This is a genomic window from Bacillus sp. ChL18, assembly GCF_026241425.1.
Taxonomy (GTDB): Bacteria; Bacillota; Bacilli; order Bacillales; family Bacillaceae; genus Bacillus; species Bacillus velezensis.
The window spans coordinates 1-55152 of sequence record NZ_JAPHWE010000006.1; the positions used below are offsets into that span (position 1 = coordinate 1).

59 protein-coding genes, 2 tRNA genes and 1 rRNA gene are annotated in these 55152 nt (G+C 45.5%); 61 read left to right on the top strand and 1 reads right to left on the bottom strand.

The annotated features are described in order from the left end of the window. The 14 genes from rrf to rsmI form a co-directional block, all read left to right on the top strand. Positions 1-83: ribosomal RNA gene (gene rrf / locus OQ477_RS20100) — 5S ribosomal RNA — on the top strand; the annotation flags it as partial. A gap of 174 nt (positions 84-257) precedes the next feature. Then, the gene (locus OQ477_RS20105; RefSeq protein ID WP_265973560.1) at positions 258-452 is read left to right on the top strand and encodes a sigma factor G inhibitor Gin; all 195 of its coding nucleotides are present in this window, start codon (positions 258-260) and stop codon (positions 450-452) included. Between the two features lie 148 nt (positions 453-600). Beyond that, on the top strand, positions 601-1215 hold the full coding sequence (locus OQ477_RS20110; protein WP_265973561.1) for a 5-bromo-4-chloroindolyl phosphate hydrolysis family protein: 615 nt from the start codon (positions 601-603) through the stop codon (positions 1213-1215). Positions 1216-1230: 15 nt separating this feature from the next. Beyond that, entirely contained in the window at positions 1231-2349 is a 1119-nt protein-coding gene (locus OQ477_RS20115; protein WP_265973562.1) for a toxic anion resistance protein, read from the top strand. Between the two features lie 76 nt (positions 2350-2425). Further along, on the top strand, positions 2426-3859 hold the full coding sequence (locus tag OQ477_RS20120) for an aminotransferase class I/II-fold pyridoxal phosphate-dependent enzyme (protein WP_265973563.1): 1434 nt from the start codon (positions 2426-2428) through the stop codon (positions 3857-3859). Next, positions 3856-4494: a dTMP kinase gene (tmk, locus tag OQ477_RS20125; protein ID WP_007615155.1), complete on the top strand. Its 639-nt coding sequence runs from the start codon at positions 3856-3858 to the stop codon at positions 4492-4494. Before OQ477_RS20120 ends, tmk begins: the two co-directional genes overlap by 4 nt. Before the next feature lie 70 nt (positions 4495-4564). Then, positions 4565-4894: a cyclic di-AMP receptor DarA gene (gene darA, locus OQ477_RS20130; RefSeq protein ID WP_004264734.1), complete on the top strand. Its 330-nt coding sequence runs from the start codon at positions 4565-4567 to the stop codon at positions 4892-4894. Between the two features lie 12 nt (positions 4895-4906). Continuing rightward, positions 4907-5347 carry a YaaR family protein gene (locus tag OQ477_RS20135; RefSeq protein ID WP_004264730.1) on the top strand — a complete coding sequence of 147 codons (441 nt, stop codon included), beginning with the start codon at positions 4907-4909 and terminating at the stop codon, positions 5345-5347. An 11-nt stretch (positions 5348-5358) separates the two neighbouring features. Continuing rightward, positions 5359-6348 (top strand): DNA polymerase III subunit delta', encoded by a 990-nt coding sequence (gene holB / locus OQ477_RS20140; protein WP_105938190.1) that lies wholly within the window; start codon positions 5359-5361, stop codon positions 6346-6348. Positions 6349-6350: 2 nt separating this feature from the next. Then, complete coding sequence (ricT, locus tag OQ477_RS20145) at positions 6351-7178, top strand: competence/sporulation regulator complex protein RicT (RefSeq protein WP_004264723.1); 828 nt, start codon at positions 6351-6353, stop codon at positions 7176-7178. A 14-nt stretch (positions 7179-7192) separates the two neighbouring features. Next, positions 7193-7552, top strand: a complete 360-nt coding sequence (gene yabA / locus OQ477_RS20150) for a replication initiation-control protein YabA (protein ID WP_004264720.1) — start codon at positions 7193-7195, stop codon at positions 7550-7552. 60 nt (positions 7553-7612) lie between these two features. Then, positions 7613-8356 (top strand): tRNA1(Val) (adenine(37)-N6)-methyltransferase, encoded by a 744-nt coding sequence (locus OQ477_RS20155; protein ID WP_004264717.1) that lies wholly within the window; start codon positions 7613-7615, stop codon positions 8354-8356. Beyond that, the gene (locus tag OQ477_RS20160; RefSeq protein WP_038456669.1) at positions 8343-8642 is read left to right on the top strand and encodes a GIY-YIG nuclease family protein; all 300 of its coding nucleotides are present in this window, start codon (positions 8343-8345) and stop codon (positions 8640-8642) included. The genes OQ477_RS20155 and OQ477_RS20160 overlap by 14 nt, the downstream gene beginning before the upstream one ends. Continuing rightward, complete coding sequence (gene rsmI, locus OQ477_RS20165) at positions 8617-9498, top strand: 16S rRNA (cytidine(1402)-2'-O)-methyltransferase (RefSeq protein WP_265973564.1); 882 nt, start codon at positions 8617-8619, stop codon at positions 9496-9498. Before OQ477_RS20160 ends, rsmI begins: the two co-directional genes overlap by 26 nt. A 50-nt stretch (positions 9499-9548) precedes the next feature. Here rsmI and abrB read toward each other — a convergent pair whose 3' ends face one another. Next, positions 9549-9839, bottom strand: a complete 291-nt coding sequence (gene abrB, locus OQ477_RS20170) for a transition state genes transcriptional regulator AbrB (RefSeq protein WP_169510469.1) — start codon at positions 9837-9839, stop codon at positions 9549-9551. 483 nt (positions 9840-10322) lie between these two features. Between abrB and metG the strand changes: the two genes are divergently transcribed. The 47 genes from metG (at position 10323) to lysS (ending at position 54791) form a co-directional block, all read left to right on the top strand. Next, positions 10323-12314: a methionine--tRNA ligase gene (metG, locus tag OQ477_RS20175; RefSeq protein WP_022552471.1), complete on the top strand. Its 1992-nt coding sequence runs from the start codon at positions 10323-10325 to the stop codon at positions 12312-12314. A 76-nt stretch (positions 12315-12390) separates the two neighbouring features. Next, complete coding sequence (locus OQ477_RS20180; RefSeq protein ID WP_265973565.1) at positions 12391-13158, top strand: TatD family hydrolase; 768 nt, start codon at positions 12391-12393, stop codon at positions 13156-13158. 134 nt (positions 13159-13292) lie between these two features. After that, complete coding sequence (locus OQ477_RS20185; protein WP_105938265.1) at positions 13293-14618, top strand: G5 and 3D domain-containing protein; 1326 nt, start codon at positions 13293-13295, stop codon at positions 14616-14618. A 134-nt stretch (positions 14619-14752) separates the two neighbouring features. Continuing rightward, positions 14753-15316, top strand: a complete 564-nt coding sequence (gene rnmV, locus OQ477_RS20190) for a ribonuclease M5 (RefSeq protein ID WP_265973566.1) — start codon at positions 14753-14755, stop codon at positions 15314-15316. After that, a complete protein-coding gene (rsmA, locus tag OQ477_RS20195; protein WP_004264694.1) occupies positions 15306-16187 on the top strand; it encodes a 16S rRNA (adenine(1518)-N(6)/adenine(1519)-N(6))-dimethyltransferase RsmA in 882 nt (293 codons plus the stop codon). Before rnmV ends, rsmA begins: the two co-directional genes overlap by 11 nt. 172 nt (positions 16188-16359) lie before the next feature. Next, positions 16360-17235, top strand: a complete 876-nt coding sequence (yabG, locus tag OQ477_RS20200; protein WP_088461220.1) for a sporulation peptidase YabG — start codon at positions 16360-16362, stop codon at positions 17233-17235. Between the two features lie 211 nt (positions 17236-17446). Further along, complete coding sequence (veg, locus tag OQ477_RS20205; protein ID WP_007615173.1) at positions 17447-17707, top strand: biofilm formation stimulator Veg; 261 nt, start codon at positions 17447-17449, stop codon at positions 17705-17707. Positions 17708-17869: 162 nt separating this feature from the next. Next, a complete protein-coding gene (locus OQ477_RS20210) occupies positions 17870-18058 on the top strand; it encodes a small, acid-soluble spore protein, alpha/beta type (protein ID WP_011996172.1) in 189 nt (62 codons plus the stop codon). A gap of 143 nt (positions 18059-18201) precedes the next feature. Next, on the top strand, positions 18202-19071 hold the full coding sequence (gene ispE, locus OQ477_RS20215) for a 4-(cytidine 5'-diphospho)-2-C-methyl-D-erythritol kinase (protein WP_007409927.1): 870 nt from the start codon (positions 18202-18204) through the stop codon (positions 19069-19071). A gap of 55 nt (positions 19072-19126) precedes the next feature. Continuing rightward, on the top strand, positions 19127-19984 hold the full coding sequence (gene purR, locus OQ477_RS20220; RefSeq protein WP_004264666.1) for a pur operon repressor: 858 nt from the start codon (positions 19127-19129) through the stop codon (positions 19982-19984). Next, entirely contained in the window at positions 19981-20361 is a 381-nt protein-coding gene (gene ridA / locus OQ477_RS20225; RefSeq protein WP_004264663.1) for a 2-iminobutanoate/2-iminopropanoate deaminase, read from the top strand. Before purR ends, ridA begins: the two co-directional genes overlap by 4 nt. Before the next feature lie 195 nt (positions 20362-20556). Continuing rightward, positions 20557-20850 carry a septation regulator SpoVG gene (gene spoVG / locus OQ477_RS20230; RefSeq protein ID WP_004264660.1) on the top strand — a complete coding sequence of 98 codons (294 nt, stop codon included), beginning with the start codon at positions 20557-20559 and terminating at the stop codon, positions 20848-20850. A gap of 191 nt (positions 20851-21041) precedes the next feature. After that, positions 21042-22412, top strand: a complete 1371-nt coding sequence (glmU, locus tag OQ477_RS20235) for a bifunctional UDP-N-acetylglucosamine diphosphorylase/glucosamine-1-phosphate N-acetyltransferase GlmU (RefSeq protein WP_004264658.1) — start codon at positions 21042-21044, stop codon at positions 22410-22412. A 21-nt stretch (positions 22413-22433) separates the two neighbouring features. Beyond that, positions 22434-23387: a ribose-phosphate diphosphokinase gene (locus OQ477_RS20240; protein WP_004264656.1), complete on the top strand. Its 954-nt coding sequence runs from the start codon at positions 22434-22436 to the stop codon at positions 23385-23387. A gap of 84 nt (positions 23388-23471) precedes the next feature. After that, positions 23472-24080 carry a 50S ribosomal protein L25/general stress protein Ctc gene (locus tag OQ477_RS20245; RefSeq protein ID WP_265973567.1) on the top strand — a complete coding sequence of 203 codons (609 nt, stop codon included), beginning with the start codon at positions 23472-23474 and terminating at the stop codon, positions 24078-24080. A gap of 84 nt (positions 24081-24164) precedes the next feature. Then, positions 24165-24731 carry an aminoacyl-tRNA hydrolase gene (pth, locus tag OQ477_RS20250; protein ID WP_004264652.1) on the top strand — a complete coding sequence of 189 codons (567 nt, stop codon included), beginning with the start codon at positions 24165-24167 and terminating at the stop codon, positions 24729-24731. Positions 24732-24792: 61 nt separating this feature from the next. Further along, positions 24793-25023, top strand: a complete 231-nt coding sequence (locus tag OQ477_RS20255) for an anti-sigma-F factor Fin family protein (RefSeq protein WP_004264650.1) — start codon at positions 24793-24795, stop codon at positions 25021-25023. A 69-nt stretch (positions 25024-25092) separates the two neighbouring features. Continuing rightward, positions 25093-28626 (top strand): transcription-repair coupling factor, encoded by a 3534-nt coding sequence (mfd, locus tag OQ477_RS20260; protein WP_033575247.1) that lies wholly within the window; start codon positions 25093-25095, stop codon positions 28624-28626. Positions 28627-28762: 136 nt separating this feature from the next. Next, positions 28763-29299, top strand: coding sequence for a stage V sporulation protein T (spoVT, locus tag OQ477_RS20265; protein ID WP_151295848.1), 537 nt, complete (start codon positions 28763-28765; stop codon positions 29297-29299). Positions 29300-29467: 168 nt separating this feature from the next. Beyond that, positions 29468-31048, top strand: coding sequence for a putative polysaccharide biosynthesis protein (locus OQ477_RS20270; protein WP_265973568.1), 1581 nt, complete (start codon positions 29468-29470; stop codon positions 31046-31048). Further along, positions 31038-32513: a nucleoside triphosphate pyrophosphohydrolase gene (mazG, locus tag OQ477_RS20275; RefSeq protein ID WP_265973569.1), complete on the top strand. Its 1476-nt coding sequence runs from the start codon at positions 31038-31040 to the stop codon at positions 32511-32513. The genes OQ477_RS20270 and mazG overlap by 11 nt, the downstream gene beginning before the upstream one ends. Position 32514: 1 nt before the next feature. Further along, the gene (locus OQ477_RS20280) at positions 32515-32775 is read left to right on the top strand and encodes an RNA-binding S4 domain-containing protein (RefSeq protein ID WP_007409934.1); all 261 of its coding nucleotides are present in this window, start codon (positions 32515-32517) and stop codon (positions 32773-32775) included. Positions 32776-32853: 78 nt separating this feature from the next. Continuing rightward, on the top strand, positions 32854-33156 hold the full coding sequence (yabP, locus tag OQ477_RS20285) for a sporulation protein YabP (protein ID WP_004264638.1): 303 nt from the start codon (positions 32854-32856) through the stop codon (positions 33154-33156). Beyond that, positions 33153-33788 (top strand): spore cortex biosynthesis protein YabQ, encoded by a 636-nt coding sequence (gene yabQ, locus OQ477_RS20290; RefSeq protein ID WP_265973570.1) that lies wholly within the window; start codon positions 33153-33155, stop codon positions 33786-33788. The genes yabP and yabQ overlap by 4 nt, the downstream gene beginning before the upstream one ends. Positions 33789-33805: 17 nt before the next feature. Continuing rightward, positions 33806-34183: a cell division protein DivIC gene (gene divIC, locus OQ477_RS20295; RefSeq protein ID WP_032858294.1), complete on the top strand. Its 378-nt coding sequence runs from the start codon at positions 33806-33808 to the stop codon at positions 34181-34183. Between the two features lie 80 nt (positions 34184-34263). Then, a complete protein-coding gene (locus OQ477_RS20300) occupies positions 34264-34650 on the top strand; it encodes a S1 domain-containing RNA-binding protein (protein WP_004264630.1) in 387 nt (128 codons plus the stop codon). Between the two features lie 157 nt (positions 34651-34807). Next, positions 34808-34884 (top strand) — tRNA-Met (locus OQ477_RS20305). Between the two features lie 9 nt (positions 34885-34893). Then, a tRNA-Glu gene (locus OQ477_RS20310) sits at positions 34894-34965 on the top strand. Between the two features lie 209 nt (positions 34966-35174). Next, entirely contained in the window at positions 35175-37664 is a 2490-nt protein-coding gene (gene spoIIE, locus OQ477_RS20315) for a stage II sporulation protein E (RefSeq protein ID WP_007409936.1), read from the top strand. 67 nt (positions 37665-37731) lie between these two features. Then, complete coding sequence (locus tag OQ477_RS20320; protein ID WP_004264624.1) at positions 37732-38469, top strand: VWA domain-containing protein; 738 nt, start codon at positions 37732-37734, stop codon at positions 38467-38469. Beyond that, positions 38435-39436: a protein kinase domain-containing protein gene (locus OQ477_RS20325; RefSeq protein ID WP_014304202.1), complete on the top strand. Its 1002-nt coding sequence runs from the start codon at positions 38435-38437 to the stop codon at positions 39434-39436. The genes OQ477_RS20320 and OQ477_RS20325 overlap by 35 nt, the downstream gene beginning before the upstream one ends. A gap of 104 nt (positions 39437-39540) precedes the next feature. After that, the gene (gene tilS, locus OQ477_RS20330; RefSeq protein WP_265973571.1) at positions 39541-40959 is read left to right on the top strand and encodes a tRNA lysidine(34) synthetase TilS; all 1419 of its coding nucleotides are present in this window, start codon (positions 39541-39543) and stop codon (positions 40957-40959) included. Further along, entirely contained in the window at positions 40956-41495 is a 540-nt protein-coding gene (gene hpt, locus OQ477_RS20335; protein WP_004264611.1) for a hypoxanthine phosphoribosyltransferase, read from the top strand. The genes tilS and hpt overlap by 4 nt, the downstream gene beginning before the upstream one ends. A gap of 97 nt (positions 41496-41592) precedes the next feature. Next, entirely contained in the window at positions 41593-43512 is a 1920-nt protein-coding gene (gene ftsH / locus OQ477_RS20340; RefSeq protein WP_007615201.1) for an ATP-dependent zinc metalloprotease FtsH, read from the top strand. Between the two features lie 148 nt (positions 43513-43660). Further along, the gene (locus OQ477_RS20345) at positions 43661-44437 is read left to right on the top strand and encodes a type III pantothenate kinase (protein WP_007409940.1); all 777 of its coding nucleotides are present in this window, start codon (positions 43661-43663) and stop codon (positions 44435-44437) included. Between the two features lie 10 nt (positions 44438-44447). Continuing rightward, the gene (gene hslO, locus OQ477_RS20350) at positions 44448-45323 is read left to right on the top strand and encodes an Hsp33 family molecular chaperone HslO (RefSeq protein ID WP_004264606.1); all 876 of its coding nucleotides are present in this window, start codon (positions 44448-44450) and stop codon (positions 45321-45323) included. Between the two features lie 45 nt (positions 45324-45368). Continuing rightward, positions 45369-46259 (top strand): peptidyl-prolyl cis-trans isomerase, encoded by an 891-nt coding sequence (locus OQ477_RS20355; protein WP_105938184.1) that lies wholly within the window; start codon positions 45369-45371, stop codon positions 46257-46259. A 75-nt stretch (positions 46260-46334) separates the two neighbouring features. Further along, on the top strand, positions 46335-47261 hold the full coding sequence (gene cysK, locus OQ477_RS20360) for a cysteine synthase A (RefSeq protein ID WP_007615206.1): 927 nt from the start codon (positions 46335-46337) through the stop codon (positions 47259-47261). A gap of 167 nt (positions 47262-47428) precedes the next feature. Continuing rightward, positions 47429-48850 (top strand): aminodeoxychorismate synthase, component I, encoded by a 1422-nt coding sequence (pabB, locus tag OQ477_RS20365; protein WP_024084798.1) that lies wholly within the window; start codon positions 47429-47431, stop codon positions 48848-48850. 6 nt (positions 48851-48856) lie between these two features. Beyond that, on the top strand, positions 48857-49444 hold the full coding sequence (pabA, locus tag OQ477_RS20370) for an aminodeoxychorismate/anthranilate synthase component II (protein ID WP_038456701.1): 588 nt from the start codon (positions 48857-48859) through the stop codon (positions 49442-49444). Then, entirely contained in the window at positions 49441-50325 is an 885-nt protein-coding gene (gene pabC / locus OQ477_RS20375) for an aminodeoxychorismate lyase (protein ID WP_038456703.1), read from the top strand. Before pabA ends, pabC begins: the two co-directional genes overlap by 4 nt. Further along, positions 50306-51163: a dihydropteroate synthase gene (folP, locus tag OQ477_RS20380; RefSeq protein WP_082999161.1), complete on the top strand. Its 858-nt coding sequence runs from the start codon at positions 50306-50308 to the stop codon at positions 51161-51163. The genes pabC and folP overlap by 20 nt, the downstream gene beginning before the upstream one ends. Further along, a complete protein-coding gene (gene folB, locus OQ477_RS20385) occupies positions 51156-51518 on the top strand; it encodes a dihydroneopterin aldolase (RefSeq protein ID WP_003150671.1) in 363 nt (120 codons plus the stop codon). The genes folP and folB overlap by 8 nt, the downstream gene beginning before the upstream one ends. Next, positions 51515-52018: a 2-amino-4-hydroxy-6-hydroxymethyldihydropteridine diphosphokinase gene (folK, locus tag OQ477_RS20390; protein ID WP_032872206.1), complete on the top strand. Its 504-nt coding sequence runs from the start codon at positions 51515-51517 to the stop codon at positions 52016-52018. The genes folB and folK overlap by 4 nt, the downstream gene beginning before the upstream one ends. Then, a complete protein-coding gene (locus OQ477_RS20395; protein WP_032872207.1) occupies positions 51970-52179 on the top strand; it encodes a helix-turn-helix domain-containing protein in 210 nt (69 codons plus the stop codon). Before folK ends, OQ477_RS20395 begins: the two co-directional genes overlap by 49 nt. Before the next feature lie 21 nt (positions 52180-52200). Next, entirely contained in the window at positions 52201-53202 is a 1002-nt protein-coding gene (dusB, locus tag OQ477_RS20400) for a tRNA dihydrouridine synthase DusB (RefSeq protein ID WP_007409948.1), read from the top strand. An 89-nt stretch (positions 53203-53291) separates the two neighbouring features. Further along, a complete protein-coding gene (lysS, locus tag OQ477_RS20405) occupies positions 53292-54791 on the top strand; it encodes a lysine--tRNA ligase (RefSeq protein WP_265973572.1) in 1500 nt (499 codons plus the stop codon). The last annotated feature ends 361 nt before the right edge of the window (positions 54792-55152 follow it).

The window sequence follows — 55152 nt, forward strand, 5'->3', positions numbered from 1 at the left end:
CCCATGCCGAACACGGAAGTTAAGCTCTTCAGCGCCGATGGTAGTCGGGGGTTTCCCCCTGTGAGAGTAGGACGCCGCCAAGCTATCGTTATGGTAAAGGCAGCTCATCATGAGCTGCCTTTTTTGTTTTTGAATAAAAACAAAACAAACACCGAAATACGGAAACACCCATATACTAATTGCAAACTTCAAAAAGGTCCAAATTGTGTATACAATCAACAGCTTAAGGGAAGGCTATTCATACGGAGGTGGGCAAAATGAATGAAACGTCCAGCCATGAAGAAACATGTATTGTGTGTGAAACCAAAAAACGCAGGGGAATCCATATTTATACGAAATTTATATGTTTAGAGTGTGAGAAGAAAGTAGTTTCCACTCCGACCTCTGATCCAAATTATGAATTTTTCGTTCGTAAACTGAAAAGCCTTCATACACCGACGTTATATTCTTAACCCTGAAAAGGGTCTTTTTTTTGCCTGAAATCAGAGGAGTTTTTACACTTTTTATTAAAGAACTGATACGATAAGAAGAGGAACTTGTTTAGACATGGAATGTAATAGATAATACTAATAAAAGTGAATAAATAGGAGTCGATCAAGTATGAAACCGTTTATTCAATATATGAAATGGACGCTTTTCGGCAGCACAGTTTTTGTATTAGTGGGGATAACCTTCTTTACGATAGGGCATCAGCCTTTTCTGTATTCGCTTTTATACGGGGCAGCCGGCGGAGCCGCAGCCAGTGCGGCCGGCCTGTGGAATGCGAAGCGTCTCTTTTTAAAAAAACACCGGCTGACAAGAAAAGAATATGTTTATATCAAGGAAAATCTTGAGGAAGCAAAGGGTAAAATCATCCGATTACGCAGGGCGCTTTTTCGCTCTAAAAGTATACAAATGCTGAAGCAGAATGCAGAGATACTGCGGATAACCCGACGAATATATCTGCTCACAAAGCAAGAGCCGAAGCGTTTTTATCAGGCAGAGCGTTTCTATTATCAAACGCTTGATTCTGTTGTGGAACTGACGGAAAAGTATGCTCTGCTCTCCTCACAGCCGCGAAAAAATAAAGATTTATCAATGTCCTTGAGTGAGACGAGGATGACTCTAGCAGAGCTTTCCAGAAGGCTGGAAGAGGACCTTCATGAACTGATGAAGGAGGACATCGACGACCTGCACTTTGAATTAGATATGGCAAAGCATTCACTGAGAAAATAGGAAAGGAAGAAGGAAATGGCCAAAGACCGTTCCGACGACAGCATGGGCGCCCAAAATGACCAGACCCCTCTAAAGCTTGCAGATACGCTGCCGGAAGAAAAAAGAGAAGCGGCACTTCGGCTCGCTGAAAAACTGGACCCTGAGAACATGCAAAGCATTGTTCTGTTTGGTTCACAGGCGCAGGCGAATCTTCTGGAATTTTCCCACACGATGATAGAGCACGTGCAAAGAAAAGATGCAGGAGAGATGGGACAGATACTGGCTGATTTGATGCTGAAGCTTGACCAGGTCAACCCTGATGATCTGCAGATGAAGAACAAAGGGTTTTTCGCCCGGCTGTTTAAAAGGGTGTCCGGTTCTGTACAGGAAGTGCTTTCGAAATATCAAAAGACAAGTGTGCAGATTGACCGTATCAGCAGAAGGCTGGAACATTCTAAAAATGTGCTGTTGAGTGACAATAAATTGTTAGATCAGCTGTACGCCCAAAATAAACAATACTTTTCTGATTTAACTATGTATATAGCAGCGGGGGAATTAAAATTAGATGAGCTGAAAACAAAGCTGATACCCGAAGCGGGAAGAAAAGCCGAATTACAAGAACACAATCAAATGGCCGCGCAGGAAGTGAATGATCTTCGCCAGTTTGCCGACCGTCTGGATAAGAGGGTGCATGATCTGCTGCTGAGCAGGCAGATTACGCTTCAGAGTGCGCCGCAAATCCGCCTGATTCAAAACACGAATCAGGCACTGGCAGAGAAAATTCAGTCCTCCATTGTTACGGCTATTCCTTTATGGAAGAATCAAGTCGCCATCGCGCTGACGCTTATGAGGCAGCGGAGTGCGGCAGATGTGCAGCAGAAGGCGGCGGATACGACAAATCAATTGCTGCTGAAAAACGCCGAACTTCTGAAAACAAGTACAGTCGAGACCGCCAAAGCCAATGAGCGCGGACTTGTTGAGGCAGAAACCCTCAAAAAAGTGCAGGAAAGCTTAGTCAGCACACTTGAAGAAATCATGTCTATTCAAGAAGAAGGCAGGATGAAACGCAGGCGTGCCGAGGAGGAGCTTGTTATCATGGAAGGCGATTTAAAAAAGAAGCTGCTTGATATGAGGTCCGGCCGGGATAACGGCTAGATGGCAAAAGTCTTAGCTTTAAGTTGGCTCGCAGTCACGATATAATAAGAAAGACAGGCAAAGGATTTGTTTAAAAATGGACACACCTTTATATACAGCGCTGATGAAGCATGCGCACCGAAATACGTATTCTTTTCATGTTCCGGGACATCACAATGGAGATGTCTTTTTTGATGAAGCCAAATCTGTATATCAATCTCTTTTATCTATTGATATGACTGAGATCACGGGTCTTGATGACTTGCATCACCCGACGGGGGTCATTAAGGAAGCGCAGGATTTGGTGAGCAGATTGTACGGCTCTCAGGAAAGCTTCTTTCTCGTCAACGGAACGACCGCCGGCAATCTGGCGATGATTTTAGCTGTTTGTGAACCGGGTGAACCCATTCTGATCCAGCGTAATTGTCACAAGTCTGTTTTCCATGCAGTGGCATTGGCCGGAGCCAAGCCGGTTTATTTGGCGCCGGAAATCGATGAAAACATGCATGTGCCGGCACATGTATCCCTTTCAGTCATCGAAAAAGCGCTGGCGTCATATCCGAACGCGAAAGGACTTGTTCTGACCAATCCGACTTACTACGGACACGCCGCCGATTTGACTGCGGCAGTTAACAAATCCCATTCATACGGCGTTCCTGTACTGGTAGATGAGGCTCATGGGGCTCACTTTGTGTTAGGCCAGCCTTTCCCGCCTTCATCATTGGCTATGGGGGCGGACGCCGTTGTTCAATCGGCTCATAAAACGCTTCCGGCTATGACGATGGGGTCTTACTTTCATTTGAACAGCACCAGAATTGACAGAGATCGATTAACTTATTATATAAGCAGTTTGCAAAGCAGCAGCCCGTCATACCCGATTATGGCATCTTTAGATACGGCGCGCGCTTATGTGCAGGATATTGCTGAAAAAGGGACACTTCCCGTTCATATGGAGCACATTGAGAAAATCAAACGAAGGTTCGCATCAATTTCTTCTATTGAAATAATCGAGCCTTCCGGATATGGGCTGCGGGCGGACCCGTTAAAATTAATTCTTCGGTCAAAGCTCGGACATTCCGGCTATTCATTACAACGCATTTTGGAGAGTGAAGACATTGTTGCCGAGCTGGCTGACGAGTACCAAGTATTGCTCGTACTGCCGATAGGCGGCCGGCGGATGATAGAACAGGCAACCGTAAGAAACATAAAGCAGAAACTGGAGAATACACCGCCCGATAAATTGCCGGATGCCGTGAAATGGACATTTCCGTCCATATCGACACTTGAATACCCGCAAAATGAGATGCGGAAGTTGAAGAAAGAGCTTACAGATATAAATAAGGCTGCCGGGCGCTTGCATGCGGGCAACATTATTCCTTATCCGCCGGGAATTCCGCTGGTCATGGACGGAGAACGGATAACAGAAGAGATCGTACAAAAGCTTTCCCGTTTAATCGGCATGGACGCGCATATTCAAGGCTTGTTAAACGGGGAACAATTACTTGTCTATATAGAAGAGGAGAAATCATGAGCGGTTTATTTATAACATTTGAAGGTCCTGAAGGTGCAGGGAAAACGACTGTGCTTCAGGAAATGAAAGAGATTCTGTCGGCAGAGGGGCTCCCGGTGACAGCGACAAGAGAACCGGGCGGCATCGACATTGCGGAACAGATCAGAGAAGTGATCTTAAATAAAAACAATACACTGATGGATGCAAAAACGGAGGCGCTGCTTTACGCTGCGGCGAGAAGACAGCATTTAGCCGAAAAGGTGCAGCCTGCATTGAAAGAAGGCCGCATTGTGCTGTGCGATCGTTTCATCGACAGTTCGCTGGCTTATCAAGGCTATGCGAGAGGGCTCGGCATTGATGAAGTCCTTTCTATCAACCAGTTTGCAATCGGCGATACGATGCCTGATGTCACCATCTATTTTTCTATTGAGCCGGAAGAAGGGTTGAAACGGATTACGTCGAATGATTCAAGAGAGAAGAATCGTCTCGATCTTGAGGCCCTGCACTTTCACACAAAAGTACGGGAAGGATACCAAAAGGTCATGCAGCGTTTTCCGGAAAGATTTCATACAATCGACGCTTCGAAAAAGAAGGAACTCGTCATTCAGGACGCACTTCAAGTGATAAATGAAGCATTGAAAAAAATTCAGTTGTGACCTGTTTCTCATAAGTTGCTATAATGAATGTAACGACAATGTTCTTTCCAACCTAAAGGGGGCCTAGAGAATGAAACTAATAGTGGCAGTGGTGCAGGATCAGGACAGCAACAGGCTTTTGAAAGTATTAACCGACCACAACTTCAGGGTGACGAAGCTTGCGACAACAGGCGGATTCCTTAAATCAGGCAATACGACGTTTATGATCGGGGTGGAAGATATCCGTGTCGATAAAGCGCTCAGCCTCATTAAAGAGAATGGCTGTAAACGTGATCAGATGATTGCCCCGGTATCCCCGATGGGCGGGAATGCGGATTCCTACGTTCCATATCCCGTCGAAGTGGAAGTCGGCGGAGCGACGGTCTTTGTCCTCCCGGTCGATGAATTTCATCAATTTTAAGGATTTGACGACGTGAAAATAAATTCTGACTTACGTACATTTATTGAGAAAAAGCAGCAGCCTGCTTATAAAGCGGCAGAGCTTTCCGGAACATTTAAAAGTTCAATGGACAGCCAAAGCAGCAAGCTGAAATTTGATCAGCTGAGCAGGTTCTTAACGGATATAGAAACGTTCGGGAAAAGGCTGACGAAGTCGAGAAACTTCAAAGACTTAGCGAAATTCAAAGGATTGGTAAAACGTTTTGTAAAAGAGGCCGTAGACAGCGGATTATCGCATGAGACGGAGAAAAGCTTTGACCTGTACGGCAGCAGCCGGACTCTGGGGCTTGTGAAAGAAATAGATGAAAAACTGCTTCAGCTGACGGAAGAAATGTTAGATCAGGAAAAACCGGCAATTGATTTGCTGGATCGAATCGGAGAAATAAAAGGTTTATTGATTAACCTTTACACATAGAGAGTGATACAATGGTAATATCATGGAAGGAAATGACCGGGCAGCAGCCCAGAGTGATGCGGCTTTTGCATAACAGTATTGAAAAGAAAAGGCTTTCTCACGCCTATCTGTTTGAAGGCAAAAAAGGTACGGGCAAATTGGATGCCGCACTGCTTCTCGCAAAAAGCTTTTTTTGCCTTGAAGGCGGGACTGAGCCTTGCGGGGAGTGCCGGAACTGTAAGCGCATTGAATCCGGAAACCATCCCGACCTGCATGTGGTTCAGCCCGACGGATTATCCATTAAAAAGGCTCAGATCCAGTCGCTTCAGGAAGAGTTTTCTAAAACAGGACTGGAATCGCATAAAAAGCTATACATTATATCCCATGCGGATCAAATGACGACAAATGCGGCAAACAGTCTGCTGAAATTTTTAGAGGAGCCGAGTCAAGACACCATCGCAATTCTTATTACTGAGCAGCTCCACCGAATACTGGATACCATCGTTTCGAGATGTCAGGTTCTCCCGTTCCAACCGCTTCAGCCGAAAGCCATAGAAGAAAGGCTGATTGAACAGGAAGTGAGCCCTCACATGGCCCGGCTCTTAGCAAATATGACAAATAATATTGCGGAAGCAGTCGAATTAAGTCGAAATGATGAGTTTGCAGAGTCCAGAGCGAAAGTGATAAAATTGTATGAAGTCTTACATCAGCGGAAAGGACATGCCTTTTTCTTCATTCAGGATCAGTGGGTGCCCTTTTTCAAAGAAAAAACCCATCAAGAAATGGGTCTTGATATGCTCTTATTGATATACCGTGATGTATTATCCATCCAAATTGGAAATGAAGATAAACTGATTTATCAAGACTTATTCCAATCAATAAAACAGCATGCGCTGCAATTTACACAACAAAGCGTTACGAACCAAATTCTCGCTGTTTTAGAAGCAAAAAAACGGCTTCATTCCAATGTGAATGTGCAGGGATTAATGGAGCACTTGGTGTTAACGTTGCAGGAGGGATAAGCTTGTACAACGTAATAGGCGTCCGCTTTAAAAAAGCGGGAAAAATTTATTATTTTGATCCGAACGGATTTGATATAGAACAAGACAGCTGCGTCATAGTTGAAACCGTAAGAGGTGTCGAATACGGGCAGGTTGTCATCGCAAATAAACAAGTGGACGAGCATGATGTTGTGCTTCCGCTTCGAAAGGTCATACGCGTTGCTGATGAACGCGATCTTCTCATTGTAGAAGAAAACAAACAGGAGGCCCTGTCCGCTTTTGAAGTCTGTCAGAAAAAAGTGGCTGACCACGGCTTAGATATGAAGCTGGTTGATGTTGAGTTTACATTTGACCGCAATAAAGTCATTTTTTACTTTACAGCAGACGGACGGGTTGATTTCAGGGAATTGGTCAAAGACTTGGCTTCTATCTTTAAAACGAGAATCGAATTGCGCCAAATCGGGGTGAGGGACGAGGCGAAAATGCTCGGCGGTATCGGACCATGCGGGAGAATGCTTTGCTGCTCCACGTTCCTCGGCGATTTTGAACCGGTGTCCATCAAAATGGCGAAGGATCAAAATTTATCGTTGAACCCAACGAAGATTTCCGGTCTGTGCGGCCGTTTGATGTGCTGTTTGAAGTACGAAAATGATGAGTATGAGACGGCAAAAGAACAGCTGCCGGATTTAGGCGAAATGATTACGACGGCAAACGGCCCCGCAAAGGTTGTCGGTCTTAATATTCTGGAACGGGTGCTTCAGGTGGAACTGAAGAATCGTGAAAAAGTGATAGAATATACTTGGGAAGAGCTCTTGGAAGAGGGCGTCGTATCCGCACAAACCACAGATTAACGAGGTGTGGAACCTTGGATAAAAAAGAGTTATTTGATACTGTCATAAACCTGGAGGAACAAATCGGTTCGCTGTACCGTCAGCTGGGTGACTTAAAGCAGCATATCGGCGAAATGATTGAAGAGAATCATCATCTTCAGCTTGAAAATAAGCATTTGCGTAAGCGGCTTGATGACACGACAGAGCAAATTGAGAAATTCAAAGCCGATCAGAAAGAAACAAAAACACAGAAGGCGGAGCAGAGTGATATAGGAGAAGGGTACGACAATCTGGCCCGGCTGTATCAAGAAGGCTTTCATATTTGCAACGTCCATTATGGGAGCGTCCGCAAGGGAGATTGCCTTTTTTGTCTGTCCTTCTTAAATAAAAAATAAGGAAAAGGCTTCCGCTGATGTCGGAAGCCTTTTTCAAAGAGTGCCGAAAGGAATAAGATGATGGTTTCATTACGTGATGATGAAAGATTGGATTACTTATTAGCAGAGGATATGAAAATAGTACAGAGTCCGACGGTTTTCGCTTTTTCATTAGATGCCGTGCTGCTGTCTAAGTTTGCATACGTTCCGATTCAAAAGGGGAACATCGTTGATTTATGCACGGGGAACGGCATTGTGCCGCTTTTGCTCAGCACAAGGTCAAAAGCCGATATCACCGGCGTTGAAATTCAGGAACGCTTGTATGATATGGCGCTCCGAAGCGTGGAATACAACGGGCTGGGCGGTCAGATCAGTCTCATTCATGATGATCTGAAAAATATGCCGGAAAGACTCGGACATAATAAATATGATGTTGTCACCTGCAATCCGCCTTATTTTAAAACACCGAAAGAGGCGGAGCAGAACCTGAACGAGCATCTCAGAATCGCAAGGCACGAAATTCTTTGCACGCTTGAAGATGTGATTTCCGTCAGCAGCAAACTGCTGAAGCAGGGCGGAAAAGCGGCTCTCGTTCATCGGCCGGGGAGGCTTTTGGAAATCTTTGAATTAATGAAAGCGTACCGAATAGAACCGAAACGGGTTCAGTTTATTTATCCGAAACAAGGTAAAGAAGCGAATACCATTTTGGTTGAAGGAATTAAAGGCGGCCGCCCTGATCTCAAAATTCTTCCCCCGCTGTTCGTATACAATGAACAAAATGAATATACGAAAGAGATCCGCACGATTTTATATGGAGACAAATAGTCATTTCTTTTATGTGCTGCTGTGCAATGACAACAGTCTGTACGCCGGTTATACAAATGATCTGCAAAAACGGCTGAAAACCCACAATGAGGGAAAGGGCGCGAAGTACACAAGAGCGCGGAGGCCGGTTTTGTTATGCCATGCGGAATCATTTGAAACAAAACGGGAAGCGATGCAGGCGGAATACCGTTTTAAACAGCTGACCCGAAAGAAAAAAGAGCAATATATAGAAGAAAAACGACGCAGCAAGGAGGCTGTATATGTTAAGACGCCAGATGAGTTTTAACGGAAAATCTGAAATGGGAACTCTGTACCTTGTTCCTACACCGATCGGCAATTTGGAGGACATGACCTTTCGTGCAGTAGAGACGCTGAAATCGGCCGATGTCATAGCTGCCGAAGATACGAGACAGACGAAAAAGCTGTGCCATGTTTATGACATAGAAACATCTCTCATCAGCTATCATGAACATAATAAAGAAAGCAGCGGCCATAAAATCATTGAATGGCTGAAAAGCGGAAAGAATGTGGCATTGGTCAGTGATGCCGGCATGCCGACAATTTCCGACCCGGGGGCTGAGATTGTGAGAGATTTCACCCAAATCGGCGGATATGTCGTTCCGCTTCCGGGTGCAAATGCGGCATTAACCGCGCTGACCGCATCAGGCATCACCCCGCAGCCGTTTTTCTTCTACGGATTTTTAAACAGACAGAAAAAAGAAAAGAAGAAAGAACTCGAAATCCTGAAAAAACGGCAGGAAACGATGATATTTTACGAAGCGCCGCACAGATTGAAAGAAACATTAACAGCAATGCATGACGTTTTGGGTAATCGAACCATCGCCGTCACGAGAGAATTAACGAAAAAGTATGAGGAATTCATCAGAGGAACCATCGCCGAGGTGATTGAATGGGCAAATGAAGATCAAATCCGCGGTGAGTTCTGTCTCGTTGTCGAAGGAAATCAAACCGCTGAACCGGATGAAGAGGAAAAGCCTTGGTGGACGGAGCTTTCTGAGAAAGAGCATGTGGAGCATTACATAAACGAAGGAGCATCTTCCAAACAGGCCATAAAACAAACAGCGGTAGATCGGGGCGTTCCGAAACGCGAGATTTATGACGCTTATCACATTCAATCATAAAAAAAAACCGTTCTTGTATCGTAACGAGAACGGTTTTTGTATGAAATAGCTTATTTTTGGTTTTGAAGCTGGTTTTGAATTTCAGAGATGATTTGCTCAGCGCCTTCTTTGCTGAGTACCAATTTGCCGCCGGCAAGTTTAAGGTTATCATCAGAAACTTCACCAGTTACTTGGCAAGTCATGTTTGGTTTATATTTTTTAAGGATGATTTTTTCATCATCAACATAAATTTCAAGAGCGTCTTTTTCTGCGATGCCCAGTGTACGGCGAAGTTCGATAGGGATAACTACGCGTCCAAGTTCATCAACTTTACGTACGATACCAGTAGATTTCATTAACAGTCTCCTCCCGAGAGATAATTATTTTGTAGTTTATATTTTTCTTCGTCATTATTCGACAAAATTCCTTACATTCCTAGCATAACAAGGTTTCCAATAATCGTCAATCTTTTTGTTTACTATTGATTGTAAGAATTAGTTCTTATAGTAAGTAAAGCCTTGGAAATCCTGAAATAACAGGCTTTTTGACTGCTTTTTCGAACCTATTATCCTACTGAAAATCCTTTTAAATCAAGACTTTCGAACCAAGATGTTTTATATTAGTAGATTATATACGACAAATTTCGACATGTTAAGACTTTTTTTAATTTCAATAAAAATTTTTAATTTTATTTACTCTTTTACGCGCAGTACGTATATATCCTTGATCTTAAAGGCTAAGATGGTATCATAGATAGAGGACAAATATCAATATTGTATATCAAATAAAACCGCTCTCGTCCTTTGGGCGTGAGCTTTTCGACATTCTGAATGGGAGGTTGCAACATGCCGCAAGACAATAATACTTTTTATATTACAACCCCGATATATTATCCGAGCGGAAAATTACATATCGGCCATGCTTATACTACCGTGGCCGGCGATGCGATGGCGCGTTACAAAAGATTAAAAGGATTTGACGTACGCTACTTAACCGGAACGGATGAGCACGGACAGAAAATCCAGCAGAAAGCGGAGGAAGAGAATATCACGCCTCAAGCTTATGTGGATCGTGCAGTTGCTGAAATCCAAAAACTATGGAAGCAGCTCGACATTTCTCACGATGATTTCATCCGGACGACGGAAAGCCGGCACAAAGAAATTATCGAGAAAGTGTTTCAAAAACTTCTTGATAATGGTGACATTTACCTGGATGAGTATGAGGGCTGGTACAGCATCCCTGATGAAACATTCTATACGGAAACACAGCTGGTGGATGTGGAAAGAAATGAGAAGGGTGAGGTTGTCGGCGGAAAAAGCCCGGACAGCGGCCACCCGGTCGAATTAATCAAAGAGGAGTCATACTTCTTCCGCATGAGCAAATACGCAGACCGCCTGCTGAAGTTTTATGAGGAAAATCCTTCTTTCATCCAGCCTGAATCACGCAAAAATGAAATGATTAACAACTTCATTAAACCGGGGCTTGAAGATTTGGCCGTTTCCAGAACGACGTTCGACTGGGGCGTAAAAGTGCCGGGAAATCCGAAGCATGTCGTGTATGTATGGATTGACGCACTGTTCAACTATATTACAGCGCTCGGTTACGATACGGAAAATGATGAGCTTTACAAAAAGTACTGGCCGGCTGACGTCCATCTTGTCGGTAAAGAAATTGTCCGTTTTCATACCATTTACTGGCCGATTATGCTGATGGCGCTTGATCTCCCGCTGCCTAAGCAAGTATTCGCGCATGGCTGGTTATTGATGAAAGACGGAAAAATGTCGAAATCAAAAGGAAATGTCGTTGATCCGGTAACGTTAATTGAACGCTACGGCTTGGATGAACTTCGCTATTACCTGCTTCGCGAAGTACCGTTCGGTTCAGACGGTGTCTTTACGCCGGAAGGTTTCGTAGAACGGATTAATTATGACTTGGCGAACGACTTAGGAAACCTTCTGAATCGTACAGTCGCAATGATCCAAAAATATTTTGACGGCGAGATTGGTTCATATGAAGGAAATGTGACAGATTTTGATTCAGAGCTTTCTTCTGTAGCCGGTGAAACGGTTAAAGCTTATGAAAAGGCAATGGAAAACATGGAGTTTTCAGTCGCTTTATCAACGCTATGGCAATTAATCAGCCGTACGAACAAATATATTGATGAAACTGCTCCGTGGGTGCTTGCTAAAGACCAGGAAAAAGAAAAAGAATTACGTTCTGTCATGTATCATTTAGCTGAATCTTTACGTATCTCAGCCGTATTGCTCCAGCCTTTCTTGACACAAACGCCTGAAAAAATGTTTGCCCAGCTAGGAGTTGAGGATCAGTCTCTTAAAGCATGGGACAGCATTCAGACATTCGGCCAATTGAAGAACACGAAAGTGAAAAAAGGGGAACCGCTTTTCCCTCGTCTTGAAGCTGAAGAAGAAGTAGCTTACATCAAGCAAAAAATGCAAGGAACTGCTCCTGCTAAAGAAGAAAAGGCGGAAGAGCCGCAAGAAGCAGAGCGTCTTCCTGAAATTACCTTTGATCAATTTATGGATACAGAACTTCGCGTCGCAGAAGTCTTGTCCGCAGAGCCGGTGAAAAAAGCAGATCGGCTGCTGAAATTGCAAATTGATCTGGGCTTTGAACAGCGCCAAGTTGTATCAGGTATCGCGAAGCATTACACACCGGATCAGCTTGTGGGAATGAAGATCATTTGTGTAACAAATCTAAAACCGGTAAAACTGAGAGGCGAGCTTTCTCAAGGAATGATACTGGCGGGAGAATCAGACGGCGTTCTCAAAGTTGTAGCTGTCGACCAGTCATTACCGAAAGGCACTCGAATTAAATAAATAGATGCAAAAGGTGTTTCACGTGTAACATTCCGTCGAACACCTTTTGTTTTTCAACAAGAAAGGAGTTTTTATGATGCTTTTTGATACACATGCGCACTTAAATACCGAGCAATTTGACACAGACTTAGAGGAAGTCATTGCGCGTGCAAAGGCTGAAAAAGTTGAACGGATCGTCGTTGTCGGATTCGACAAACCCACTATCACGCGTGCGATGGAGCTGATTGAGGAATATGACTTTATATACGCTGCGATCGGCTGGCATCCGGTAGACGCAATTGACATGACAGAGGAAGATTTATCATGGATTAAGGAACTGTCCTCTCACGAAAAAGTCGTGGCAATCGGAGAGATGGGCCTTGATTATCACTGGGATAAATCACCAAAAGACGTTCAGAAAGAAGTATTCCGGAAACAAATCGCTCTCGCCAAAGAAGTGAATCTTCCAATTATCATTCATAATCGTGATGCAACGGAAGATGTTGTCACAATTTTGAAAGAAGAGGGAGCGGAAGAAGTCGGCGGTATTATGCACTGCTTTACGGGGAGCGCGGAGGTTGCGTGGCAGTGTATGGATATGAATTTCTATATTTCATTCGGCGGACCGGTTACCTTCAAAAATGCGAAGAAACCAAAAGAAGTTGCAAAGGAAATTCCGAATGACCGTTTGCTGATTGAAACGGATTGCCCTTTCCTGACACCGCATCCTTTCCGCGGCAAACGAAATGAGCCAAGCTACGTAAAATATGTTGCTGAACAGCTCGCCGAATTAAAAGGGCTGACGTATGAGGAAATTGCCTCAATTACAACCGAAAACGCAAAAAGACTTTTCCGCATGAACTGACAGAATGCGCTGTCATAACGTGTAAAAGCTTGTCCGATTCAGTGGATATGTAAAACGGTTCTACAAGCTTCCTTCTCCTCATAAGATAGGTTGTCGATATGTCTCTCTTCCTTTTTTTGCTTTGTTTTTGCATAATGAGGGATACGCTGAAGGTTTTTCATCTTCGAGATGGGAGGGTTGACAGCATTTTAGATACTCTATATAATCTCTCCGAGGAGAAGGAGGCGTTTTTCATCACACAAAAAATGAAAAAACTGTTTTCCGTAAAGCTTGGTAAAAGCAAGGTTATTCTTATTGCAGCTATTATTCTGCTGGGCGGAACCGGGACTGCATACGGGGCACATGAGCTCTCAAAACAATCAGTTTCTGTTTCCATCAACGGCAAGAAAAAGCAAATACGCACTCATGCAAAAACGGTTGGGGAACTTCTGGAAGATTTACATATAGAGACGAGAAATGAAGACCGGATTACCCCGTCTAAGCAGACAGCATTGGCAGACAACATGAATGTCGTGTATGAAGCTGCAAAGCAGATCCGTGTGACAAGAGGCGGAGAAGAAAAGACTTTATGGTCAACGGCAAAAACAGTCGGCGCATTTCTGAACGAACAGCATACACCTGTGAATCAGCACGATAAAATAGATCCAGCAGCAGATACGAAAGTGACAAACGGCATGAAAGTCACGGTCGACCCGGCTTTTCAGGTCACTGTAAATGATGCGGGAAAGAAAAAGAAAATATGGACGACTTCGACTACGGTCGCTGACTTTTTAACGCAGCATAAGATGGACATGAAAGACGAAGATAAAGTAAAACCGGCATTACACGAAAAGCTCACAAAAAATCAGGCCGGTATACAAATCACTCGTATCGAAAAAGTCACCGATGTAGTTGAGGAAAAAATAGCGTATCAAGTGAAAGAAAAAGAAGATGCGTCTCTCGACAGCGGGAAAGAAAAGATCGTTCAAAAAGGAAAAGAAGGCAAACTTAAAAAGCATTTTCATGTTGTCAAAGAAAATGGAAAAGAAGTTTCAAGAAAGCTTGTTAAAGAAGAAACATCTGAAAAAAGCAAAGATCAGATCATTGCGGTCGGCACAAAGCGGCACAGTCCCAAGATTGAGCAGCTCAGTGCACCTGTGAAGGCATCTTCAGGCGAAACCGGATCTTCCGGTAAAGTGATTACCGTGTCTTCCACGGCTTATACTGCAAGCTGCAGCGGCTGTTCCGGCCATACGGCTACAGGCGTTAACCTGACAAGCAATCCGAATGCCAAAGTCATTGCGGTAGACCCAAGCGTCATCCCGCTCGGCACAAGAGTCCACGTAGACGGATACGGGGAAGCCGTGGCCGCTGATACAGGTTCAGCCATTAAAGGAAGACGGATTGATGTCTTTTTCCCTGAAAAATCTTCAGCTTACCGCTGGGGAAAGAAACAGGTCAAAATAAAAATCTTAAATTAATTCCGTTTCACTCAGAGGGTTTTGCGCCCTCTGTTTTTTTCGTTATAATAGGTAAAGTGTATTTTCAGTATATTAGACGTGACATGCAAGCAAAGGTTTCGTTTTGGATATAAAAAGTTTTTTTGGAGGAAGTAATGAAAATTAAAGAAATTATTGTAGTCGAGGGACGCGATGACACTGCGCGCATAAAACTTGCCGTTGATGCGGATACGATCGAGACAAACGGTTCCGCAATCGGAGACGAAGTCATCAAACAGATTCGGCTGGCGCAGGAAACGAGAGGGGTCATCGTGCTGACGGACCCGGATTTTCCGGGGGAAAAGATCCGGAAAACCATTTCTGAAGCAGTACCCGGCTGTAAACACGCATTTCTGCCCAAACACCTTGCCAAACCGAAAAACAAGCGCGGCATTGGCGTTGAGCACGCATCCATTGAAAGCATCAGAGCATGTCTGGAAAATGTGCATGAAGAGATGGAGGCAAAGCCGAGTGAGATTTCAGCTGAAGATGTCATACAGGCCGGTCTGATCGGCGGACCGGCTGCCAAAAGACGCCGCGAACGATTGGGCGACCTGCTGAAGATCGGCTATACAAACGGCAAGCAGCTTCAAAAACGGCTGCAAATGTTTCAAATCAAAAGAAGTGATTTTATTGATGCGCTCGATGCTATGAGGCAGGAGGAACAGGATGAACAATAAAGATATCGCGACACCTATCAGAACGAAGGAAATTCTGAAAAAGTACGGTTTCTCTTTTAAAAAGAGTCTGGGACAGAATTTCTTAATTGATACAAATATATTGGACAGAATTGTGGACCATGCGGAAATTACGGATCGGACCGGAGTCATTGAAATCGGGCCCGGAATCGGCGCGCTGACAGAGCAGCTTGCCAAACGGGCGAAAAAGGTCGTCGCGTTTGAAATTGATCAGCGCCTCTTGCCCATTCTCAATGATACGCTGTCTCCATATGACAATGTAACGATCATTCATCAAGATGTGCTGAAAGCAGACGTAAAATCTGTCATTGAAGAGCAGTTTCAGGATTGTGATGAAATTATGGTGACGGCGAATCTCCCATATTATGTGACGACGCCTATCATCATGAAGCTATTGGAAGAACATCTTCCGTTAAAAGGAATTGTCGTGATGCTGCAAAAAGAGGTCGCTGAGCGGATGGCCGCTGATCCTTCCTCTAAGGAGTACGGATCGCTTTCCATTGCGGTTCAGTTCTATACGGAGGCCAAAACCGTCATGACCGTCCCGAAAACGGTGTTTGTGCCTCAGCCTAATGTCGATTCAGCCGTCATCCGTCTCTTGCTTCGTGACGGCCCGGCGGTTGACGTCGATAATGAACCGTTTTTCTTCCAGCTGATTAAAGCAAGCTTCGCACAGCGCCGGAAAACCTTGCTGAACAACCTTGTGAACAATCTTCCGGGCGGAAAAGAGAAAAAAGCTCAAATTGAAGAAGTTCTTCAAGAAACGAATATTGACGGAAAGCGGCGCGGTGAATCCCTGTCCATAGAAGAATTCGCGCTCCTGTCCAACGGATTGCATAAAGCCCTTTTCTAAGAGGGCTTTTTGTTTTGCGTCACCACTTGGACTGCCGCTACATAGGCTAGAGGAGAACCTTATTCATTCAACTGCAAGAAAAGCTTGAAACATCAAGCGCCGCAGCGGAAAGAGGTGTATTTGCCAAGACTTCTTTCATGATGAGGCTTAGTCTATTTGTGGAGTGGGTAACGTGCAATTTCAAATAGGAGATATGGTAGCCAGGAAATCCCATCAAATGGATGTTTTATTTCGCATTATCGGTATAGAACAAACAAGCAACGGAAATTCAATTGCCATCCTGCATGGTGACGAAGTCAGATTGATTGCGGATGCTGATTTTTCTGATTTGGAGCCTGTCAGAAAAGACGAACAGGCCATGAGAAAGAAAAGAGATGAAAGCAGGATGAATGAATCTCTCGAGCTGCTCCGCCAGGATTATAAGCTGCTTCGGGAAAAACAGGAATATTATGCGACAAATCAATATCAGCATCAGGAGCACTACTTTCATATGCCCGGAAAGGTATTGCATCTGGACGGCGATGAGGCCTATTTGAAAAAGTGCCTGAACTTTTATGAAAAAATCGGTGTGCCGGTATACGGAATTCACTGTCATGAGAAAAAAATGCCGGCATCAATTGACGAGCTGCTTGATAAATACAGGCCGGATATTTTAGTCATCACCGGCCATGATGCATATTCCAAGCATAAGGGAGGCGTGAACGATTTAAGCGCCTACAGGCATTCCAAACACTTTGTCGAAACCGTTCAAAAAGCGAGGCGTAAAGTCCCTCATTTGGATCAGCTGGTTATATTCGCGGGGGCCTGTCAATCTCATTTCGAGTCTTTAATCAGAGCAGGCGCGAATTTTGCAAGTTCGCCGTCACGCGTCAATATCCATGCGCTTGACCCGGTATATATTGTCGCGAAAATCAGCTTCACCCCGTTTATGGAGCGGATCAATGTGTGGGATGTCCTGAGAAATACGCTGACGAGAGAGAAAGGGCTGGGAGGAATTGAAACGAAGGGTGTGCTGCGTGTCGGTATGCCGTATAAATCAAATGGATGAGTGATAAAACCCGCATATATTTCGCTATGCGGGTTAATTATTTTACATATTGATACATAAATTTCCGGAACTTGTGAAAAATAACGCAGAAATCAATAGAATTTTGTCAAAATAATTTTGTTGACAATGACTTATTAACGTTGATATAATTTAAATTTTATTTGACAAAATTGGGCTCTTGTTGTACAATAAATGTAGTGAGGTGGATGCAATGGCGAAGACGTTGTCCGATATAAAAAGATCGCTTGATGGGAATTTAGGTAAACGGCTTACGTTAAAAGCAAACGGCGGCCGCCGAAAAACGATTGAGCGTTCGGGCATTTTAGCTGAGACGTACCCTTCTGTTTTTGTGATACAACTAGATCAAGACGAGAATTCGTTTGAAAGAGTTTCATACAGTTATGCTGATATTCTGACTGAGACTGTTGAATTGACATTCAATGACGATACGGCAAGCTCAGTAGCATTTTAATGGGCAGTGAACCTTTTGTTTACTGCTTTTTGTTTTGCCTTCCAAAGCTCTTCTAATTATTCCCTCGAAAGTTTCAGCCGATTAAACGGAAGCTATAGGTGTCACATGTTTTATCGTGGCGTGCACGAATGGTGATCAATTCTATAAAAGGGGTTGTTTCGTTTGGGCAGACGTCGTGGAGTTATGTCAGATGAGTTCAAATATGAGCTGGCGAAGGACCTTGGTTTTTACGATACGGTGAAAAACGAGGGCTGGGGAGGCATTCGGGCGCGTGACGCCGGGAATATGGTAAAGCGCGCGATTGAGATTGCCGAACAGCAGATGGCGGCTCAGAACCAAAATAACCGATAATGCAGTGGCCCGGGGGACAATCCGTTCCCCGGTTTTTTCTATCGGCTGTCAAAACCGGCGTCAATTTCGGATAAGTACCTCCGGGTCTCCAAATGTGATACAATGTTCATACTTATGTTTAGATGGAGAAGTAGGTGAAAGCTATGCGTATTTTAGAAAAAGCGCCGGCCAAAATCAATCTGTCCCTCGATGTGACGAGTAAACGCCCGGATGGTTATCACGAAGTGGAGATGATCATGACGACAATTGATTTGGCAGATCGGATTGAACTGACAGAACTGCCCGAAAACGTTATCAGAGTGGCGTCGCATAACCGCTTTGTTCCGGATGATCAAAGGAATCTGGCTTATCAGGCAGCCAAACTGCTTAAAGAACGGTTTCAAGTCAAAAAAGGCGTTTCCATTATGATTACAAAAGTGATCCCTGTAGCGGCAGGGCTTGCCGGCGGAAGCAGCGATGCGGCAGCCACGCTCAGAGGGCTGAACAGGCTTTGGGATTTAAAGCTTTCTGTCGAAGAGCTCGCGGAGCTTGGAGCTGAAATCGGTTCAGACGTGTCCTTCTGTGTATACGGAGGCACTGCTCTGGCAACCGGACGGGGTGAGAAGATCAGGCACATCAGTGCTCCGCCTCATTGCTGGGTCGTGCTCGCCAAGCCGACGATCGGGGTATCGACTGCCGAAGTGTACCGCCGGCTGAACTTACAGCAGGTTCGGCATCCTGATGTGCAGGCGATGATTGACGCGATTGAAGAAAAAAGCTTCCAAAAGGTATGCGGACAATTAGGAAACGTATTGGAGTCGGTTACGCTCAGCCTCCATCCCGAGGTGGCGATGATTAAAAATCAAATGAAACGCTTCGGCGCTGATGCGGTGTTAATGAGCGGAAGCGGACCGACTGTATTCGGTTTGGTTCAATACGAATCGAAGGTGCAGCGGATTTATAACGGGTTAAGAGGTTTCTGTGATCAAGTGTACGCGGTGCGGATGATCGGCGAACAGAATGCTCTTGATTAAATCCGTATGTTAAGTTATATTATTTTTAAATTATTCGGATTTTGGGGGTAAGTTCATGAAGTTTCGTCGCAGCGGCAGATTGGTGGACTTAACAAATTATTTGTTAACCCATCCGCATGAATTAATACCGTTAACGTTTTTCTCAGAACGGTATCAATCAGCAAAGTCATCAATCAGTGAAGATTTAACGATTATTAAACAGACCTTTGAACAGCAAGGCATTGGGACGCTGCTTACAGTGCCGGGAGCTGCCGGAGGCGTCAAATACATTCCGAAAGTGAAACAGGCTGAAGCAGAAGCGTTTATACAGGAGCTGGGACAGTCTTTAGTAAATCCTGAGCGTATCCTTCCGGGCGGTTATGTATATTTAACGGATATCTTAGGAAAACCCTCTGTCCTCTCTCATGTAGGCAGGCTTTTTGCTTCCGTTTTTGCGGAGCGGGAGATTGATGTGGTGATGACCGTTGCGACAAAAGGAATCCCTCTTGCTTACGCAGCGGCCAGTTATCTGAACGTTCCGGTTGTCATCGTGCGAAAGGACAATAAAGTGACGGAAGGCTCCACGGTGAGCATCAATTATGTATCAGGGTCATCTAACCGCATTCAAACGATGTCGCTTGCGAAAAGAAGTTTGGCTACGGGTTCGAACGTTTTGATTATTGACGACTTTATGAAAGCCGGCGGCACCATTAACGGCATGATCAGTTTGCTTGATGAGTTTAATGCAAACGTTGCGGGAATAGGTGTCTTGGTTGAAGCCGAGGGAGTGAATGAACGGCTTGTCGATGAGTACATGTCACTGCTCACGCTTTCAACCATCAATATGAAAGACAAAACGATTGAGATTCAAAACGGCAATTTTCTGCGATTTTTTAAAGAACAGCATTTAAAGAATGGGGAGACAGAAAAATGACAAAAGCAATCCATACAAAACACGCGCCGGCAGCGATCGGGCCATATTCACAGGGAATCATTGTAAACAACATGTTTTACAGCTCAGGCCAGATTCCTCTTACTGCTGAAGGAGAAATGGTAAACGGTGATATCACAGAACAAACGCATCAGGTGTTCAGCAATTTAAAAGCTGTGCTGAAAGAAGCGGGCGCTTCTCTCGAGACGGTTGTAAAAGCAACGGTATTTATTGCTGATATGGAGCAGTTTGCGGAAGTGAATGAAGTGTACGGACAATACTTTGATGTACATAAGCCGGCAAGGTCTTGTGTGGAAGTGGCGAGACTGCCGAAAGATGCTCTCGTGGAAATTGAAGTCATTGCGCTGGTGAAATCTTAAATCTCAGAAAAGTGGTTCCGGTCTCCGGGATCACTTTTTTTATGCAGTATATGATCCCCAAATATGGTTTATCACCTAATTGTGTATGTATATCCTATATTTTCAAAAAAACTTTTTGAAACGTGCAGGAATTTAAAAAGAATCGTGGAATTGTTAGACTAATGCTTTTATATAGGGAAAAGGTGGTGAACTACTGTGGAAGTTACTGACGTAAGATTACGCCGCGTGAATACCGATGGTCGCATGAGAGCGATTGCATCCATCACGCTGGATCACGAATTTGTCGTACATGATATTCGTGTGATTGATGGAAACAATGGTCTTTTCGTTGCGATGCCGAGTAAACGCACCCCTGATGGAGAATTCCGCGATATTGCTCATCCTATTAATTCCAGCACGCGGGGCAAGATCCAGGATGCTGTTTTAAATGAGTATCATCGTTTGGGTGATTCTGAAGCATTAGAATATGAAGAAGCCGGGGCTTCTTAAACATAACAAAATGTAAGGACTGCTGATAAAGGCTGACACAAGGCCTTTTCCGGCAGTCCTTTTTTAAATCTGATTTTTCAGTAATAAAGCGATTACATAGAAAATTCTTGCACTTTTTGATGTCTTCTTGAAATCAACAGCTATTTAGGATATATTTTTCTATGGATAAAAGGGATATTGGAGGCCATTAAATGGATAAGCGGTTTGCAGTGATTTTAGCTGCCGGAAAAGGAACGAGAATGAAATCGAAGCTTTACAAGGTCCTTCATCCGGTATGCGGAAAGCCTATGGTAGAGCACGTCGCAGACGAAGCTCTGAAATTATCTTTAGCGAAGCTTGTCACCATCGTAGGACACGGCGCCGAAGATGTGAAGAAGCAGCTCGGACAGAAAAGCGATTACGCTCTCCAAGCAGAACAGCTCGGTACGGCTCATGCGGTCAAACAGGCAAAACCATTTCTTCACGGAGAAAAGGGTGTCACGATCGTTATTTGCGGCGATACACCGCTTCTGACGGCGGAGACGATGGAAGCCATGCTGAATGAACATACAGACAAAGGTGCAAAAGCCACGGTGTTAACGGCCGTTGCCGACGATCCCGCCGGATACGGAAGAATCATCCGCAGTGAAGACGGCGCCGTTCAAAAAATCGTGGAGCACAAGGATGCTTCGGAGCAAGAACGTCTTGTGAAAGAAATTAACACGGGAACGTACTGTTTTGATAACGAGGCTCTTTTTCGTGTCATCGAACAGGTTTCGAATGAAAATGCCCAAGGCGAGTATTATCTGCCGGATGTGATCGAAATCCTCAAAGACGAAGGCGAAACTGTTGCCGCTTACCAGACTGGTAACTTCCAAGAGACGCTCGGAGTGAATGATAGAGTCGCTCTTTCTCAGGCTGAAATGTATATGAAAGAGCGTATTAACAAACGGCATATGCAGAACGGAGTCACTTTAATCGATCCGATGAATACGTACATCTCACCTGACGCACGTATCGGACAAGATACAGTTATTTATCCCGGAACTGTGTTAAAGGGACAAGCTGAAATCGGCGATGAATGTGTCATCGGTCCTCACACTGAGATAGAGGACAGCTCAATCGGCAGCCGCACTGTGATTAAACAATCCGTTGTCAATCGCAGCAAAGTTGGGAATGATGTAAATATCGGTCCTTTTGCTCACATCAGACCCGATTCCGCAATTGGCAATGAAGTGAAGATCGGAAACTTTGTTGAAATCAAGAAAACACAATTCGGCGACCGAAGCAAAGCATCTCATTTAAGCTATATCGGTGATGCCGAAGTGGGCACGGATGTGAATCTGGGCTGCGGCTCCATCACGGTCAATTATGATGGGAAGAAAAAGTATTTAACCAAAATTGAAGACGGCGCCTTTATTGGCTGCAACTCCAATCTGGTCGCTCCTGTTACAGTAGGAGAAGGCGCGTACGTCGCTGCGGGTTCAACCGTAACTGAAGATGTGCCGGGCGAAGCGCTTGCCATTGCCAGAGCAAGACAAGTAAATAAAGAAGATTATGTGAAAAATATTCATAAAAAATAATCCTAAAATCGGAGGTTTACCATGTCTAACGAATACGGAGATAAGAATTTAAAGATTTTTTCTTTGAATTCAAATCCAGAACTTGCAAAAGAAATCGCGGATAATGTAGGGGTTCAATTAGGAAAGTGCTCTGTTACAAGATTCAGTGACGGAGAGGTCCAGATCAACATAGAAGAAAGTATTCGCGGCTGTGATTGCTATATCATTCAGTCTACAAGTGCGCCGGTTAATGAGCACATTATGGAATTGCTGATTATGGTTGACGCTTTAAAGCGCGCTTCCGCGAAAACAATCAACATTGTCATTCCGTACTACGGTTATGCGCGCCAGGACAGAAAAGCAAGATCACGTGAACCGATTACGGCAAAACTTTTTGCAAACCTGCTTGAAACAGCGGGTGCGACACGCGTGATCGCGCTTGATTTACACGCGCCGCAAATTCAAGGTTTCTTTGATATTCCGATTGACCACTTAATGGGTGTTCCGATTTTAGGCCATTACTTTGAAGGTAAAGACTTGAAAGATATCGTCATTGTTTCTCCTGACCACGGCGGTGTGACGCGCGCCCGCAAACTTGCGGACCGTCTGAAAGCGCCGATCGCGATTATCGACAAACGCCGTCCTAGACCGAATGAGGTAGAAGTGATGAACATCGTCGGTAACGTGGAAGGTAAAACAGCGATTCTGATCGATGATATTATTGATACGGCCGGCACAATCACACTTGCCGCTAACGCGCTGGTTGAAAACGGAGCTGCAGAAGTGTATGCATGCTGTACGCACCCTGTACTGTCAGGCCCTGCCGTTGAGCGGATCAATAACTCTAAAATCAAGGAGCTTGTCGTAACGAACAGCATTAAGCTTCCTGATGAGAAAAAAATCGACCGCTTTAAGCAGCTTTCTGTCGGACCGCTTCTGGCTGAAGCGATTATCCGCGTTCACGAGAAACAATCTGTCAGCTATTTATTCAGCTAAACCGAAACTTTAAGGTTTAAATCCCAGTTATTGTGGGTATTGTTCTAATAGGACGATAAAACGATAATTAGGATGGTGCTGAATATGGCAACTTTAAAAGCAAATGAAAGAACAGATTTTAAACGTTCGACGCTTCGGAAAATCCGTCATTCAGGACATGTTCCAGGGATTATATACGGTAAAGAAACAACGAATACGCCTGTCTCTTTAGACAGTGTCGAATTGCTTAAAACATTGCGGGACGAAGGAAAAAACACGATTATCACAATTGATGTCAACGGAAATCAGCAATCGGTTATGGTGACTGATCTTCAGACAGACCCGCTCAAAAACGAATTGACGCACGCCGATTTTCAAGTCGTGAATATGAGTGAGGAGCTGGAGGCCGAGGTGCCGATTCAGCTGACGGGAGAGGCGAAGGGAGTCAAAGACGGAGGCGTCATCCAGCAGCCGCTGCATGAGCTTTCGATTAAGGCCAGACCGAAGGACATCCCTCAGACAATCAATGTTGATATTTCAGGACTTGAGATGAATGATGTGCTGACCATCGCAGATCTGACTGCTGACGGCAATTATACATTTACAAACGATCCGGAAGAAGTCGTGGCTTCCATCCTTCCTCCTAAGCAGGAAGCATTCGAAGAAGATGCAGAACCGTCTTCTGGGGAAGAGCCCGAAGGAGAAAATCAATAAGCGCTTTAAGACGTAACCCGCCCGAGGTTACGTCTTTTGTGCTAGAATGAGAAGAATTACAGCGATGTTGAGGGAGGATTTACGATGCTTGTGATTGCCGGTCTCGGTAACCCCGGGAAAACCTACGAGAACACGAGACATAATGTCGGCTTTATGGCCATTGACGAGCTTTCTAAAGAATGGAATATTGAATTGAATAAAACGAAATTCAACGGACTTTACGGAATGGGGTTTGTTTCCGGAAAAAAAGTTCTACTTGTTAAACCGCTTACATATATGAATTTATCAGGGGAATGTTTGCGGCCGCTACTGGATTATTATGATGCCGATCATGAAGATCTGAAAGTCATATACGATGACCTTGATCTTCCGACGGGGAAAATCAGGCTCCGGACGAAGGGGAGCGCAGGCGGACATAACGGAATTAAATCGCTTATACAGCACCTCGGAACCCCTGAATTTGACCGGGTCAGAATCGGAATCGGCCGCCCCGTCAACGGAATGAAAGTCGTTGACTATGTACTGGGAGCTTTTACGAAGGAAGAAGCGCCGCATATCAATGATGCCGTCTCAAAAACCGTAAAAGCCTGCGAAGCTTCCTTAACGAAACCATTTTTAGAAGTCATGAACGAATTTAATGCAAATGTATAAGATAAATAATGGGAGACCATACTAGGGAAAAATGATTTTTTCACATCAGGAGGTCCAACGTATGGCTTTGCATTATTTCTGCCGCCACTGCGGCTTTAAGGTAGGGAGCCTGGAATATTCGACGGTGCCGACACAGTCACTTGGATTTCAGCACTTAACAAATGAGGAAAGAAACGATATGATTTCATATAAAGACAATGGAGATGTCCATGTTCTTACAATTTGTGAAGACTGCCAAGAGGCGCTGGAACGCAATCCGCACTACCATGAACACAACACATTTATTCAATAAGAAGCTTTGGTGTAGATTCTAGACCAAAGCGTTTTTCTGTTCTTGCAGAAAATAGAGAGGAGGGCCCATATGGACAACATTCAAACCTTTATTAAAGAAAGCGATGATTTTAAATCCATTGTCAACGGTTTACATGAGGGGCTGAAGGAACAGCTGCTTGCGGGTCTGTCAGGTTCCGCGCGTTCTGTTTTTACCTCCGCCCTTGCACAGGAAACGAAAAGGCCGATTTTCTTTATCACCCATAATTTATATCAGGCCCAAAAAGTGACGGAAGATCTGACGGCGCTTCTCGGGGATCAATCTGTTTTTTTATACCCCGTGAATGAATTGATTTCTTCAGAAATTGCGGTAGCGAGCCCTGAACTGCGTGCTCAGCGGCTTGATGTCATTAATAGATTAACAAACGGAGAAGCGCCGGTCGTTGTGGCGCCCGTTGCGGCAGTGAGAAGAATGCTTCCGCCGAAGGAGCTGTGGAAAAGCAGCCAGATCGTCATTTCACTCGGAGACGAAATAGAACCGGATCAGCTGTCCGCGCGCCTTGTAGAGGTGGGGTATGAGCGTTCCGATATGGTTTCTGCACCCGGTGAATTCAGTATTCGCGGCGGAATTATCGACATTTATCCGCTGACGTCGGAGCATCCGGTGCGAATTGAACTGTTTGATACGGAGGTCGATTCCATCAGAAGCTTCAATTCTGATGACCAGAGATCAATTGAGACGCTCAAACATGTGGCGATCGGACCGGCGAAGGAATTGATCATCAGGGCGGAAGAAAAAGCCCGTGCGATGGAAAGGCTCGATAAAGGGCTTGCCGACAGTCTGAAAAAGCTGAAGCAGGACAAACAAAAGGAAATGCTTCATATCAATATCTCACATGATAAAGAACGGTTATCAACGGGACAGACTGATCAGGAACTTGTGAAGTATCTCTCGTACTTTTACGAAAAGCCTGCTAGTTTGCTAGATTATACACCGGCAGACACGTTGTTACTGTTAGATGAGGTCAGCCGCATTCATGAAATGGAGGATCAGCTGCAAAAAGAAGAGGCCGAATTTATGACAAGTCTGCTCGAGGAAGGGAAAATTCTGCATGACATTCATTTATCCTTCAGCTTTCAGGAGCTTATGAGCGAAAAGCGGCGCCCGGCTATTTATTATTCATTATTTTTGCGTCATGTCCAGCATACAAGCCCTCAGAATATTGTGAATGTGACAAGCCGGCAGATGCAGAGTTTTCACGGGCAGATGAATGTGCTCGCAGGTGAAATGGAGCGCTTTAAGAAATCAAACTTCACCGTCGTCTTTTTAGGCGCAAATAAGGACAGAACCGACAGATTGGCATCCGTGCTGGCTGATTACGAAATTGAAGCCGCAAAAACGGACAGCTCCAAAGCGCTTGTGCAAGGACAGGTCTATGTCATGGAAGGCGAGCTGCAATCCGGTTTTGAACTGCCGCTGATGAAGCTGGCCGTCATTACGGAGGAAGAGCTGTTCAAAAACCGAATTAAGAAAAAGCCGAGAAAGCAGAAGCTGACAAATGCCGAACGGATCAAAAGCTATTCCGAGCTTCAGGTCGGTGACTATGTCGTCCACGTCAACCACGGGATCGGTAAGTATTTGGGGATCGAAACACTAGAAATCAAAGGCATTCATAAAGATTACCTCAACATTCATTATCAGGGCAGCGATAAGCTGTACGTCCCTGTAGAACAAATCGACCAGGTGCAGAAGTACGTCGGCTCTGAAGGAAAAGAACCGAAGCTTTATAAACTGGGCGGCAGTGAATGGAAACGGGTGAAGAAAAAAGTTGAAAACTCCGTTCAGGATATTGCCGATGATCTGATTAAGCTTTATGCGGAACGGGAAGCAAGCAAAGGCTATGCGTTCTCGCCGGATCATGAAATGCAGCGGCAGTTCGAATCTGCTTTCCCTTATCAGGAAACAGAGGACCAGCTCCGTTCCATTCAGGAGATTAAAAAGGACATGGAAAGAGAGCGCCCGATGGACCGTTTGCTTTGCGGTGATGTCGGTTACGGGAAGACGGAGGTAGCCATCCGAGCGGCCTTTAAAGCGATCGCCGACGGAAAGCAGGTCGCGCTTCTTGTGCCGACGACAATACTCGCGCAGCAGCATTATGAAACCATTATGGAGCGTTTCCAGGACTATCCGATTAACATCGGTCTTCTCAGCCGATTCAGAACGAGAAAAGAATCCAATGAAACGATTAAAGGCCTGAAAAACGGAACGGTAGACATCGTAATCGGAACCCACAGGCTTTTATCTAAAGACGTCGTCTATAAAGATCTCGGCTTGCTCATCATTGATGAAGAGCAGCGCTTTGGCGTAACGCATAAGGAAAAAATCAAACAGATCAAAGCTAATGTCGATGTGCTGACTCTTACAGCGACGCCGATACCGCGTACGCTTCATATGTCCATGCTCGGTGTGCGGGACTTATCAGTTATTGAAACGCCGCCGGAAAACCGTTTCCCTGTTCAGACATATGTCGTGGAATACAACGGCGCGCTTGTGCGGGAAGCCATCGAAAGAGAATTGGCGCGCGGAGGACAGGTATATTTCTTGTACAACCGCGTGGATGACATCGAGCGGAAGGCTGATGAAATTTCCATGCTTGTTCCCGATGCGAAAGTGGCATATGCCCACGGAAAAATGACCGAAAATGAATTGGAAAGCGTCATGCTCAATTTTCTGGAAGGGGAATCAGACGTCCTTGTCAGCACGACTATTATTGAGACAGGCGTAGATATACCAAATGTCAATACCTTGATTGTGTTCGACGGAGACAAAATGGGGCTGTCTCAGCTGTATCAGCTGAGAGGACGGGTCGGCCGTTCCAACCGCGTCGCTTACGCGTATTTTACGTACCGCAGAGACAAAGTGCTCACTGAGGTGGCGGAAAAACGGCTGCAGGCGATTAAAGAATTTACCGAGCTGGGATCAGGCTTTAAAATCGCCATGCGTGACTTGACGATCAGGGGAGCGGGGAACCTTCTCGGCGCCCAGCAGCACGGCTTTATCGACTCAGTCGGTTTTGACCTGTACTCGCAAATGCTCAAGGAAGCGATTGAAGAGCGGAAAGGCGATATTCCGAAAAGCGAACAGTTTGAGACAGAAATTGATATCGAGCTTGACGCGTATATTCCTGAAAACTATATACAAGACGGCAAGCAAAAAATCGACATGTACAAACGCTTCAGGTCAATCGCCACAATTGAGGAGAAAAATGAGCTTCAAGATGAAATCATCGACAGGTTCGGCAGCTATCCTAAAGAGGTTGAATGGCTGTTTACGGTTGCTGAGATGAAGGTATACGGAAAATATGAACGCGTCGAACTCATCAAGCAGGATAAAGACGCGATCAGATTTACCATTTCTGAAGAGGCCAGCGCACAGATTGACGGTCAGAAATTGTTCGAACTCGGCAATAAATACGGCCGGCAGATCGGACTGGGAATGGAAGGGAAAAAGCTGAAAATCTCAGTACAGACGAAAGGCCGCAAAACGGAAGAGTGGCTGGAGACCGTGCTCGGCATGCTGAAAGGCCTTCAGGATGTGAAGAAAGAAACAATCGCGTCTTCATAAAAATTGTTACTCTCTGGTGTATATTACATTTGATGTGACGGATACTAATTTCAAGCGAGTGGCGGAAGCTACATAAAGTAAAGAGCTTTAGTACTTTCCCTTAAATATCATCACATGAAAGAGAGGCACCAGAGAGATGAAAGCTACAGGTATCGTACGTCGTATTGATGATCTAGGACGGGTCGTCATCCCTAAAGAAATTCGGAGAACACTGCGGATCAGGGAAGGAGACCCGCTTGAAATATTCGTTGACCGCGACGGAGAAGTTATATTGAAAAAATATTCTCCTATCAGTGAGCTTGGCGATTTTGCGAAGGAATATGCAGATGCTTTGTATGACAGTCTCGGCCATTCCGTCTTGATTTGCGACCGTGACGCGTATATTGCCGTTTCAGGCAGTTCGAAAAAAGAATTTCTGAACAAAGCTATCAGCGATTTGCTCGAAAAAACGATGGATCAGCGCAGCTCAGTGGTAGAAAACGACGTGAAGACCGCGCAGCTTGTTAATGACATCGATGAAGATATGAGCTCCTATACAATAGCTCCGATCGTGGCAAATGGCGACCCTATCGGTGCCGTGGTCATCTTTTCCAAGGAACAGGCGCTTGGAGAAGTAGAACATAAAGCAGTAGAAACGGCAGCCAGTTTTTTGGCGAGACAAATGGAGCAGTAGGTCTTATTACCATTATTGAAATAAGAAAACGGAGAAAGAGCAGCTCTTATACAAGTGCTGTTCTTTTTCATATTCATATGTGCTCTCTATCGGTTCGACCGTTAGGATTGTGATATAATAAGCTCGTTTTATAGACGTAATTTTCTAGCGGCTGGAAGGAGCTTTTGGATGAACGATTCAGTTGGCGCCAAGCGGCAATCGGCATGGAAAGGTGCTTTTGTGCTCGTCGTTGCGGGTATCGTGACGAAGATATTAAGCGCCGTGTACAGGGTTCCTTTTCAGAATATTGTCGGTGACGTCGGATTTTACATTTATCAGCAGGTGTATCCGTTTTTAGGGATCGCGGTCATGCTGTCAACATCCGGTTTTCCGGTAATCATCTCAAAATTAATGAACGATTATAGCAATCATAAACAAAAAATAATGAAAATTTCCGCCCTTTATGTCACGGCGGCCGGACTTGTTCTGTTTGCGCTCATGTATGCCGGCGCGGCGCCGTTGGCCGGTTTTATGGGTGACGCCCGCCTTGTGATGCTGATAAGGGTCGCGGCGTTCGCTTTTATACTGTTTCCGTTTACGGCGGTTTTCAGGGGGTATTTCCAAGGTGTGCATGATATGATGCCGTCAGCCTTATCCCAGATTACGGAACAGCTTCTTCGCGTGGCGGTGCTTCTCGGTTTATCCTTCTGGCTTTTGAAAAGCGGCCGTTCATTATACGCGGCGGGTGCGGGTGCGGCCTCGGGATCAATTGCCGGAAGCTTGGCGGCCCTTTGTGTATTGGCTGTTTTTTGGTATAAGCGGGAAGAAACAAAGAAAGACGGCGGACATATCGAAACGGCCGTCATTGTAAAAAAGCTGCTGCTTTATTCAGTCACCATCTGTATCAGCAGTGTACTCATGCTTTTGATTCAGCTTGTAGACGCCTTAAACTTATATTCACTGCTTTCAGACGGGACGGAGAGCCATGCCGCGAAACAGCTGAAAGGCATATATGACCGCGGACAGCCGCTCCTTCAGCTGGGAACCGTGTTTGCCGTCAGTATCGCCGCGTCATTGGTTCCTTCAATTTCAAAAGCGGTGCATGAGAATAAGCCGTTTATCATAAAAGAGAAAGCAACATCAGCCGTCAAGCTCTGCCTTGCGATAGGGATCGGTGCATCAGCCGGGCTTTTTTGCATTTTAGAGCCGGTGAATATCATGCTTTTCCAAAACAGTGAGGGGACGCAGACCTTACACATATTCAGCTTATCTATCTTTTTTGCCTCAATTGCGCTTACGGCAGCCGCGATTCTGCAAGGAGCGGGACATACCGTTTTCCCCGCCGTATCCGTTTTAGCGGGAGGGGCGCTGAAATGGGTGCTGAATGTTTGGCTGGTCCCCGGCTGGGGTATTACAGGAGCGGCACTGGCGACCGTCTTGGCATTTGCCGCAGTTGCGTGCCTGAATCTCCGGAGAATTTGGTCGAAGGGCTGGCTGACGAATATCGGAGGCGTGATTGCCCGTCTGTGCTGGTGCAGTCTGCTGATGGTCTTCTTTCTGCTCGTATATATGAAGCTATGGCAGTTATTTGTTCCTGTCAGCAGGGCCGGAGCTGTATGTGAGAGTCTGTCTGCGTCAGTCATCGGAGGGCTATTGTTTATTTATTGTATGATAAGAATGAAGATTTTCACGGACGAAGAGCTGAGCGGCCTTCCTTTCGGCAGTGCTTTAAGCAAATTGAAAAAGAGGAGAGAAAAACATGGCAGGTAACATTACGGTCGTCGGCCTCGGCGCCGGAGACATGGATCAGTTGACAGTGGGCGTACATAAGCTGCTGACTCAGGCGAAGCATATATATATAAGAACGAAAGACCACCCTTTGATTCCGGAATTAGAGCAAGAGACGGAAGCGGACATCCGGTATTTTGATGATATTTATGAAAAACATGATCAGTTTGAAGCGGTCTATGAAGAGATCGCGGACATTCTGTTTGAAAAAGCGAAGCAAGAGGATGTCGTCTACGCTGTGCCCGGGCATCCGTTTGTCGCTGAGAAAACCATTCAGCTGTTATTTGAACGCCGGGAAGAACAACAGATAGCTGTTCATACTGCCGGAGGGCAAAGCTTTCTGGATGCCACTTTTAATGCTTTGCGAATTGATCCGATTGAAGGGTTTCAATTTACGGATGCGCAAACAATGACGCCGGATGAGCTCGAACTCCGCCATCACCTGATCATTTGCCAGGTTTATGACCAGATGACGGCCTCTGAGGTAAAGCTGACGCTTATGGAGAAATTGCCTGACGACTATGAAGTGGTCATCGTCACGGCAGCCGGAAGCAAGGGAGAAAAGATGACCAAGGTGCCTTTGTTTGAACTTGACCGCAATGTAGAAATAAATAACTTAACAAGCGTGTATGTTCCGCCGATTAAAAAAGAAGAACTCCTTTACCAGGAATTTTCTGCATTCCGAAGTATTATTCGCGAGCTTCGCGGGCCGAACGGCTGTCCGTGGGATCAAAAGCAGACACACCAGTCATTAAAGAAATATATGATTGAGGAATGCTACGAACTGCTTGAGGCCATTGACGAAGAGGACACGGATCACATGATAGAAGAACTCGGGGACGTCATGCTTCAGGTTATGCTGCACGCCCAGATCGGGGAAGACGAGGGGTATTTCTCAATTGATGATGTCATCAGAGACATAAGTGCGAAGATGGTCAGACGGCACCCGCACGTGTTTAAGGATGTTAAGGTTCAGGGTGAACATGATGTCGTCGCCAACTGGGAAGAAATCAAAAAGGCGGAAAAGCAAACAACATCCTCTTCATTGCTGGATGCCGTGCCGAAAACACTGCCTTCTCTTGCAAAAGCGGCCAAGCTTCAGAAAAAAGCCGCAAAAACCGGCTTTGACTGGGATGACGTTCAGGATATATGGGATAAAGTAAATGAAGAGCTGAAGGAATTTTCTGCAGAGGCTTCCGCCGAATCAGCAGATGAAATCAGCTTAAAAGCTGAATTCGGCGATGTTTTATTTGCATTGGTCAATATCGGCCGATACTATAAAATTGAGCCTGAGGAAGCGCTCGCCATGACAAATGACAAATTCCGCAGACGCTTTGCTTATATTGAGAAAGAAGCGGCAGCAAAGGGACTTGAATTGACCGCAATGTCACTTGAAGAAATGGACAAATTGTGGGATGAAGCAAAAGAAATGGAGAGGAGATTCTGATATGAGACTTGATAAGTTTTTAAAAGTATCCAGATTGATTAAACGCCGCACATTGGCGAAAGAGGTCGCCGATCAAGGGAGAATCACAGTTAACGGGAATCAGGCGAAAGCCAGCTCAGACGTAAAAGCCGGTGATGAACTGACGGTCCGCTTCGGCCAGAAGCTTGTCACCGTGAAGGTAAACGAATTGAAAGAAACAACGAAAAAAGAAGAAGCCGCGGGCATGTATACAATCGTCAAGGAAGAAAAACTCGGCGAATAGGCTTGTTCTAAACAAGGCTCCCGCCTCATACAATGCAGTAATAATGCTAAAAGTATCGAGGATATGGGGGCTGAATAGATGAATTCATATTATGAGCAAAAAGGTTCTTCTTCTGTTCCGGAACAGCATGATGTAACGATGAAAGGGAGAAAGCATTTAGACATTTCGGGCGTCAAGCATGTAGAAAGTTTTGACAACGAAGAGTTTTTGCTGGAAACGGTTATGGGAATGCTTTCCGTCAGAGGCGAGAACCTGCAGATGAAAAATCTTGATGTGGAAAAAGGGATTGTATCTATAAAAGGCAGGGTGTTTGACCTTGTATATTTAGACGAGCAGCAAGGGGATAAAGCTAAAGGGTTTTTTAGCAAGTTGTTTAAATGACGCTGACCACCCAATTTTATACGATGCTGGCAATGACCGGTATGGGCGCCTGGCTCGGAGCGTCGCTTGATACATACAGGCTGTTTGTCAGCCGCGCCAAAACGGCCAGATGGCTGTTATTCATTCATGACATTCTCTTTTGGATTGTACAAGGTCTGCTGTTTTTCTATGTGCTGCTCAACGTGAATGAAGGAGAACTCAGGGTATACATTTTCTTGGCTGTCTTACTGGGTATTGCGACGTACCAAAGCCTGTTTAAACGAATGTATATAAAAATACTGAAATTTGCCATTCATCTTGCGGTGTCTCTTTACCAATTCGCAAAAAAGCTCATTCAGCACGTGCTGTTCCGTCCGGTGCTTCTGCTCTTTAAGCTGCTCATCGGGCTGATCACGGCTATTTCTTTATACTCCTATCGGGTGAGTGCCTTTTTTGCGAAGTGTCTTTTTAAGATCGTAACGTTTTTGCTGTATCCGCTGTTTTTCCTGTTGAAACAATCATTGAAACTTCTTCCTGAAAAGTGGCGTCTTACTTTCAAACGATATTTTCAAAAAAGTGCAGGATTTTTACAAAAGAGCAAGAAACTAATCATAACAATCAGATCGACCATGATACGTATTTTGAAAAGGTGAAAGGAGGACCGTCTGATTTGAATCTATCTAGAGAACGTACAATAACTGAAATTCAAAACGACTATAAAGAGCAGGTTGAACGGCAATCCCAGCTTATGAAAAGAAGGCGGAAAGGGCTTTTCAGACGGTTGATCGTATTCGGCGCCCTTGTGTTGTTGACGGCTATTGTCTTAGCGGGTTCTCTTTGGTCACAGACCTCTTCCCTTAGCGCAAACGAAGAAAAGAAAGCTAGGCTGGAAAAACAAGTAAAAGAATTGAACGCGAAACAGGCTGATTTAAAAGATGAAATTTCCAAATTAAAGGATGAGGATTACGTCACAGAGCTTGCCAGAAGAGACTTGTTTATGTCAGGAAATGGTGAGATTCTCTTTAATGTAGAGAAGAAGAGCAAGTAGCCTTGTTGACACTTAAATTTTTATTTAGGTATAATTAAACAAACGATCTTTTTATAAGCCTAAGGAGGAGCACTTTTTTTATGTCGATTGAAGTTGGCAGCAAGTTGCAAGGGAAAATAACAGGTATTACAAATTTCGGAGCATTTGTTGAATTGCCTGGAGGCTCAACCGGTCTCGTTCATATCAGTGAGGTAGCCGATAATTATGTAAAAGACATTAACGAGCATTTAAAAGTCGGCGATCAAGTTGAAGTGAAAGTCATCAACGTTGAAAAAGACGGGAAAATTGGTTTATCAATTAAAAAAGCTAAAGACCGTCCGCAAGCCAGACCTAGAAATGATTTCCGTCCGAAAGAATCTTTTGAACAGAAAATGAACAAGTTTCTTAAAGATAGCGAAGACCGCTTATCATCTTTAAAACGAAACACGGAATCAAAACGTGGAGGGCGCGGAGCAAGAAGAGGATAACTTGCTGCTTTCTATAAATACATGGAGCATCCGTCTATCCCAGCGGGTGCTTTTTTTGTATGTACCCGTATAGTCAGAAAATTAAAACTTTAAAGTTCCTGTTGACGGAATGAAGAAACCTTTGTATTATATAACTTGTGCTTATAAGCACCTATATGGCGGTGTAGCTCAGCTGGCTAGAGCGTACGGTTCATACCCGTGAGGTCGGGGGTTCGATCCCCTCCGCCGCTACCATATATATATGGCCCGTTGGTCAAGCGGTTAAGACACCGCCCTTTCACGGCGGTAACACGGGTTCGAATCCCGTACGGGTCATCAAGCGAATCGGCTTCTGTTGCAGAAGCCGATTTTTTCATATTTAGACAACTTTTTGAGAAATGTCGGAGGAAATACGAAAGGAAAGGGGAACAAGGGAGAAAGCGTCGAAGAGTTCTTTGGAATTGTTACCTTCTTTTGACAAAATCCTATCTGGGCTTTCATTTATAATGACAAGCAACGAATAAAACAGGTGGGGGATGAGAGCAATGGAAAAAGCAGAAAGAAGAGTGAACGGGCCGATGGCGGGACAAGCTCTGGAAAAACTGCAATCGTTTTTTGAAAAGGCGGCAAAGCTTACAGTCCATCAAGCGCATTCACTTTTTTTCTATAAGGGTTTCATTTATGTCGTGATCGGATTTTTACTTGGACGGGCTTTCATATTATCTGAGGTTCTTCCGTTTGCGCTGCCGTTTTTCGGAGCGATGCTTTTGATCAGAAGAGATAAAGCCTTCTATGCCTGTCTGTCTTTACTTGCGGGCGCTTTAACCATTTCGCCGAAACACTCTTTATTGATTCTCACAGCTTTGGCCGTCTTCACTCTATTTTCAAAAATCGGTACATATATCGTGCAGGACCGAGTGAAGATGCTGCCGATCGTGGTGTTTTTCTCTATGGCTGCCGCGAGAATCGGATTTGTTTATTTTGAGAGCGGCGCTTTTACCACCTATGATTATGTGATGGCTGTTGTCGAGGCGGGCCTGGCCTTTATTTTGACGCTGATCTTTTTGCAAAGCCTGCCGATCTTCACGATCAAAAAAGTGAAGCAATCGTTAAAAATAGAAGAAATTATCTGTTTTATGATCTTGATCGCATCCGTTTTAACCGGGCTTGCCGGTGTTTCATTTCAGGGAATGCAGGCTGAACATATCCTGGCCCGCTATGTCGTGCTGAGTTTTTCCTTTGTCGGCGGGGCAAGCATCGGCTGTACGGTCGGTGTGGTGACCGGACTGATCCTCGGGCTTGCGAATATCGGGAATCTCTATCAAATGAGTCTGCTTGCGTTTTCCGGGCTTCTTGGCGGGCTGCTGAAAGAAGGAAAGAAAGCCGGAGCCGCAGTCGGGTTAGTGATCGGCTCACTGCTGATTTCATTATATGGAGAGGGGTCTGCCGGATTAATGACCACTCTTTATGAATCTTTGATTGCCGTTGTTTTGTTTTTGATTACGCCCCAATCGATTACGAAAAAGGTGGCGCGATACATACCGGGCACTGCTGAGCACAGTCAGGAACAGCAGCAGTACGCGAGGAAAATCAGAGATGTCACCGCCCAGAAAGTAGACCAGTTCTCCAATGTGTTTCATGCCTTGTCGGAGAGCTTCGCCACCTTTCATCAGACGTCTTCCGATGAGCAGGCGGAAGAAGGGGAAGTGGATCTCTTTTTAAGCAAAATCACCGAGCATTCCTGCCAATCCTGCTATAAGAAAAGCAAATGCTGGGTTCAAAACTTTGATAAAACATATGACTTAATGAAACAAGTTATGCATGAAACAGAAGAAAAACAGTATGCCTCAAACCGCAGATTAAAAAAGGAGTTTCAACAGCACTGTTCCAAATCCAGACAGGTGGAAGAGCTGATTGAGGACGAACTTGCCCACCATCACGCCCATCTGACACTGAAGAGAAAAGTTCAGGACAGCAGAAGGCTTGTTGCCGAGCAGCTGTTGGGGGTTTCTGAGGTCATGGCGGACTTTTCTCGGGAAATAAAACGGGAGAGGGAGCAGCATTTTATTCAGGAAGAACAAATGATAGAGGCGCTTCAGCATTTCGGAATCGAGATTCAGCATGTCGAGATATACAGCTTGGAGCAGGGCAATATTGATATCGAAATGACAATCCCGTTCAGCGGAGGACACGGCGAGAGTGAGAAAATTATCGCCCCGATGCTGTCTGACATTCTTGAGGAGCAGATACTTGTCAAAAGCGAACAGCACTCGACTCATCCGAATGGCTACAGCCATGTCGCGTTCGGTTCGACCAAGTCGTACCGGGTCTCGACAGGCGCAGCTCATGCGGCAAAAGGCGGCGGCCTTGTCTCCGGAGACAGCTACAGCATGATGGAACTGGGGGCGAGAAAGTATGCGGCCGCGATCAGTGACGGCATGGGCAATGGGGCGAGGGCCCATTATGAGAGCAATGAAACGATTAAGCTGCTCGAAAAAATCCTCGAATCAGGTATTGATGAAAAAATAGCGATCAAAACGATCAACAGTATTCTGTCTTTACGGACGACAGACGAAATCTACTCAACTCTCGATCTTTCTATCATTGACCTTCAGGATGCAAGCTGCAAATTCTTGAAGGTCGGTTCAACGCCGAGTTTTATCAAGCGGGGAGATCAAGTCATGAAAGTTCAGGCCAGCAATCTGCCGATCGGCATCATCAATGAATTTGATGTGGAGGTTGTAAGTGAACAGTTAAAAGCGGGAGATCTGCTCGTCATGATGAGTGACGGTATTTTTGAAGGGCCGAAGCACGTTGAAAACCACGACCTGTGGATGAAACGGAAAATGAAAGGGCTGAAAACCGAAGATCCTCAGGAAATCGCTGATATATTAATGGAAGAGGTCATCAGAACACGTTCCGGTCAAATCGAAGACGATATGACAGTGGTTGTTGTCCGGATTGATCACAACACGCCGAAATGGGCTTCCATACCGGTGCCGGCGGTTTTCCAAAATAAAAAGGAGATTTCTTAATCCTTTCGTATAAATCACTTTCCTTCTGGCGAAGATGGGACTAATCGTATCACCGGGAGGAATGTATGTGAATAAGGGACATTTAAATCAAGTTCTGCTGATTACAGATGGCTGCTCCAATCATGGTGAAGACCCGATCGCAATGGCGGCTTTCGCCAAGGAGCAGGGGATTACGGTGAATGTTATAGGAATTATGGAAGAAAACGCGATTGACCAAGAGGCAATGAAGGAAGTTGAAGGCATCGCCATGGCCGGAGGCGGCGTCCATCAAGTTGTGTATGCGTCACAATTGTCTCAGACGGTTCAAATGGTGACGAAAAAAGCAATGACCCAGACGCTGCAAGGTGTCGTCAATCAAGAGCTTAAACAAATCTTAGGGAAAAACGTTGAAATGGAAGAGCTTTCTCCTGAAAAACGCGGCGAAGTGATGGAAGTGGTTGATGAACTCGGCGAAACGGTTCATCTGCAAGTGCTTGTGCTGGTTGATACGAGTGCGAGTATGGCGCCGAAACTGCCGACGGTGAAAGAAGCGCTGATCGATCTTTCCATCAGTTTAAATTCCCGAGCCGGGCAAAATGAATTTGCCATGTGTATATTTCCCGGGAAAAGCCAGGAAGTTGAGCTTGTGCTGAATTGGACGCCGAAGCTTGAATCCCTTTCTGCACTCTTTGCGAAGCTGTCGACCGGCGGTATTACCCCTACGGGCCCCGCTATCCGGGAAGCGACGCAGCAGTTTGAGAGAATCCGCTCAAGAAGGAGCATGTTGGCAGATGATGAACGACGCTTTAACGAGTTTGGCATGTAGTCTGGCACCGGGGACGGCAATTCAGGGCAAATGGAACGGCAAATCCTACAGATTGCTCAAACAGCTTGGAAAAGGGGCTAACGGTATTGTATATCTGGCAGAAGCATCAGGCGGACAGGTCGCTTTGAAAATAAGCAGCGACAGCATGTCTGTTACCTCTGAAGTGAATGTCTTAAAATCCTTTTCAAAGGCCCGGTCGCAAACGATGGGGCCTTCTTTTTTTGATGCGGACGACGCGTTTATTCCGCAGCTGAATAAAAATGTCTCTTTTTACGTGATGGAGTACATAGAAGGGCCGCTTCTTCCGCAATATATCAGCAGTAAAGGAGCGGAGTGGATTCCGGTGCTGATGGTGCAGCTTCTTTCCAGCTTGTCAGTCCTTCATCAGCAAGGGTGGGTTTTTGGCGACCTCAAACCGGAAAATCTCATTGTAACCGGACCACCGGCTGCCATTCGCTGCATTGATGTAGGGGGAACGACAAAACAGGGCCGCGCGATTAAAGAGTATACGGAGTTTTACGACAGGGGCTATTGGGGGTATGGAACAAGAAAAGCAGAACCATCCTATGACCTGTTTGCTGTCGCAATGATCATGATCCACTGTGTCCAGAAGAAAGAGTGCAAAAAGTCAGGACAGCCGAAAGAACAGCTTCGTTCTATCATTGAAGGCCACCCGTTTCTGAATAAGTATAAGAAGGTTCTGTTTTCTGCTTTAAACGGCCAATATCCGTCTGCGGAAGCCATGAAGCATGACATCCTGACGGCGGGACAGAGCGCCGGGAGCAAAAGGAAAGCCGCCGCCAAGCCTAAGCCGCCGCAATCAAAACCGCGGCAGGGCACTGTATCTCAAACGCGGTATAAACCTAAACAAAAACCCGCAAAGCACAATGGTTTGTTTGAAACAACACTTATTTTAATCAGCGTTCTCGCCCTTTATTTCGCTTACATCGTCTTTTTTCTCATCTAATGCCGGCCGGACGCCTGTACTCATGCTTCTTCTTTGCTTGGAGGGAATGAAAGTGATAGGATATGTATATCTTTAAAAAACCTGCTCATTGTGAGGGGGACATTGTGAAAAGCGTGGAAGATTTTTTCAAAACATATCATCTTCAGGCGGAGGGAGAAACGATTATTGCCGGGGTCTCCGGAGGCCCTGATTCAATGGCGCTTCTCAGTATGCTGAATAAGCACTTCGGGCATTCCTCCGTTATCATAGCGGCGCATGTCGACCATCAGTTCAGGGGTCCTGAATCTGAAGAAGATATGAAGTTTGTGCAGTCATATTGCGAAGCGGAACACATCCTCTGCGAAACGGTACAGATTGATGTTTCTGCATACGCAAAGAAGAATAGGCTGAACAAGCAGGCTGCCGCGCGTGATTGCAGATATCAGTTTTTCGAAGATCTGATGGCAAAACACCAAGCGAAGTTTTTGGCGCTGGCTCATCATGGCGATGACCAGGTTGAGACAATGCTCATGAGGCTTGCGAAAGGTACGCTCGGGGCAGGGCTTGCGGGAATGCAGCCCGTCCGCGAATTTGCATCCGGCTGGCTGATCAGGCCTTTCCTCTATGCGGCAAAGGATGAAATCCTTGAATACTGCCGTCAAGAAGGGCTCAGCTACAGAACGGATGAGAGCAATGCAAAAGACGATTATACAAGAAACAGATTCAGAAAGACCGTGCTTCCTTTTTTAAAACAAGAATCACCTGACGTTCATAAAATGTTTCAAAAGGTGAGTGAAGCACTGACAGAAGACGAACAATACCTGCAGTCATTAACGAAAGAACGAATGAATAAGGTTATTACAAGCAAGTCTGACACATCGGTTGAAGTCAATTCCTCTCAATTGCTTGCCCTTCCGATACCTTTACAAAGAAGAGGAGTTCAACTAATATTAAACTATCTTTATGAAAACGTTCCATCGTCGTTTTCCGCCCGCCACATACAGCAGTTTCTCGAATGGGCGGAAAATGGAAGCGCCTCGGGAGTGCTTGATTTTCCGAAAGGGCTGAAGGTGGTCAAATCATATCAGACATGTTTGTTTACATTTGAACAATGGCAATGTGAAAAAGTTCCCTTTGAGCTGCAGCTGCAAGGAGCGGAAGGCGAGACTGCTGTTCTCCCCAACGGCTTTATGATAGAGGTGGCCGATCAGGCTGATCCTCATATCAAAAATGGGAATGCTGTTTTTATGACAAGCAGAAACAAGGTGCAATTTCCTTTAACAATCCGGACGAGAAAAATCGGCGACCGGATCAAACTTAAAGGGATGAATGGCTCGAAAAAGGTGAAAGATATATTTATTGATCATAAACTGCCTCTGCGGGATCGGGACGAATGGCCGATTGTAACGGATGCGAGCGGTGAAATTATCTGGCTGCCTGGCTTGAAAAAATCCATCTTTGACGATCTTGTGATTTCAAACAGTGACCGCATTGTATTACAATATAGACAGCATGAAAAGTGTAGGGGGCAAGCATTAACATGAAACAGGATATCGAAAAAGTGCTGATCTCAGAAGATGAGATCCAGCAGAAAGTAAAACAGCTTGGAGAACAATTAACAAGCGAGTACAGCGACACGTTTCCGTTGGCAATCGGTGTGTTAAAGGGAGCGCTTCCTTTTATGGCTGATCTTATAAAGCATATTGATACATATTTGGAAATGGACTTCATGGATGTATCAAGCTACGGAAATTCCACGGTTTCTTCCGGAGAAGTCAAAATCATCAAAGATTTGGATACATCTGTAGAAGGCCGGGACATCTTAATCATTGAAGATATTATCGACAGTGGGTTAACCTTGAGCTATCTCGTAGAACTCTTCCGATATCGTAAAGCGAAATCAATTAAGATTGTTACCCTGTTGGATAAACCAAGCGGAAGAAAAGCGGACATTAAAGCAGACTTCGTAGGCTTTGAAGTTCCTGACGCGTTTGTTGTGGGTTACGGACTTGATTATGCCGAACGCTATCGCAATCTGCCTTACATCGGAGTATTAAAACCGGCGATTTATGAAAGCTGATCGGCTGCCTGCTTCCGAGATGGTTATCGGTTGTATTGGAATGATTTTCTATGGTACTATTGAACATAGTTGTGCTTACTGTGGGAGGAGGTAAGGAATGAATCGGGTCTTCCGTAATACCATTTTTTATTTACTTATTTTATTAGTAGTAATCGGGGTTGTGAGTTACTTCCAGACTTCAAACCCGAAAACAGAAAATATGTCGTACAGTACGTTTATCAAGAACCTCGATGAGGGGAAAGTTGATAGCGTATCGGTTCAGCCTGTCAGAGGTGTTTATGAGGTAAAAGGACAGCTGAAAAAATACGACAAAGACCAGTACTTTTTAACACATGTTCCTGAAGGAAAAGGAGCAGACCAGATATTTGATGCAATTAAAAAGACGGACGTAAAAGTTGATCCCGCACAGGAAACAAGCGGGTGGGTGACGTTCTTAACGACGATCATTCCGTTTGTCATCATCTTTATTCTGTTTTTCTTCCTGCTCAATCAGGCTCAGGGCGGCGGCAGCCGTGTCATGAACTTCGGGAAGAGCAAAGCGAAGCTGTATACGGAAGAAAAGAAACGCGTGAAGTTTAAAGATGTAGCCGGCGCGGATGAGGAGAAGCAGGAGCTTGTTGAGGTTGTTGAGTTTCTGAAAGATCCTCGCAAATTCGCCGAGCTTGGCGCCAGAATCCCTAAAGGCGTGCTGCTGGTCGGACCTCCGGGAACCGGTAAGACATTGCTTGCGAGAGCCTCAGCCGGTGAAGCGGGCGTTCCTTTCTTCAGCATCAGCGGATCTGACTTCGTTGAAATGTTTGTCGGTGTCGGTGCTTCCCGTGTGCGTGATTTATTCGAAAATGCGAAAAAGAATGCGCCTTGCCTGATCTTCATTGATGAGATCGACGCGGTGGGACGTCAGCGCGGCGCAGGTCTTGGCGGCGGGCATGATGAACGCGAACAGACGCTTAACCAGCTGCTTGTAGAGATGGACGGTTTCAGTGCGAATGAAGGAATCATTATTATCGCTGCGACAAACCGTGCGGACATTCTCGACCCTGCATTGCTTCGTCCGGGACGTTTTGACCGTCAGATTACGGTAGACCGTCCGGATGTCATCGGCCGTGAAGCCGTATTGCAGGTCCATGCGAGAAACAAACCGCTTGATGAAACGGTGAACTTAAAAGCGATCGCTTCAAGAACACCCGGTTTCTCAGGCGCCGATTTAGAAAACCTTCTTAACGAAGCGGCACTTGTTGCTGCCCGTCAAAACAAGAAGAAAATTGATATGCGCGACATTGATGAAGCGACGGACCGTGTCATTGCGGGTCCTGCGAAGAAGAGCCGCGTCATATCGAAAAAAGAACGCAATATCGTGGCGTACCACGAGGGCGGTCACACCGTTATCGGACTTGTGCTGGATGAAGCCGATATGGTTCATAAAGTAACGATCGTTCCGAGGGGGCAGGCGGGCGGATACGCGGTCATGCTTCCGAGAGAAGACCGTTACTTCCAGACAAAACCTGAACTTCTCGATAAAATTGTCGGTCTTCTGGGCGGACGGGTTGCCGAGGAAATTATCTTCGGCGAAGTCAGCACGGGGGCTCACAATGACTTTCAGCGGGCAACGAGCATTGCCAGAAGAATGGTGACAGAGTTCGGTATGTCAGAAAAACTCGGACCGCTTCAGTTCGGTCAATCTCAAGGCGGTCAAGTATTCCTGGGCCGGGATTTCAACAACGAGCAAAACTACAGTGATCAGATCGCTTACGAAATCGATCAGGAAATTCAGCGCATCATTAAAGAATGTTATGAGCGTGCGAAAACCATCCTGACTGAAAATCGCGATAAGCTTGAATTGATTGCTCAGACATTGCTTGATGTGGAAACATTAGATGCGGAACAAATCAAGCATCTCGTGGACCACGGAAAACTCCCTGAGCGCAATTTCTCAGATGACCATCTTCAAAAAGACGATGTGAAAGTAAACATCCTGTCTAAAACAGAAGACGAAAAGAAAGACGAGCCGAAAGAATAGTTCGCTTTCTGATATGAAAACCGCCGGCGTATACCGGCGGTTTTTTTACTGGTTCCGTTTTGTTTACAAAAGAGCCGCAGATCGTGTATGGTATTGTAGAATGTTGAAAATGTTATGATTAGAAACTATTCAAAAGTGGTGATAGAGGTTGTTACTGGTTATAGATGTGGGGAACACCAACACCGTGATTGGTGTATATCATGATGGGGAATTAGAATATCATTGGCGCATAGAAACGAGCAGGCACAAAACAGAAGACGAATTCGGCATGCTGCTCCGTTCCTTATTTGAACATTCCGGACTCATGTTTGAACAGATTGAAGGGATTATCATCTCCTCCGTGGTGCCGCCGATTATGTTCTCTTTAGAAAGAATGTGCACAAAATACTTTCACATCGAGCCGCAAGTTGTCGGCCCGGGAATGAAAACAGGTTTAAATATAAAGTATGACAATCCGAAAGAAGTGGGAGCTGACAGGATCGTCAATGCCGTTGCGGCGATCCAGCAGTATGGCGGCCCCTTAATTGTTGTTGATTTCGGAACTGCGACGACGTATTGCTACATTGATGAAAACAAACAATACATGGGCGGGGCGATTGCTCCCGGCATTACGATTTCAACAGAAGCGCTGTACTCACGTGCGGCGAAGCTTCCGAGAATTGAAATTGCCCGTCCGGACAATATCATCGGCAAAAACACGGTAAGCGCCATGCAGTCCGGCATCCTTTTCGGTTATGTCGGACAAGTTGAAGGTATAGTGAAGCGGATGAAATGGCAGGCAACACAGGAACCGAAAGTCATTGCGACAGGCGGGCTTGCGTCATTAATCGCAAACGAATCAGACTGTATTGATATTGTTGACCCGTTTCTCACTCTGAAAGGGCTGGAAATCATTTATGAGCGAAATCGCGTGGGTCACGTATAGGAGGTAAACGATGGATTATTTAATTAAAGCAATTGCATATGACGGTAAAGTGCGGGCTTATGCAGCCAGAACGACAGATATGGTAAATGAAGCGCAAAGAAGGCATGACACGTGGCCGACGGCATCAGCCGCAATCGGCCGAACGATGACAGCTTCTCTGATGCTCGGAGCGATGCTTAAGGGTGAAGATAAGCTGACAGTCAAAATAGAAGGCGGCGGCCCGATCGGAGCCATTGTCGCGGATGCGAACGCAAAGGGTGAGGTAAGAGCATACGTATCAAACCCGCACGTTCATTTTGACCTCAATGAACAAGGGAAACTGGATGTCAGACGGGCGGTCGGAACTGACGGAACACTCAGTGTCGTAAAAGATTTGGGCTTGCGTGATTATTTTACGGGACAAGTAGAGATTGTCTCGGGTGAACTCGGTGACGACTTCACGTATTACCTTGTTTCTTCTGAACAAGTCCCTTCATCTGTCGGCGTAGGTGTTCTAGTAAATCCTGATAACACCATTCTCGCTGCGGGCGGGTTCATCATTCAGCTTCTTCCGGGGACTGATGAAGAAACCATTTCAACAATTGAAAAGCAATTATCTCAAATCGAACCGATTTCAAAATTGATTCAAAAAGGCCTGACACCGGAAGAAATCTTAGAAGAAGTTCTGGGTCAAAAACCGGACGTTCTCGAAACAATGCCGGTCAAATTTCACTGTTCTTGTTCAAAAGATCGATTCGAAACGGCCATTTTAGGACTAGGCAAAAAAGAAATACAAGATATGATAGAAGAAGACGGAAAAGCCGAAGCGGTTTGCCATTTTTGTAATGAGAAATATTTATTTACAAAAGAAGAACTGGAAGAGCTTCGTGACGAAACAACCCGCTAGCTCTTTAGCGGGTTGTTCTATTTTATAAAAGGGATGGGGTAGATTTTGAAATCGAGAACACTTTTGACGATTATTGTAGCGGCGCTGTTAGTATGCAGTGTGACAGTGGCGTATAAGTTAACAAAATCCCAAGCCGCAGGGTCATCTGAAGAATCCATCGCGACAATCGGTGATAAACATATCACACGGCAAGACTGGATGAAAAAGATGGAAGACGAGTACGGAAAATCAACTCTGGAAGACATGATTAATGAACAAGTAGTGAAAGAGCTTGCGAAAAAGAATAAACTCACAGTTTCAAACAGCGAATTGGAGCGGGAGTTTCTTTTAATCAAAGCGGTGAATAATTCATTTTATGAAGACAGCCATATTACCGAAAAAGAATGGAGAGACCAGATCCGCTACAACATTCTTCTTGAAGAACTGCTGACGAAGGACATCGATATATCGGATAAGGAAATGCAATCATTTTATAATAAAAATAAAGAATTGTACCATTTCGATGATTCCTACAGAATCCGGCACATCGTCGTCAAAAACAAAGATGAGGCGGACAGGGTGCTTGCTGATTTGAAAGGCGGTTCCAGCTTTGAAGCCGTCGCCGCTGAGCGTTCCACGGACAGATACACGTCACAGTATGGCGGAGACCTCGGCTTTGTGACAGAAAACCAGGAAAATATCCCGCAGGCGTATATCACAGAAGCTAAAAATCTTAAAGAAGATGAATGGTCCGCTGAACCGATTAAAGTTTCTTCAGGATACGCCGTCATTCAGCTGAAAGAAAAGCTTAAAGCGAGAACTTTCTCATACAATGAAGTGAAGAGCCAAATCAGACGCCAGATCGCGATGGATCAATTAGGTGACAAGGCGACAGTCAAAACGCTGTGGAAAGAGGCGGGGGTCTCTTGGTTCTACGGGGAAAAAAGAACTAAATGATTGACAAAAAATTTTGAAATTGATAACTTATATTTATAATACCAATAAATTTAGTCGGAAATTGAGGTGTCCAACATGGTGCGTATTGCAAATTCTATTACTGAACTAATTGGAAATACTCCTATTGTGAAATTGAATCGCCTGACGGATGAAAACAGCGCAGATGTATATCTGAAGCTTGAATACATGAATCCGGGCAGCAGCGTAAAAGACCGGATCGGAGTGGCGATGATAGAAGCGGCTGAAAAAGAAGGAAAATTAAAAGCCGGCGACACAATCATTGAACCGACAAGCGGAAATACAGGGATCGGTCTTGCGATGGTGGCAGCGGCTAAAGGTCTCAGAGCCATTCTCGTTATGCCTGATACAATGAGTATGGAGCGACGCAATCTGCTGCGTGCATACGGAGCGGAACTTGTGCTGACTCCCGGCGCAGAAGGAATGAAGGGCGCCATTAAAAAGGCGGAAGAACTTGCCGAGGAACACGGATACTTTGTGCCTCAGCAATTCAACAATGCGGCAAACCCGGAAATTCACCGCCAAACGACGGGGAAAGAAATCGTAGAACAGTTTGGTGACGACCAGCTTGATGCGTTCGTGGCCGGAATCGGTACCGGCGGAACCATCACGGGAGCGGGCGAAGTGCTGAAAGAAGCATATCCATCCATCAAAATCTATGCGGTAGAGCCGGCGGATTCTCCGGTTCTTTCCGGCGGAAAACCGGGCCCGCATAAAATTCAGGGTATCGGAGCGGGATTTGTCCCTGAAACATTGAATACGGATATCTATGATCAAATCATTCCCGTCAAAAACGAGGATGCATTTGAATATGCCCGTAAAACGGCAAAAGAAGAAGGGATTCTCGGCGGCATTTCTTCCGGAGCGGCCATTTACGCGGCACTGGAAATCGCGAAAAAACTGGGGAAAGGCAAGAAAGTGCTTGCGATCATCCCTAGTAACGGAGAACGTTACTTAAGCACACCGCTTTATCAGTTTGAATAGAGACATACACACGGCTCCCGGCTGTATCCGGGAGTTTTTTTGTGCCTGAAGCATCGAAAATCCAAAAAACGTTTCGAATTTTATGGTTGGAAGTGAAATTCACTTTTTTCACCAGTGTGATTGCTTTAAAATAAAACTACAGTAAAACGAAGCAGAGGATTGATATGATGGCACAACGCAGACCGGCAGGAAGAAAAATACCTTTTACGAAACAAGCATTTTTACAGCGATATGAAAACCTTTCGAAATCGAGAAAACGGCATGTTCTGCTCGAAAGCGCGAGAGGGGGAAGATTCAGTATAGCCGGTCTAGATCCGATTGCGTCCGTCAGAGGGAAAGACGGAATTACAACGATCAAGCATGAGGGGGAAACACTGTTTAAAGAAGGTGACCCGCTGCGGGCCTTTCATGAATGGTTTGGAACGCTCGGAACGGAAACAAACGTTGAGTTTCCGGACTTTCAGGGCGGTGCGATTGGTTTTATCAGTTACGACTACGCCCGATATATTGAGAATTTTAAGATGCTGTCGTTAGATGATCTGGAAACACCTGATATTTACTTTCTTGTTTTTGATGATGTGGCCGTTTATGACCATGAGGAAGAGGCGTTATGGCTCATTACCCATACTGAAGCGGAAGAAGCGGATCTTGCGGAAGAAAAGCTGTCCGGCTTAGAGGACATGTGGTGTTCCCTCCAAACGGCGGACGAGCCTTTTTCACCGCTGAATCGGAATGGGGACGGATCGTACGCCGCTCCGTTCACTGAAGAAGGATTCTCGCAGGCTGTAGAACAAATTAAACAATATATCGCGAGCGGCGATGTGTTCCAGGTTAATTTGTCCATCAGGCAGTCTCAGTCCTTATCCGTTCATCCGTATGAGGTGTATAAACACTTGAGAAACGTCAATCCGTCTCCTTACATGGCCTATCTCGAGACACCGGGGTTTCAAGTGATATGCGGGTCGCCGGAGCTATTGGTGACAAAGAAGGGGAAGAAGCTTGAAACGAGACCGATCGCGGGTACGCGTTCAAGAGGAAAAGACGATGCTGAAGACAAGGCCTTGGCTGATGAATTAATTCACAACGAAAAAGAACGTGCGGAACACGTCATGCTTGTGGATCTTGAGCGCAATGACCTCGGGCGCGTATCGCGCTACGGCTCCGTGCGGGTTAACGAATTTATGGCGATCGAAAAGTATTCCCACGTCATGCATATCGTGTCAAACGTACAGGGAGAGCTGCAGGACGGATATGACGCGACAGACATTATTCATGCGGTGTTCCCGGGGGGCACCATCACGGGAGCGCCCAAAGTGAGAACGATGGAAATTATAGAAGAGCTTGAGCCGACAAGACGGGGGCTTTATACTGGATCTATAGGCTGGTTCGGATTCAACGGAGATCTGCAGTTTAACATTGTGATCCGGACGATCTATGCAGCCGGCGGACATGCTTTTATGCAGTCCGGTGCAGGAGTGGTCATTGATTCGGTTCCGAAGCATGAATACAAGGAATCGTTCAAAAAAGCTTTTGCGATGAAAAAGGCGTTAGAGCTGAGCGAAGAAGAGACAAAAAATCAGACGAGGTGAGCAGAGATGATTTTAATGATTGACAATTATGATTCATTTACGTACAACTTGGTTCAATATTTGGGTGAGCTCGGGGAGGAACTGATCGTCAGACGGAATGACGAGATTACGATTGAGCAGATTGAAGAGCTGGGTCCGGACTTCTTAATGATTTCACCCGGGCCGTGCAGTCCTGATGAAGCGGGGATCAGCCTCGAAGCCATCAAACATTTTGCCGGCAGTATTCCTGTTTTCGGCGTATGTCTCGGGCATCAGTCGATTGCGCAAGTATTCGGCGGCGACGTCGTCAGAGCAGAGCGGCTCATGCACGGCAAAACGTCAGAAGTTATGCATGACGGAAAGACGATTTTTAAAGGCCTGCAAAATCCGCTGGTCGCCACCCGGTATCATTCACTTATTGTCAAAGCGGACACGCTGCCGGATTGTTTTACGGTATCCGCTCAAACCAAAGAAGGAGAAATTATGGCAATCCGCCATAATGAGCTTCCTGTTGAAGGTGTTCAGTTCCATCCGGAATCCATCATGACCTCCTTCGGCAAAGAGATGCTCAGAAACTTTATAGAGACACACCGCAAAAAGGAAGTGACGGTGTGATTATATATTTGAATGGTCAATATATAGAGGAGAAAGAAGCGGCGCTTTCTCCTTTTGACCATGGTTATCTGTACGGGATCGGCGCGTTCGAGACGTTCAGGCTTTACAGCGGCCGGCCGTTTCTGCCGGATGCGCATGTCGCCAGGCTCAACAGGGCGCTTCGGGATCTGCAGATTGCATATGAGGTGAACAAACAGGAACTGCTTAATATGCTTCGGAGACTGTTGCTCCTCAATGACATAAAGGACGGCAGCGCACGTGTCCGGCTTAACATCTCGGCAGGCGTCAGCGATAAAGGGTTTGCCGCGCAGACTTATGAAAAGCCGACCGTCCTTTGTTTCGTCAACCGGCTCAATCCGGAAACTCTGCCTGTTCAAAAAGAAGGCAGGCTTCTCTCTATCAGGAGAAATACGCCTGAAGGATATTTCCGGTTAAAATCCCATCACTATTTAAACAACATGTATGCTAAACGGGAGATCGGGAATGATCCCAATCTTGAAGGCATTTTCCTGACCGGAGAAGGGGATGTCGCGGAAGGCATTGTCTCCAACGTGTTTTGGCGAAAAGGAGACAAGGTCTTTACACCATCCTTGGATACGGGCATTCTCGACGGCGTAACGAGACAGTTTGTTATTGATGAATTGAAACGGCAGGGGACAGAAGTCACCGAAGGCCGATTCCGTTTTCAATCAATGCTTGAAGCGGATGAAGCATGGTTGACAAACTCCGTGCTTGAAATCATCCCGTTTTCTAAAATAGAGGAAGTGCCGCTGCCCGGAGTGAGCGGAAAAACGGTGCAATTGCTCCGTAAGCAGTATCAGCAGGAAATAAACAAAATGAATGTACAGGAGGAGGAACAAAATGGCGCAGCAAACAATTGAACAGCCTAAACTGATTCATACAAAAAAAGGCGCTCTGTCCTATAAAGAGAAGACGCTCATTATGGGGATATTAAATGTAACGCCAGACTCCTTCTCTGACGGCGGTAAATACGACAGTACGGAAAGGGCGCTTCTGCATGCGGCGAAGATGGCTGAAGAAGGGGCGCATATCATAGATATCGGCGGCGAATCGACAAGGCCCGGCGCATCACTCGTGTCGGCTGATGAGGAAATGTCACGAGTCATCCCCGTCATAGAACGGATTACAAGCGAGCTGGACATTCCGCTTTCAATCGATACGTACAAAGCGTCCGTGGCAGATGAAGCAGTCAAAGCGGGAGCCTCTATCCTTAATGACATCTGGGGGGCGAAAGGTGACCCTGACATGGCGTCAGTAGCCGCCGCACACGGGGTTCCGATTATCTTAATGCATAATCGCATGGAAAGAAACTACAACGATCTTATTCCTGATATGCTTGCAGACTTGATGGAAAGCGTAAAAATTGCCGCAGAAGCCGGCGTCACAGATGAAAATATGATTCTGGATCCGGGGATCGGCTTTGCGAAAAACTATGAGGACAATCTGGCTGTCATGAACAAGCTGGAGGTGTTCAGCGGGTTAGGTTATCCGCTGCTCCTGGCGACATCGAGAAAAAGGTTCATCGGCCGTGTGCTTGACCTTCCCCCTGAAGAACGTGCCGAGGGAACGGGAGCGACAGTATGCCTTGGCGTCCAGAAAGGCTGCGACATTGTGAGGGTGCACGATGTCAAAGAGATCGCAAGAATGACTAAGATGATGGATGCTATGTTGAACAAAGGAGGCGCACATTATGGATAAAGTATATGTGGAAGGTATGGAGTTTTACGGATATCACGGCGTGTTCGAAGAAGAAAACAAACTCGGCCAGCGCTTCAAAGTAGACCTGACTGCCGAACTGGATTTGAGCAAAGCGGGAAAAACGGATGACCTTTCTTATACCATTAACTATGCGGAATTGTACAGTGTCTGCCGCGGCATCGTTGAGGGCGAGCCCGTTAATTTGGTCGAGACCCTTGCGGAACGGATCGCAGACACCGTCCTTGAGAAATTTGAGCCGGTGCAGCAATGTACGGTAAAGGTTGTTAAGCCTGACCCGCCGATTCCTGGCCATTATAAATCAGTAGCCATAGAAATGACGAGAAAGAAATCATGAACAATACGGCATATATCGGCCTCGGTTCCAATATGGGCGACCGTGAACATTATTTGCGCCAGGCAGTGGCCATGCTCAGCCGCCATCATGGCGTGACGGTGTCAAAGGTGTCCTCCATATATGAAACAGATCCTGTCGGCTATGAGGATCAAGATCAGTTTCTTAATATGGCGGTTGAAGTGAAAACGGCGTTATCTCCTTTTGAACTTCTTGACGTAACGCAGAGCATTGAAGCTGAATTAGGCAGAACGAGAGAGATTCGCTGGGGACCGCGGACGGCAGACCTTGACATTTTGCTGTATAATCGTGAAAATATTGAAACAGAGCGGCTGATTGTTCCGCATCCGAGAATGTATGAGCGCTTATTTGTCCTTGCGCCGTTAAAAGAAATATGTCCGCAGGCGGATCATATCACGGTAAGCGCTGAAACAAACCAAGAAGGTGTAAGAGTATGGAAGCAGAAATCTGGGGTAGGCGAATTCGTGCATTCAGAAAGCTGAAAGGTTATACTCAAGAAGGATTTGCAAAAGCATTAGGTGTATCAGTTTCTATTGTCGGTGAAATTGAACGCGGAAACCGATTGCCATCAGATGCCATCATTCAAGATGCGGCAGATGTTTTAAATATAAGTGCGGACGAATTGGCCCCGCCTGAAAAATAGACAAATGAAAGGAGGGGAAAAATGTTTAAAATCGGTGATATTCAATTGAAAAACCGGGTTGTGCTTGCCCCTATGGCCGGTGTCTGCAACTCAGCGTTCAGATTGACTGTAAAGGAATTCGGAGCCGGATTGGTATGCGCTGAAATGGTCAGTGACAAAGCGATTCTTTACAACAACGCCAGAACAATGGGGATGCTTTACATTGATGAACGTGAAAAACCGCTCAGCCTTCAGATTTTTGGAGGGAAAAAGGAAACCCTTGTAGAAGCGGCGAAATTTGTAGATCAAAACACGACTGCTGATATTATTGATATTAACATGGGATGTCCCGTACCCAAGATTACAAAATGTGATGCGGGCGCCAAATGGCTTCTCGATCCTGATAAGATTTATGAAATGGTATCCGCAGTAGTAGATGCTGTTGATAAGCCGGTTACAGTGAAGATGAGAATGGGTTGGGATGAAGAGCACATCTATGCGGTGAAAAACGCCCAAGCCGTTGAACGTGCCGGCGGAAAAGCCGTTGCCCTGCACGGCCGCACAAGAGTGCAAATGTATGAAGGCACTGCGAACTGGGATATCATTAAAGAAGTGAAGCAATCCGTCTCCATTCCCGTCATCGGAAACGGTGATGTCAAAACGCCTCAGGACGCGAAACGCATGCTTGAGGAAACAGGAGTTGACGGCGTCATGATCGGCCGGGCCGCACTCGGCAACCCGTGGATGATTTACCGTACGGTGCACTACCTTGAAACCGGTGAGTTAAAAGACGAACCGAAAGTCCGTGAAAAAATGTCGGTATGCAAGCTGCACTTAGATCGCCTGATTAAGTTAAAAGGCGAAAATGTGGCAGTCAGAGAAATGAGAAAACACGCTGCCTGGTACCTGAAAGGTGTCAGAGGCAATGCGAATGTACGCAACGAAATTAACCAATGTGAGACGCGTGAAGAAGTTGTGCAGCTTTTAGATGCATTTACCGCCGAAGCAGAGGCAAAAGAGCTTCAAGATGCAAAAGTAGGTTAATATACACCCTCTATTGCTGCTCACTGCCAGCTTACCGCTGGCAGTTTTTCTGCTTTTTCGTGAAAACAAAATGTAACGGAGTGATACCAATGAGTCAAGAAGAGCAAAATCATGAGGAATTGAACGACCAGCTGCAAGTCAGACGAGATAAAATGAACCAGCTGAGAGAAAACGGCATTGACCCTTTCGGCGAACGTTTCGAGAGAACGCATCAATCTCAACAGATCATTGACGCCTACCAGGAGCTTTCTAAAGAAGAACTGGAAGAAAAAGCGATCGAAGTGACCATTGCAGGCCGTATGATGACAAAGCGCGGAAAAGGGAAAGCCGGCTTTGCGCATCTGCAGGACTTAGAAGGTCAAATTCAAATTTACGTAAGAAAAGACAGTGTCGGCGAAGAACAATATGAAATCTTTAAATCTTCAGACCTCGGAGACGTTATCGGCATCACGGGGAAAGTTTTCAAAACAAACGTAGGCGAGCTTTCTATCAAAGCGACATCTTTTGAACTGCTGACAAAAGCACTGCGTCCTCTTCCTGATAAATATCATGGGTTAAAAGACGTTGAACAGCGTTACCGCCAGCGCTATCTCGATCTCATCGTAAACCCTGACAGCAAACAAACGTTTATCACACGCAGCAAAATCATCCAAGCGATGAGAAGATACTTAGATGACCATGGATACTTAGAAGTTGAAACACCTACGATGCACAGCATACCGGGAGGAGCGTCTGCACGCCCGTTCATCACGCACCATAACGCGCTCGACATGCCTCTTTATATGCGTATTGCGATTGAACTGCACCTAAAACGCCTGATTGTCGGCGGATTGGAAAAAGTCTACGAAATCGGCCGTGTGTTCCGTAATGAAGGTGTTTCTACACGCCACAACCCTGAATTCACGATGATCGAGCTGTATGAAGCGTACGCCGATTATAAAGATATTATGAGCCTTACGGAAAACCTCGTTGCACATATTGCGCAGGAAGTGCTTGGAAGCACCACAATCCAGTACGGAGAAGAGCAGATTGATCTGAAACCTGAATGGAAACGACTCCACATGGTAGATGCGGTCAAAGAAGCGACAGGTGTAGATTTCTGGAATGAGATGACTGTTGAAGAAGCGCGCGGTCATGCAAAAGAGCATGGTATCGAGATCACAAATTCAATGACGGTAGGTCATATCATTAATGAATTCTTCGAACAAAAAATTGAAGAAACACTCATTCAGCCTACATTTATTTACGGCCACCCTGTAGAGATTTCTCCTCTTGCTAAGAAAAATCCGGAGGACCCTCGCTTTACAGACCGTTTTGAGCTGTTTATCGTCGGCCGTGAGCACGCTAATGCGTTTACGGAGCTGAATGACCCTATTGACCAGAGGGAACGCTTTGAAGCGCAATTAAAAGAAAGAGAAGAAGGAAACGATGAAGCGCATATGATGGATGAAGACTTCGTTGAAGCTCTTGAATACGGCATGCCGCCGACCGGGGGATTGGGTATCGGTATCGACCGCCTTGTCATGCTGTTAACAAATGCTCCGTCTATCAGAGACGTTTTATTATTCCCTCAAATGAGACAACGCTAATAAAAGGGAAGGCGCCGTTTCTGCTTATCGCAGTACGGCGCTTTTTTAGAAACAAGCCGCTCGTAAAACTTTTTTGATTTTCTTTTAAAAAACTATTGCACTATTATTTGCGAGGTGGTATATTATTATTCGTTGCCGCTAAACAAGGCGCTGACGAAAAAAAGAAATTTAAAAAGTTGTTGACTTCAAGAGATTGATAAGATATAATAATAAAGTCGCTTGGACGAAAGACAAAATGATCTTTGAAAACTAAACAAGACAAAACGTACCTGTTAATTCAAAGTTTTAAATAAATCGCACAGCGATGTGCGTAGTCAGTCAAACTACTTTATCGGAGAGTTTGATCCTGGCTCAGGACGAA

Excerpts from the sequence above, each read along its gene's own strand:
- OQ477_RS20105 (WP_265973560.1), top strand. The coding sequence starts at position 258 with ATGAATGAAACGTCCAGCCATGAAGAAACATGTATTGTGTGTGAAACC.
- OQ477_RS20110 (WP_265973561.1), top strand. The coding sequence starts at position 601 with ATGAAACCGTTTATTCAATATATGAAATGGACGCTTTTCGGCAGCACA.
- OQ477_RS20115 (WP_265973562.1), top strand. The coding sequence starts at position 1,231 with ATGGCCAAAGACCGTTCCGACGACAGCATGGGCGCCCAAAATGACCAG.
- OQ477_RS20120 (WP_265973563.1), top strand. The coding sequence starts at position 2,426 with ATGGACACACCTTTATATACAGCGCTGATGAAGCATGCGCACCGAAAT.
- tmk (WP_007615155.1), top strand. The coding sequence starts at position 3,856 with ATGAGCGGTTTATTTATAACATTTGAAGGTCCTGAAGGTGCAGGGAAA.
- darA (WP_004264734.1), top strand. The coding sequence starts at position 4,565 with ATGAAACTAATAGTGGCAGTGGTGCAGGATCAGGACAGCAACAGGCTT.
- holB (WP_105938190.1), top strand. The coding sequence starts at position 5,359 with ATGGTAATATCATGGAAGGAAATGACCGGGCAGCAGCCCAGAGTGATG.
- OQ477_RS20155 (WP_004264717.1), top strand. The coding sequence starts at position 7,613 with ATGGTTTCATTACGTGATGATGAAAGATTGGATTACTTATTAGCAGAG.
- OQ477_RS20160 (WP_038456669.1), top strand. The coding sequence starts at position 8,343 with ATGGAGACAAATAGTCATTTCTTTTATGTGCTGCTGTGCAATGACAAC.
- rsmI (WP_265973564.1), top strand. The coding sequence starts at position 8,617 with ATGTTAAGACGCCAGATGAGTTTTAACGGAAAATCTGAAATGGGAACT.
- metG (WP_022552471.1), top strand. The coding sequence starts at position 10,323 with ATGCCGCAAGACAATAATACTTTTTATATTACAACCCCGATATATTAT.
- OQ477_RS20180 (WP_265973565.1), top strand. The coding sequence starts at position 12,391 with ATGCTTTTTGATACACATGCGCACTTAAATACCGAGCAATTTGACACA.
- OQ477_RS20185 (WP_105938265.1), top strand. The coding sequence starts at position 13,293 with ATGAGGGATACGCTGAAGGTTTTTCATCTTCGAGATGGGAGGGTTGAC.
- rnmV (WP_265973566.1), top strand. The coding sequence starts at position 14,753 with ATGAAAATTAAAGAAATTATTGTAGTCGAGGGACGCGATGACACTGCG.
- rsmA (WP_004264694.1), top strand. The coding sequence starts at position 15,306 with ATGAACAATAAAGATATCGCGACACCTATCAGAACGAAGGAAATTCTG.
- veg (WP_007615173.1), top strand. The coding sequence starts at position 17,447 with ATGGCGAAGACGTTGTCCGATATAAAAAGATCGCTTGATGGGAATTTA.
- ispE (WP_007409927.1), top strand. The coding sequence starts at position 18,202 with ATGCGTATTTTAGAAAAAGCGCCGGCCAAAATCAATCTGTCCCTCGAT.
- purR (WP_004264666.1), top strand. The coding sequence starts at position 19,127 with ATGAAGTTTCGTCGCAGCGGCAGATTGGTGGACTTAACAAATTATTTG.
- ridA (WP_004264663.1), top strand. The coding sequence starts at position 19,981 with ATGACAAAAGCAATCCATACAAAACACGCGCCGGCAGCGATCGGGCCA.
- glmU (WP_004264658.1), top strand. The coding sequence starts at position 21,042 with ATGGATAAGCGGTTTGCAGTGATTTTAGCTGCCGGAAAAGGAACGAGA.
- OQ477_RS20240 (WP_004264656.1), top strand. The coding sequence starts at position 22,434 with ATGTCTAACGAATACGGAGATAAGAATTTAAAGATTTTTTCTTTGAAT.
- OQ477_RS20245 (WP_265973567.1), top strand. The coding sequence starts at position 23,472 with ATGGCAACTTTAAAAGCAAATGAAAGAACAGATTTTAAACGTTCGACG.
- pth (WP_004264652.1), top strand. The coding sequence starts at position 24,165 with ATGCTTGTGATTGCCGGTCTCGGTAACCCCGGGAAAACCTACGAGAAC.
- OQ477_RS20255 (WP_004264650.1), top strand. The coding sequence starts at position 24,793 with ATGGCTTTGCATTATTTCTGCCGCCACTGCGGCTTTAAGGTAGGGAGC.
- mfd (WP_033575247.1), top strand. The coding sequence starts at position 25,093 with ATGGACAACATTCAAACCTTTATTAAAGAAAGCGATGATTTTAAATCC.
- spoVT (WP_151295848.1), top strand. The coding sequence starts at position 28,763 with ATGAAAGCTACAGGTATCGTACGTCGTATTGATGATCTAGGACGGGTC.
- OQ477_RS20270 (WP_265973568.1), top strand. The coding sequence starts at position 29,468 with ATGAACGATTCAGTTGGCGCCAAGCGGCAATCGGCATGGAAAGGTGCT.
- mazG (WP_265973569.1), top strand. The coding sequence starts at position 31,038 with ATGGCAGGTAACATTACGGTCGTCGGCCTCGGCGCCGGAGACATGGAT.
- OQ477_RS20280 (WP_007409934.1), top strand. The coding sequence starts at position 32,515 with ATGAGACTTGATAAGTTTTTAAAAGTATCCAGATTGATTAAACGCCGC.
- yabP (WP_004264638.1), top strand. The coding sequence starts at position 32,854 with ATGAATTCATATTATGAGCAAAAAGGTTCTTCTTCTGTTCCGGAACAG.
- yabQ (WP_265973570.1), top strand. The coding sequence starts at position 33,153 with ATGACGCTGACCACCCAATTTTATACGATGCTGGCAATGACCGGTATG.
- OQ477_RS20300 (WP_004264630.1), top strand. The coding sequence starts at position 34,264 with ATGTCGATTGAAGTTGGCAGCAAGTTGCAAGGGAAAATAACAGGTATT.
- spoIIE (WP_007409936.1), top strand. The coding sequence starts at position 35,175 with ATGGAAAAAGCAGAAAGAAGAGTGAACGGGCCGATGGCGGGACAAGCT.
- OQ477_RS20325 (WP_014304202.1), top strand. The coding sequence starts at position 38,435 with ATGATGAACGACGCTTTAACGAGTTTGGCATGTAGTCTGGCACCGGGG.
- hpt (WP_004264611.1), top strand. The coding sequence starts at position 40,956 with ATGAAACAGGATATCGAAAAAGTGCTGATCTCAGAAGATGAGATCCAG.
- ftsH (WP_007615201.1), top strand. The coding sequence starts at position 41,593 with ATGAATCGGGTCTTCCGTAATACCATTTTTTATTTACTTATTTTATTA.
- hslO (WP_004264606.1), top strand. The coding sequence starts at position 44,448 with ATGGATTATTTAATTAAAGCAATTGCATATGACGGTAAAGTGCGGGCT.
- cysK (WP_007615206.1), top strand. The coding sequence starts at position 46,335 with ATGGTGCGTATTGCAAATTCTATTACTGAACTAATTGGAAATACTCCT.
- pabB (WP_024084798.1), top strand. The coding sequence starts at position 47,429 with ATGGCACAACGCAGACCGGCAGGAAGAAAAATACCTTTTACGAAACAA.
- pabA (WP_038456701.1), top strand. The coding sequence starts at position 48,857 with ATGATTTTAATGATTGACAATTATGATTCATTTACGTACAACTTGGTT.
- folP (WP_082999161.1), top strand. The coding sequence starts at position 50,306 with ATGGCGCAGCAAACAATTGAACAGCCTAAACTGATTCATACAAAAAAA.
- folB (WP_003150671.1), top strand. The coding sequence starts at position 51,156 with ATGGATAAAGTATATGTGGAAGGTATGGAGTTTTACGGATATCACGGC.
- folK (WP_032872206.1), top strand. The coding sequence starts at position 51,515 with ATGAACAATACGGCATATATCGGCCTCGGTTCCAATATGGGCGACCGT.
- OQ477_RS20395 (WP_032872207.1), top strand. The coding sequence starts at position 51,970 with ATGGAAGCAGAAATCTGGGGTAGGCGAATTCGTGCATTCAGAAAGCTG.
- dusB (WP_007409948.1), top strand. The coding sequence starts at position 52,201 with ATGTTTAAAATCGGTGATATTCAATTGAAAAACCGGGTTGTGCTTGCC.
- lysS (WP_265973572.1), top strand. The coding sequence starts at position 53,292 with ATGAGTCAAGAAGAGCAAAATCATGAGGAATTGAACGACCAGCTGCAA.